Source organism: Acetobacter cibinongensis, assembly GCF_000963925.1.
Lineage (GTDB): Bacteria > Pseudomonadota > Alphaproteobacteria > Acetobacterales > Acetobacteraceae > Acetobacter > Acetobacter cibinongensis.
The window spans coordinates 1-57,671 of sequence record NZ_BAMV01000016.1; the positions used below are offsets into that span (position 1 = coordinate 1).

Below are 57,671 nucleotides of genomic sequence, written 5' to 3' on the forward strand. Positions count from 1 at the left end.
ATTAAGGTGTTGCGACGACCGGTTGAATCCGCCCTGTCACCGAGCATCTGACTGATGCCTCCTTGACTGGTTGGCACGGCATTGAAGAACCAGACGCACGTTGGACTGCGGGAAGTGCTTTGCTCCCGATGCAACTATATCAGTTAAAAGGTCTTTCTCTTCTCACCATTCAGGTGAAGGCGGCTGGTCCATACATCGTCCGGGACAACCATATTCCAATCAAACTAATGGCGTAAATTCCCTGCTGGAGTTCAGCAGGGCACACTGTCACCTCCTGAATAGTTAGATAAAACTACATATCTATCCCCATGATGCGTAAAATGCTTCAAGAAGAGCAATGCTATCTGGTGCGAGACTGTTTGAAGCAGGAGAATGTTGGTAATGGCACTTACGGTCTTGGCAAAACATCGTTGGGTCACAACATGCCCCACTCGTCTTGTTTCAGGAACAGAAGACGCCGAAACCGTTCATATGGACGGGTGCACATTTGAACGGTCGGCTCTGCCTCTATCAGCCCAAACGTCTGAGCTGAATGGTACGCGCTACCTCAATCTTTTCAGTGAAGGCTGGAAACTCCAGCATTTCCGGCTCTTTAATCCTCTGATTTTTTCCTGCGCTTTTGGGAGTGAAGAGGTTTTTGAATGCCTCCGCCTATCTTTTCATTCTCTGCTGACGGTGGGTGGCTATAAGGGCGACCTTGCCGTCATTACAAATGAGGCAGGAGAGGAGCGTGTTAGGCGGATTCAGCAAGAACTGCCGCTAAAAGGCGTTTTTTCTGTTATTGTCCTGCCAGATTGTCACGATGAAATCGATTTCTGTCTCGCCCGCTTTCGGTTTTTTGATCAGCCCTTTTTCCGTGATCGCCAGCCGCTGATTTATATGGATGCTGATATCCTGTGTAATGCGCCTATCGAACCAATTTTGGCAGATATGGTTTTTTCAGACCGCATACACGTAACTCAAGAAGGTGTGTTGGGTGAAGGTCATCCAGAATCTGATGGGCATTGGTATGGCTGGCGGATGATGGCAGAGGCGGGGATGGAGTTCTCCCGCACGCAGCGTGGTTTTTCAGCGGGTATGATAGGGTATAGCCATAGCGCTCAAGCCTTTGAATACGCGCAACTTATCTTGCAGTGTGCAGAAGGCTACAGGCAAAAAACCGGCAAACACCGGCCATTCATTGGGTATGATCAATGTCTTGCCAATTATATTTTCCTCAAAGCTCAAGTTCTCAGCTTTGATGGCATAGGGGCTGCAGTAACACTTCATCGCCTCCGCTCCGGGTGCGCGCCAGTCTTCCCCTCTGAAAGGCGCGGTCTCATTCACTTTCTGGCTGTGCCGTTCCCGGAAAAACTTGCCGCCATGAAATTGTATGCCGCTCAATAAGGAAGAAGGGCTTCATGCCATTTTCCGCCTTGACGCCAAGTGGCAAGGGCCGCATGTCTCCTGACATGCGAGTTGCTGCCATTCTTCTAGCTGCCGGAACGGGCAGCCGTTATGCCGCCACCAGCGGGTCTGAAACGCCGAAACAATATGTTCGGCTCGCAGGCCAGCCGGTTATCCGCCACGCTGCGCAAGCTTTGTTGCCCCATGTGGCCTGCTTGCAGCCCGTGGGTCATCCGCCGTCCTTGTCTGAGGCATTGCAGGGCCTGACGACACTCTCTCCCGTTGCGGGTGGTGAGACACGGCAGGCCAGTGTGCGTGCCGGGCTGGAAGCACTGGCTGCGCTGCCTGAAGAGCAACGGCCTGATATCGTGCTTGTGCATGATGGAGCCCGCCCCTATGTCACAGCCAAAGTCGTGCGGAATGTGGTGTCTGCCCTAACCGAGCATCCAGGCGCCATTCCCGCCGTGCCGGTGGCCGATACGCTGAAGCGTGAGGAGGGCGGTGTCATCTCCGGCACAGTCTCCCGCGATCATCTGTTTCGTGCCCAGACGCCACAGGGCTTCCGCTTCGGTCTGTTTCTGGACCTGCACCGCGAGGCATCTTCCCTGACAGCGACAGATGATGCCAAACTACTAGAAGATGCAGGCTTCAGTGTAGCTCTGGTGCAGGGCGATGAAGACAATATCAAACTGACTTACGAGGATGATCTTGTGCGCCTTGAACGACTGATCGGCCCGACCCTGCTGCCGCGTGTGGGGCTGGGGTATGACGTGCATGCCTTTGAAGAAGGCCGCCCCCTTATTCTGTGTGGCATTACCGTGCCGCACACGAAAGGGCTGGCTGGCCATTCCGATGCCGATGTCGGGATACATGCCTTGTGTGATGCCATTTATGGCGCACTGGCAGAGGGCGACATTGGCCGCCATTTTCCGCCGAGTGAAAACAAATGGAAAGATGCGGATAGCGCCCGTTTTCTCATTCACGCCGGGCAGCGTATTCGGGAGCGCGGCGGTATGCTGATTAACGCAGACCTGACGCTGATTTGTGAGCGCCCCAAAATCGGCCCCCATGCGGATGCCATGCGTAAGCGCGTCGCAGAACTGCTGGAAGTTGATGTGGACCGTATTTCCATCAAGGCTACAACCTCTGAACGGCTCGGCTTCACCGGGCGTGAGGAAGGGATTGCCTGCACGGCAGCGGTGTCCGTTCTGGTTCCCTGATTTTTCGAGGTGAGTTGGTAAAAGGAAGAGGTGCTCAGGCGAGGGTCTGGGCACCTTTTCTTTATCAGAACGCTTCTAAAAAACTCAGGCAGGATGCAAGAAAACTCTTGCGTATTCTGCTTAATCATTACGATTATAAAAAGATTGATTTTAGGCAGGGATATCGGTATCTGTGCCTAAATCATAGGCAAAGTGGGAAAGACTGTGCAAACGCAATCCGTATTGCGGCCAATAGACCTTGGTGGTGTTCATATTGAGACACCGGTTATTCTGGCCCCCATGTCTGGTGTGACTGATCTGCCGTTCCGGCGGCTTGCCCGTAAACTCGGCGCAGGACTGGTCGTGTCGGAAATGATCGCCTCCTGGGCTATGGTGCGTGAGAACGACAACACATTGCGTATGGCCGAGGTGGCGGATGCTGGTGGCCCCAATGCCGTACAGCTGGCCGGGTGTGATCCGGACGCCATGGCGGAAGCAGCCCGTATTGCCGTGGGGCGCGGGGCGGACCTGATCGATATTAACTTTGGCTGCCCGGTTAAAAAAGTTGCCGTGGGGCAAATGGCCGGATCAGCGCTGATGCGGGATGAGGGGGCTGCTGCCCGCCTGCTGGACGCTACCGTCAAGGCTGTATCTGTGCCGGTTACCCTTAAAATGCGTATGGGGTGGGATCACCAGCACCTTAATGCGCCCGTTCTGGCCCGCATTGCGCAGGATGTAGGTATCCGCATGATTACGGTGCACGGCCGCACCCGCCAGCAATTTTATAATGGTACGGCTGACTGGGCTTTTGTCCGCAAGGTCAAGGATGCTGTTGACCTGCCAGTTATTGTTAATGGCGATATTCTTACGGTTGATGATGCGCGCACGGCGCTGGCTCAGTCCGGTGCTGATGGTGTGATGATCGGGCGGGGCTGTTACGGTCGTCCATGGTTTCTGGCGCAGGTTGCCCATGCTCTGCGTACAGGGCAGGACGTGCCAGACCCCACACTCAGCGCGGAAAAAGAGATTGTGCTGGAGCATTACCGCATGATGCTGGAGCATTTTGGTGAACGCCCAGGCCTGCGTTTGGCACGCAAACATGTGTCCTGGTATTCTGCGGGCCTACATAGTTCAGCCGGGTTCCGGGCTGCGGTGAACCGGGTCGATAATGCGCCGGAAGCCATTAGCATGATCTCTGATTTTTATGATCAGCAGATTGCAGCCGGTGCAGTGCGTGAGCCACGCGCGTCCCGCCACGCAGATGCTGCTGACGCTACGTGTGGAGCCTGACGCACGCGCATGAAAGCTCGCCCGGCTCCCAATAATTCCAGCTCTGCCGCCAGCCTGATACTGGACAATATGCCAGTGCCGGTTCTGGAAATTGGGGCCGATAACGGGATCCGGTTTGCGAACTCAGCGGCAGAGGAATTTTTCGCAACCTCCCGCTCTCAACTGTGTCAGAGCGGGTTGAAGGATTTTGTGCCGGAAGATCATCCGCTGTTCCTGCTGGTGGAGCATCTGCGCAAAATTGGCGGCAGTGTGACGGAGCACGAACTGGTTTTCAGTACGCCGCGTTTCCATAAGGAAGGTATTACCGTGCAGGGCGCGGATATGCCTGAAAATCCAGACGCTATTGTGCTGACATTTCATGATTCTTCCACAGCCCGTAATCTGGACAGGCAACTGGCGTTCCGTTCTGCGGCACGCAGCGTGTCCGGCATGGCCGCCATGCTGGCGCATGAAGTGCGGAACCCGCTCTCTGGCATCAAAGGGGCGGCCCAAATTCTTGAAAATGCGGTTTCAGAGCAGGACAAGGAGTTGGCAAGCCTGATTTGTGACGAGGTAGACCGTATTGATGCGCTGGTTGAGCGCATGGGCATGTTTGGCGAAGCACCAACGGAGTACCGGTCGCTTAATATTCATCGGGTGCTGGAGCATGTGCGGTTGCTGGCTGAGCAGGGCTTTGCGTCCGGCATTCGCATCATTGAGCGGTATGACCCCTCTTTGCCTCATGTATGGGGCAACCGGGACCAGCTCATACAGGTCATGCTCAACCTTGTAAAAAACGCGGCAGAGGCCATTAAGGAAACGGACAAACCGGGCGAAATTACGCTGCTCACCAGTTATCGTCCCGGTATCCGGCTGGCCTTGCCCGGCACCAGCCAGTGGCGGCATCTGCCGCTGGTTGTGACCGTAAGGGACACAGGGCCGGGTATTTCTGAGACTATTCGCCCCCATCTGTTTGAACCGTTTTTAAGTACCAAAATCAGTGGAAACGGCCTCGGGCTGGCACTGGTTGGGAAAATTATGGACGACCACGGTGGTGTTATTGAAGTGGAAAGCCGCCCCGGTCGTACGGAAATAAGCCTCTACCTGCCTATTGTTTCAGAGCCGCCAGCTTCGGGCTGATTTTTGTTCTTTCTGTTTTCTTGACCTGTTGCCGCTGCAACCTTGCTGAATGTGACACGCCGCCATGACCCCACTGCCCACCATTCTTGTTGCTGACGATGACCGCTCCATTCGGACCGTGCTGGGGCAAGCCTTGGGCCGTGCAGGGTATCAGGTTCAGTCAACCCCCAACGCCGCCACCCTCTGGCAATGGGTGGAGGAAGGTGAGGGGGATCTGGTGATTACAGATGTCATCATGCCCGATGGCAGTGGTCTGGACCTTATTCCCCGTATCCGGCAGGCGCGGCCTGACCTGCGTATTATTGTCATGAGTGCTCAGTCCAACCTGACCACAGCAGTCAAGGCAACGCAGCGCGGGGCATTTGAATATCTGGCAAAGCCGTTTGATCTAAAGGAATTACTAAGCGTTGTAGGGCGCGCTCTGGCCGCTCCTGCTCAGGATATGCCAGCCCCTCCTGTGGCGAGTATTCCGGAGGAGCGACTGCCCCTTATTGGTCAGTCCATGGTCATGCAAGGGATCTACCGCAGCATTGCCCGCCTGACGACATCAGACCTGACGGTTATGATTACAGGTGAGAGCGGTACAGGGAAGGAACTGGTAGCTCACGCCTTGCACGAATATGGGCGCAGGCGTGGGGGGCCATTTATTGCGGTCAATATGGCTGCTATCCCGCGTGACCAGATTGAGGCTGAACTGTTTGGGCAGGAACGCACGGCAGGTGGCCGTAGCCCCGGCCGGTTTGAGCAGGCAGCCGGTGGTACGCTGTTTCTGGATGAAATTGGCGATATGCCACCAGAGGCGCAGACCCGTCTTTTACGTGTTTTGCAGGATGGTGAATTTACCACGGTGGGAGGTCGTGCACCCATTCGGGCAGATGTTCGTATTGTTGCCGCCACACATCGGGACCTCCGGCAGGCTATCCGCGCCGGGGCGTTCCGGGAAGATCTGTACTATCGCCTGAATGTGGTGCCTGTGCGCTTGCCGCCTTTGCGGGAGCGGCTTGAAGACATTCCTTTGCTGGCACACCATTTTCTGCGGCTGTGCCGTCAGGCGGGTGGTGCAGCAAAAGTGTTGGATGACTCAGCCATTGAGCGGCTGCAGGCATGGCGTTGGCCCGGCAATGTGCGTGAGTTGGAAAATCTTATTCGCCGTATTGTCGCTCTGTACCCGCAGGAGACCATCGGGGCTGATCTGATTGACGCTGAACTGGCCGAACCCTTGGCTAACGATGTCACAACTGAAAAATCGTTAGTGGAAGAGCCTCTGGCAGAGTCAGTTTCCCGCCATATCATGCGCTACCTTGTGGCCGGGCGTGAGGGTATGCCGCTGCATGACCTGTATGCCCGTGTCATTGCAGAAGTTGAACGCCCCCTGATACAAATGACGCTGGCGGAAACCCGGGGTAATCAGATCAAGGCGGCAACCATGCTGGGGCTGAATAGAAACACCTTACGCAAGAAAATCCGGGAGCTGGAAATTCCCGTTGTGCGTGGGCCTGTCTGACGGCTCGCATGAAAAATTTTTTCCGTAAAGCGCCAGATGTGCGTCCGCGCAGCCGCCTGCATTGGGTTTTCCGCTCGCTTGAGCGTAAAAGTGTTGCGCTCACGCTCGCTGCGCTGGCTCTCGGGTTGGGTTTCGCCACCTTTGTCGTGCTGTCCGGAGGGATGTCTTCCGGGCACTATTATTCCATCATAGAACCATTGGTGGTGGTACTGAACAGCTTGGTCCTGTGCCTGTTGCTGGTGGCTATTGTCATTCGTGTTGGCCCCATGCTGTCCGAGCAACGCAAGGGGCTGGCAGGGGCACGGCTGCATGTGCGGCTGGTTACGCTGTTTGGTATTGTAGCGGTAGCGCCTACGGTTGTTGTGGGCGCATTCGCAGCCCTCTTCTTTCACTACGGTATTCAGATCTGGTTTTCAGACCGGGTGAACACGGCGCTGCGCGAGGCGCTGGAGGCATCCCGAGGATATTTGAGCGAGCACAACGCCAATATCCGGACCGATGCCTTTTCAATGTCCAATTACATCACCAGCGCCCAAAACGAGCTGGCAGCAAGTGGCATGAACCTGTTGCAGGACCATGATGCCCTGGCGCAGATGCTGGACAGTCAGGCAACCATCCGTGGGCTGACGGAGGCGGTGGTTTATGATCCCATCACCAATAAGGTGCGCGCTGCCGGTGGGCTGATGAGCCGTACCGGCTACATGCAGGATCTGCCACCACCTGCCGCCACCACCATGGCCCGCACAAATGACATTGCCATTCTGGATTCGCCTGACGAGAGGACGGTGAGAGCGGTTGTGGAACTCTCCCAGACGCCCGCGCTCATGCTGGTCATTACACGTCTTGTTGATCCCACCATTCTGGAGCACATGCACAGAACGGAAATGGTGGTGGCGGACTATAACCGCCTGAATGCCAATAAAGCTAAAATCCAGCTCACGTTTGTCATGATATTTGCGTTGGTGGCGTTGCTGGTTCTGGCCGCCGCCGCGCTGATCGGGCTGGCCTTGGCCAATCAGATTGCCCGCCCGCTTGGGCTGCTTATTCTGGCGGCACGGCGTATCAGTGAAGGCGACCTTGGGGTGCATGTGCCCGAAGCCGACCGTGACGATGAAGTAACCAGCTTGTCACGCGCATTCAACCGTATGACAGAGCAGCTTGCCAGCCAGCGTTCCGAGCTTATGGCGGCGTACGGGCAGATTAATGAGCGCCGCCGGTTTACGGAGGCTGTTTTGTCAGGTGTTTCCGCCGGTGTGATCGGGCTTGACCGGGAGCAGCATATTGAACTGCCCAACAGGGCTGCCAGCGTGTTGTTGCAAACTGACCTGATGGACGCCAAAGGCACACCGCTGGCCCAGCGTGTGCCAGATTTTGCTGATATTTTGGCCGAAGCCAAAGCCGCGCCGGATCAGGTTATTACCAAGGAAGTGCAGACTGGTCCTGTTGCCAACCGGCGCATGTTGCTTGTGCGTATTGGTGCGGAAATGCAGGGGGCTGTCACCGGCGGATATGTTGTGACCTTTGACGACATAACAGCCCTGCAATCTGCTCAGCGCAAGGCTGCATGGGCGGATGTGGCGCGCCGTATTGCCCATGAGATCAAAAATCCACTTACGCCCATTCAACTGGCCGCGGAGCGGCTCAAACGTCGTTTCCTGCGTGAAATCACGTCAGATCCTGAGACATTTGCACAATGCGCGGATACTATCGTGCGTCAGGTTGGCGATATAGGCCGTATGGTGGATGAGTTTTCGGCATTTGCGCGTATGCCGCAGCCTGTCATGACCAAAGAGGATCTATCCCGTATCGTCCGGGAAGTTTTGGTCTTGCAACGGAATGCACATCCTGAAATTACCTACACGGTCAATTTGCCAGACCGAGGCCCGGTTGTCCGGTGTGACAGGCGCCTGATAAGTCAGGCACTTATAAACCTGTTACAGAATGCAGCAGATGCCATTGCCATGACGGCAAAACAGGGTGATGTTGGGCAAGATGGCGCAAACGTGGCAGGCGCGATATGGATTGGCCTGCAAGAGGAGAAGGACGAGGTCGAGATTTCTGTTACGGATAACGGGGTTGGCTTGCCAATTGATGACAGGCAACGCCTGACGGAGCCCTACGTAACACACAAGGCCAAAGGCACCGGCTTAGGGTTGGCTATTGTGAAAAAAATCATGGAAGACCATGGAGGAGCGGTGCGCCTGCAAGACAGGGCGGAGGAAACAGGAACTGTGGCTATTCTGATTTTGCCGATGAAAGACGACCATGGCTCATGAAATCCTGATCATTGATGATGAGCCGGATATCCGGATGCTCATTGAGGGCATTCTGGAAGATGAAGGGTACGAAACACGGGGTGCTGGCACGTCTGACGCAGCCATAGCAGCCTTTCGCGCTCGCAGGCCGTCACTTGTTATTCTTGATGTGTGGCTGCAAGGCTCCGCGCTGGATGGTCTTGGTATTCTGGATGTTTTGCATGGGGAGGAACCATCGGTTCCTGTCATCATGATTTCCGGGCACGGGACGATTGAGACCGCAGTGGCGGCGCTTCAGCATGGCGCGTACGACTTTATTGAAAAGCCATTTCAGGCTGACCGTCTTCTGGTTGTTGTGCGCCGCGCACTGGAAGCCGCCCGTCTGGCCAAGGAAAATGAAGAACTCCGCCTGCGTGCGGGGCAGGATACAGAGCTGTTCGGCAATAGCGTTCTTGTATCCGCTGTGCGGGGGCAAATTGAACGTGTGGCACCCACAGGCTCCCGTGTGCTGATTACGGGGGGGCCCGGTTCGGGCAAGGAGGTTGCGGCCCGGATGATCCATGCCCGCTCCCGGCGGATGGATGGCCCGTTTGTTGCCCTGAACTGCGCCATTCTGGCCCCCGGACGGTTTGAAGAAGAACTCTTCGGGCTGGAAGGGAATGCGGATGGGGTTGGCCGCCGCACCGGTGTGCTGGAACGCGCCCACGGCGGTACGCTTCTGCTGGACGAAGTGGCGGACATGCCACTGGAGACACAGGGCAAGATTGTCCGGGCTTTGCAGGACCAGACATTTGAGCGGCTTGGTGGTTCCACGCGCGTGAAGGTTGATGTGCGCGTGCTGGCCACAACAAACCGGGACCTGCAAGCCGAGATCATGGCAGGGCGGTTCCGGGAGGATCTGTATTATCGGCTGGCTGTTGTACCGTTGCGTATGCCCGGTCTGCGGGAGCGGCGGGATGACATACCGGGCCTTGCTGAGCTATTCCTGCGCCGTGCTGCGGAAATGGCGGGTTTGCCAAAGCGTGAGCTGTCGGCAGATGCCATAGCAGCGCTTCAGGCATATGAGTGGCCGGGTAACGTGCGTGAGCTGCGTAACCTGATGGAACGGGTCTTGATCATGATGCCCGGCAACACGACTGAACCAATAAGAGCGGAAATGCTCCCTTCTTCTGTAGGGGAAGGGGCACCAGCCTTATTGAAGTTTGATGCGTCTGCCGATGTCATGAGCCTGCCGCTACGTGAGGCGCGGGATATGTTCGAGACACAGTACCTTCAGGCGCAGCTTTTGCGCTTTGGGGGTAATATCAGCCGGACTGCAATTTTTGTTGGCATGGAGCGTAGTGCCCTCCATCGCAAACTCAAGCAGCTTGGTGTAACGTCGGAAGACAGAGGGGCGGGCTAATGTATCTGCACAAAGCAGCGACATTCCGGCTTTAACAAAAAACGAGAATAGGGCCTCAGAGAGTGGAAAAAGAAACCGGATACAACGTGCAGGATGCCTTTTTGAGCCAGATACGCCGCTCACGGGCTTCTGTGACGGTATTTTTGGTCAATGGTGTTAAGTTGCAGGGTAACATTACATGGTTTGACGACACGACTGTTCTGTTGAAGCGTGATGACCAGACGCAGCTTATCTACAAACATGCTATCAGCACTGTCATGCCCTCCATACCGGTTAATGTATTTGAAACAGCGGCGACAGAGCCAACAGACAGAGATATAGCACTTGGCGACGACTTTAACTGAGACAAAACCTACCGCAACACGCGGCGCTGTTATTCTGCCATGGGAGCGTTCAGCCCATGAGCAGGATGTAAGGGCAGCTGAAGCCCGGCTTGAAGAAGCTGTTGGACTTGCTGCCTCCATCGGGCTTGTCATTGTCAGGCAAGCTGTTCTCCTGCTTCGTACCAAACGGTCTGCCACCCTGTTGGGGGTTGGTCAGCTAGAGTCCCTCAAAATTGCCGTGAAAGCGGATGGGATTGATGTTCTGGTCGTGGATTCACGGCTGACACCCGGCCAGCAGCGCAATCTTGAGCGTGAGTTTGGCTGTAAGGTCATTGACCGTACCGGGCTTATTCTGGACATCTTTGGTGCGCGTGCCGCAACCAAGGAAGGGACATTGCAGGTTGAGCTTGCTCATCTCGAATATCAGCGGTCGCGCCTCGTCCGGCTATGGACCCACCTTGAGCGGCAACGCGGCGGGTTTGGCTTTTTGGGCGGCCCGGGTGAAACCCAGATGGAAGCTGACCGTCGGATGATTGGCGAGCGTATCGTCAAGCTGAAGAAAGAGTTGGAGCAGGTGCGCCGCACGCGTGGGCTGCACCGGCAGGCCCGTAAACGTGTGCCGTTTCCGGTTGTGGCGCTTGTGGGCTACACCAATGCGGGTAAGTCAACGCTGTTCAACGCGCTAACCGGGGCTACGGTGTACGCAAAAGACCAGCTTTTTGCCACGCTCGATCCCACCATGCGGGCTATTACGTTGCCATCCGGGCGGCGCATTATCCTGTCTGATACTGTGGGTTTCATCAGTGATCTGCCAACAGAACTGATTGCTGCCTTCCGCGCTACGCTGGAGGAAGTGTCAGAAGCCGACATCATCCTGCATGTGCGCGATATTGCGCACCCCGATAGTGCCGCACAGAAAAAAGATGTATTTGGTGTGCTGCATGGTATGGCGCGTGACAACATGATTGAGGCTGACTGGTCTAGCCGCATGATTGAAGTCATGAACAAGGCGGACCTACTAGGTGGCCCGGAAGCTGTGCCGCAAACGGAAGAAACGGTCGCTATTTCTGCTATTACAGGTGATGGGTTGCCAGAACTCATGGCCCTGATAGACCGGCATATCACTGCCTCCATGGAGGCAGTGCGTTATTGTATGGCGCTGGCTGACGGCGCAGCGGCTGCGTGGCTCTACCAGCATGGGGAAGTAACAGACCGGCAGGACGGTGAGGACGACACAACACTAACAGTGCGTCTGCTGGCGGAAGACCGGGCACGGTTTGAAACACAGTTCAAGCATGTAAAGCCGCTTGTTGCCTGATAAGTTGTAAAATATCGGGACGGGTGTTTGTGAGGGTTTCTATAGCTTCTGTTCCGTGCAACCCATAACGGGGATAGAGAAGACTGCCTGTGCATGTGGTTGTTATTGGGGCAGGAGCTATTGGCTCGTATGTTGGCGCGGCGCTGGCACAAAGTGGGCATGACGTAACTTTTCTGGCGCGTCCTGCCCAGTGTGAGGCGCTGCGCGTGCACGGCCTAAAATATGATACTGCCAATGGACAACAGAGTGTGTCCGTAAAAGTGGTTTCTCAAGCACAGGATTTAAGGCTAGCCGATTTTGTACTGGTATGCGTAAAGTCTGCTGATACAGACCAGGCAGGGCGAGACCTTATTCCGGCATTACAGCCGAGCACCGTTATCTTTAGTTTGCAGAATGGCGTGGAAAACGTTCAGAGTCTTGAAACCGTGATCCATAGGCCTGTGGTGCCGGTTGCTGTGTACATCGCTGTCAGCATGCTCGCGGCAGGCCATGTTGTGCATCATGGAGGCAACCGGCTGGTTATGGGGGAGGCTGATACTACTGAGACTAGCGCAAATAATGCTGCACTTTTTGCGCAGGCAGGTTTTGCTGTCACGGTCTCTTCCCAAATCATGACGGTGCTATGGGAAAAATTGATGGTGAACTGTGCCTATAATGGTTTGTCGGCACTGTCGCAGATGCCTTACGCCCGCATGATGCAGACAGACGGCGTGCAGGATGTTATGGTCACTCTTGTTCAGGAATGTCAGGCTGTTGCATGTGCGCTTGGTATTCCCAGTTCACCAGACTTTATGACAAATCTTTTGACGATCGCAAGCGCTATGCCTGAGCAGATGTCATCGACTGCTCAGGATTTACGGCGTGGCAAACCAACAGAGATAGAGGCTCTGAACGGTTACATTGTCAGGAAAGGGCGAGAGCTTGGTGTCGTTACGCCTGCCAATCAGGTTATTCTGGTGTTAACAAGATTGGCAGAGCAAAGTCATTGTCTGGCTCGCTAATTAATCAAAATCTGTTGCTTTGTTGGGGTCTTTATGGTGCGCAAACAGTGCGGCAATCTGTTCGGGTAAAACTCGGCCTAAAGATAAGTCTTCGGGAATTCCGTCCTGCCCAAAAAAGCGTACTTCGCTGGTTTCTATACTTGTTGTCGGGCTGCCTCCCGTTATCTCCCCTAAAAAGAACAGCTTTGTAACCGTAAATGGTTCAGGGGGCTGATGGCCTTGGGTTGTACGGTCCAGCGCCATGGCGAGTTTGGTAATGCGGACAGTGTAGCCTGTTTCTTCCCATACTTCCTTGGCGGCGCATTGTGCGGCAGTATGGTTTGCATCCGCCCACCCACCGGGAATGGTCCAGCGGTTGGCATCCAGAATTTCACGCACCATCAGAATACGGCCCTGTGTATCAAATACACCAACGCGCACTTCCAGTTTGGGCGTGGCATACCCATGCTGCTGGGCAAATAATGTTTCAATACGGTCTTCAAGTTCTGCACTACCGGCTGCCATCATACGGGCAGCAAGGGTGCGCAGCATCTCATATCGCTCACGGTCAAAAGGGTCTTGTGCGTAAGTCAGACCGGTCTGCGCTATGGCCTGAATGTCCCGTGCCCAGATAAGCCACGCAGGTTCTGCCATGACATCGTCCTTCCGTACCGACCAAGAGGAAAAACCGTGATAGGGCAGGAAGACTCTGAATGCAAAAACGGGAGAGCCGAAGCTCTCCCGTTTTTATTAAGCTTGTTTGGACAGTGACGTATCAGGCCAGTGTTGCGGCTGACTTACCATCAATCGTCAGGCCCTCACCGTTGGCAGAAACCGGTACAGTTTCACCATCGTGGATGGTACCCTGTAGCAGCAACTCAGCCAGTGGGTTTTGCAGGCTGCGTTGCACAACCCGTTTCAGTGGGCGCGCGCCGTAAACCGGGTCATACCCTTCGTTTGCCAGCCAGGCATGGGCCAGATCATCCAGCTTGAGTGTGATCTTGCGGTCATCAAGCAGTTTTTGCAGTCGGCCAATCTGGATGTCCACAATGGTGGTCATGTCTGCTTTCTGCAAGCGTGAGAACAGGATAATCTCGTCCAGACGGTTCAGGAATTCAGGGCGGAAGTGCTCGCGCACTACCTTCATGACCTGCGCCTGCACCATATCCACGCTTTCACCATCCGGCTGATGTGCCAGCACGTCAGACCCAAGATTGCTGGTTAGGACAATAATGGTGTTGCGGAAGTCCACCGTGCGGCCCTGACCATCGGTCAGGCGACCATCATCAAGCACCTGAAGCAGAATGTTGAAGACATCCTCATGGGCTTTTTCAACTTCGTCAAACAGGATGACCTGATACGGTCTGCGGCGTACAGCCTCAGTCAGCACACCACCTTCTTCATACCCCACATAACCGGGGGGCGCACCGACCAGGCGTGAGACGGCGTGTTTTTCCATGAACTCGCTCATATCCACACGCAGCAGAGCTTTCTCATCATCAAACAGAAAGCGTGCCAGAGCTTTGGTCAGTTCCGTCTTACCCACGCCCGTAGGGCCTAGGAACAGGAAAGACCCGATGGGCCGGTTAGGGTCCTGCAAGCCTGCACGGGCACGCCGTACGGCATTGGACACAGCTTTAAGGGCTGGTTCCTGCCCAACAACGGAGCGGCGCAGTTCATCTTCCATACGCAGCAGTTTGGCGCGCTCGCTTTCCAGCATCCGGTCAACCGGAACCCCCGTCCAACGAGACACCACAGAGGCGACCCCTTGGTCCGTCACGGCTTTGGAAACAAGGTCTGTTGTCCCTGGGTCAGACTGTGCATCCTGAGCCTGCGTGATTTGAGCCTGAAGATTAGGGATAACCCCATACATCAACTCAGAAGCCTTACCCAGATTACCTGTGCGCTGTGCCACTTCCACTTCGGAACGCGCTTGGTCCAGCTGTTCCTGAAGTTTTTGCACGGCGTTCACACGGTCTTTCTCCGCATGCCATGCCGCACTCATGGCGTCAGACTTCTCTTCCAGATCGGCAAGCTCTGCTTCAACGGATTCTAACCGGTCTTTGCTGGCCGTGTCGTCTTCCTTCCGCAGGGCTTCACGCTCAATCTTGAGCTGAATGATACGGCGGTCAAGCTCGTCCAGTTCTTCCGGTTTGCTGTCAATCTGCATACGCAGGCGGCTGGCGGCTTCGTCAATCAGGTCGATAGCTTTATCCGGCAGGAAGCGGTCCGTGATGTAGCGGTTGGACAGCGTTGCAGCGGAAACCAGCGCACCATCCGTAATCCGAACACCATGATGCAGTTCGTACTTTTCCTTAATACCGCGCAGGATGGAGATGGTATCCGCAACAGACGGTTCACCCACAAATACCGGCTGGAAACGACGGGCAAGAGCCGCATCTTTCTCAATATATTTGCGGTATTCATCCAGCGTGGTTGCGCCAATGCAGTGCAGGGTGCCACGGGCCAGTTCCGGTTTGATGAGGTTGGAGGCATCCATAGCCCCGTCGCTCCGGCCAGCGCCAACCAGCGTATGCATTTCATCAATAAAGAGGATGATCTGCCCTTCGGCGGCCTCAATCTCTTTCAGCACAGCCTTAAGCCGCTCTTCAAACTCACCGCGATATTTGGCACCAGCAACCAGCGCCCCCATGTCCAGGGAGAGCAGTTTTTTGTTTTTCAGTGCCTCTGGCACGTCACCATTGATGATACGCTGAGCCAGCCCTTCAACAATAGCTGTTTTACCAACGCCGGGTTCACCAATCAAAACCGGGTTGTTTTTGCTGCGGCGGGCCAGAACCTGAATGGCGCGGCGAATTTCTTCATCACGGCCAATAACCGGGTCAAGCTTGCCAGCCTGAGCAACAGCCGTAACATCACGGGCATATTTCTTGAGTGCGTCAAAGTTGGCTTCAGCGTTTTCGCTGTTCACGGTCCGTCCTTTTCTTATGGTGGCAATGGCTTTTTCCAGCGCATCCGGCTTGGCCCCATTGTCTTTCAGGGCCTTACCGGCTGGCGTGTCGGAAAGCGCAATGCCCACCAAAAGGCGGTCTTGCGCAACAAAGCTATCTCCAGCTTTTTGTGCTGCTTGCTCAGCGCCATCCAGCAGCCGTACCAGATCTGGCGTTGCCTGTGGCTGGCCTGCGCCGCCGCCTTGCACTTTTGGCAGTTTGGCGAGCGCTTGTTCCGTTGCCGCTTTTACGGCTTCCGGGTTGCCGCCTGCCGCGCGGATCAGGGCTGAAGCAGCGCCCTCATTATCATCCAGCATGGCTTTGAGCAGATGTTCCGGCGTGAATTGCTGGTTGAAATCACGCAGGGCGATGGTCTGGCCAGCTTGCAGAAAACCGCGAGACCGTTCTGTAAATTTTGCGATGTCCATAACTATCCCTCTTGTCCCTTTTGCTTAGGCGACTGAAGGCCTTGTCTCCGCCCCATTATGGCAGTGGAGGCATGGTCTTTTCTTCGCTAACAGAGATTGGAACGTCTGTTGCAACAATCAAGAGGGGATGGTGCAAATCTGTTGTGCAGCAAAAGGGTGCAAGTGTCTGGTATCGGGGGAAAAACCCGGAAATCTCAGGAGTCTGTAGCCGGACGAGGGAGGAAAAATCCTGCGCGTTGACAGAGAAAAAAAACACGCCTGCCTTGCATGCTCACAAGAACCATAACAGCAAGGCTGAGAGTGCCAAATGCCGAGCGTAAGGCGATAGTCTTTGGCAAGGGATAATGGGTGCCAAGCCATACATATAAAATTGCTTTGGCCGCAAAATAAGCTGCCCACGCAAGCGTAAATATTCTGAAGAAAGACTGAAGTTCCTGCCGCTCCGGGGGGAAGGTGAAACCTTGTCTCTCCTCCACCATTTCCTGAATGAGAGATGGGGAGCCGTAGGCACCCCATATGAAGCTGGCGCAGGTGACAAGGTTTGTAATGCAGCCTTCATACCGTATCATGAACGGGGTAGGGGCAAGCAGATCAATCCCGCCAAAAACAACCGCCAGAACAGAGCAGATAACCCACAGGCGGGGGAAGGACGCTTTACTGAGCAACCGGCGTATGGTGTCAGCAGCTACAAAAACCAGTGTCACGGCTATGGCTGTTTTTGCGGAGCAGAACATTGCCAGCAGCCAGAAGATAATCAGGCTTGCAAATTCCATAAAGAAATGTGGAGAAGGCAGGCGGCGCATCATGAGGACCACTCTTGGGGAAGAAGAGATACGAAAAGGGCAAGCGGTGGTGTATTTACAGTGTATAGATTGGGATGAGGGGTCAGGAGTTGTCAATTAAAATATACAGTGTAAAGTTTGAGGCATAGAGATGCAGGATGCACCGCAGCCGGGTCAGTATCACCACGGCAATCTTCGTACGACATTACTCCAGACGGCCCGAAAACTTCTGGAGACTGAAGGGCCGAGTGGGTTGAAGCTGCGTGCCATTACACGGGCCGCCGGGGTATCCGCCATGGCGGCGGCACCACATTTTGGTAATTTGCAAGGCTTGTTGACGGCTCTTGCCACGCAGGGGTTTGAAGAACTTTCCCGCAATATGGAGCAGGTACAACCCCGGACCCTGAACGCGGTTGGCATAGCCTATATTTTATTTGCGCTCCAAAACCCAGGGCTGTTCACACTGATGTTTAGGAGTGATGCTATAGACGGCACACAGCCTGGTTTCCGGCAGGTGGCGCAACGCGCCTTCTCAATTCTGGAAAAAAAAGCAACTGCGGCGGGGGATGCATCTACAGATGCAGCGGCATCCGCACTTCAGGCGGCTCGCTGGGCACAGGTGCATGGTTTGGCTGTACTCGCTCTGGACGGATTGCTGGACCCGTTTGTAGAGCGGGATCCGGGCCAAACGCTGGAAAAATTTGTCGTGCAGGTCATGGCGCGTCTTGCGCTGTAGTTACGCGGCGAGCGCATAAAAAAGGCCGCCCACGCATATTAAAAATATGCAGGAGGCGGCCCCTGTACTGCGGCACGGCTCTGGTGTCAGTGCCGTGCCTTCAGTTTTTTATCAGGCAGCGTTCAGCTGAGCTTCTGCAAACTCATAGTTTGCCAGCTTGTCCAGATAGTTGGTGATGTAGTCAGGACGACGGTTACGGAAGTCGAGGTAGTAAGCGTGTTCCCACACATCCAGACCCAGCAGGACTTTACCGTGACCTTCAGCCAGAGGGTTGGAGCCGTTAGCCGTCTTGGTTACGGCCAGCTTGCCGTCTTTACCCAGAACCAGCCATGCCCAGCCTGAACCGAACTGTGAAATTGCTGCTTTCTTGAACTCATCCTTGAAAGCATCAACGCTGCCAAAGTCACCATTGATTTTGGTAGCCAGTTTGTCAGGAATGGCGCCGCCATTAGCGGACAGGTTCTGCCAGAACAGGATGTGGTTCCAGTGTTGGCCTGCGTTGTTGAAGACGGGAGCCTGAGAGGCATCGCCCTTAACAGCAAGAATGATCTCATCAAGTGACTTGCCCTGTAGCTCGGGCTTGGCTTCAACAAAATTGTTGAGTGCTGTCACATAGGCCTGGTGGTGCTTGTCATGATGCAGTTCAAGCGTTTCCTGGCACATGCCACGAGCGGCAAGAGCGTTGTAGGAATAGGGAAGTGCTGGCAGTTCAAAAGCCATGACAATACTCCGTTAAAATTCAAGGCGGTGATGCGCCGTTCCCCAGAGCTATGAGGCAATGCAGCGGGCGTCAAGGGACAGGTCCATGACAGTTAGGACAAAGTGCCTTGCCGCTGCCGCCGTTCCGGGGTGTGGTCTGCCAACGTGCCGGAATGGAAAAGGCTCCCTAAAAGAACATCACAGAATACGCTACGGTGGTGCAGGGTAAAGAACATGGAGTGTTTTTACTGTAAGACACCCCACGCTCAGGAGCTGATCTAACAGCGAAGGAAGAGAAAACGGATGGTTTCCGCCAGTAGTCTGGAAGACCGCGTTAAAGCAGAGGACCCCGACCGCGCTTTGTGTGCGCAGTTTCTACCGCGCGGTATGCGGGAGGACGTGTTTATTCTACTGGCTTTTCACAATGAAGTGACCCGTGCATTAGCCCCCGCACGCTCCAGCGCGGTGGTGGGGCCAATGGCAGGGTATGTCCGGCTGCAATGGTGGCGGGATGTGCTTGAAGGAACCCGGCCCCCCGAGCACGAAATCGCACCACTAATGCTCGGTGCGTTGGAACGTGGTGTGTTTCAGTATTCGACCGTGCTGGGTATTCTGGATGCACGGGAGACAGAACTCGCGCCCGAACAGGATGTCACGCACTGGTCAGGCATGATGCTCAAAGGCAGTGGCGGTCTGCAACGTGCCGTGGGCGAAGCCTTGGCCGTTCAGGACCCAACTCTGCTTGATCGGTTAAGCGCGTGCGGGGCTGCTTACGGAGCCGGTGCCATGTTGCGGCATTGGCCTGTTCTGCAAAAAAGCGGGCGCTATATTTTTCCCGGATCACCAGAGGGTCTGCAAAACGTAGCAAAGACATGGCTGGAGCAGAGCGATAACACGCAATCTGTACCCCGCCCGTATCAGGTTGCTTTTCTGCCCGCCGTTTTGGCGAGGCGGGATGTAGGCCGAGGCATCCAGTCTGCCGGTATGGCGCGTGGCGTTATGGACAGGCTTGCTGTTATGGCAGCAGGGTTAAAGGCTTAAAATGGGCACGATAGGTGTCAGTAAAAAACTCTGTTCAGGGAGAGTAGTGCGGGAATGTACCCTGAGCCTGCCTGACTTTTCGTTCAGGCGTAAACATCCACCAGTTCAGCGCTTCTCCGGTCCGGGCCTGATGAATGGCAGCGTTTAGAACATCATGCACACAGGGGTCATGCCTCTGGCCCGTGGCATGGCAGAGAGCCAGATAAAGAGTATCTGGCTCCTGCGTTGCAAGCTGCGCGATGGAGTGAATATTTAGCAAAGCAAAATCGGCCAAGGCGGCTTTGCCAACATTCCGCAGGGTTGCAAGGTCTGTCTTAGGCATCGTTTGCGACAATTTTTTCCATAACGCCAATCAGCACAGAGTAATCTGCATCTTCCGCAGCACGACGGGCGAGGGAGAGTTGTTGTGTAACAGCAGCGAGGGTTGGGGCAGGCACGGCTTGGCGGGCAGCGGCATCCATTAACAGGCGCATGTCTTTCTGCATAAGGCGGGACGGGAACTGAGGCGAGAAGTCGCCAGCCTTTGCCGCCCGGATTTTACGTTTGTGGTGTGGGGAGATAACGGCCACTTCGTCCAGCGCATCAAAAAGCGTGGAACGGTCCAGACCTGAGGCCAAGCCGTAGGCAATAGCTTCTGCCACGGCAGCAAGCCCAGCACCCATAATGCCGTTGATAACAAGTTTGAGGCGTGTGCCGCTACCAGCCGGGCCTGCATGGACCGTTGTTTTGCCAATACAGTCAAAAATGGGTTTTGCCCGTGCGATAGCAGCAGTGTCTCCACCAGCCAGAATGACCAGATTGCCGCTTTCGGCTTCCGGCGTGCTGCCTGATACCGGGCAATCTATAACGCTCACGCCTTTGGCTTGCCCGGCTTTCAGTAATTCGGCTGAGGCCTCGGGAGAAACTGAGCTGGTATTAAGAAGCAGGTCACCCTCCTTCATGCCAGCAAGGGCACCTTCCGCACCATACATGGAGGCAGCGAGTGCTTCATCATCCGGTACACAGACCACTACAATAGTCGCTTTGCGTGCAACTTCTGCGGCACTGGGCAGAAAGGGGGTCGAGCCATCACCACCCTTGCCGGACGGTGTATAAGCCACGGCGGCATACCCAGCTTTTTTGAGATTGTCCGCCATGCGGCACGCCATGGCACCAAAGCCGATAAAACCGATAGTTTGCTGGGATGTCATGATAATTCCTTTCTCTTCGCCTTTGATTCTGTGGCACAAACGAAGCCGAGCCTAATACGGTTTTCAGGCAAACGCATGGGGCACTGTGCTCCGCTTTAAAACGTCCTACAACAGGCTTTCTGCTGTGAAAGGGCCGTCAGAACATGTCAGTTTTTCGTTATCCTTTGCCTTTGGGGTCCGAGATCACGCCCCGCAGGCTTTTTTTGTCACGACGCGCCGTTATGGCTGGAGCAGCAGGTTTAGCCGCGTTGGGAGCGGAGGGGGCGCGTGCTTCCACTGCCCAGGGGGTGCCTGAAACACAGCGCGGCTGGCCCGCTGTGGAAAAGCCGACGCCTAAACAGGATGTTCTGAACTATAATAATTTTTACGAATTTGGCACGGACAAGTCTGACCCGGCTGAACTGTCCGGCAGCTTCAAGCCAAGGCCATGGAGTGTGCAGGTTGATGGGTTGGTGGACCACCCGCAGACATGGGATATAGATGCGCTGGTAACGCAGTTTGGCCAGCAGGAGCGCCTCTACCGCATGCGGTGTGTGGAAGCGTGGTCCATGGTTATTCCGTGGAGCGGGTTTGAGCTTGCCGCGCTGCTGCGCGCAGCGTCCCCTCAACAGGCAGCCCGTTATGTGGCTTTTACGTCCGTAGTTAGACCGTCCGAAATGCCGGGGCAGGCCGGAGGGCTGTTTTCCCTCAAATGGCCGTATGTGGAAGGACTGCGGCTGGACGAGGCCATGCATCCGCTCACCTTGCTGGCAACTGGTGTGTATGGGGAGGACCTGCCAGCGCAAAGCGGTGCGCCGATACGGCTGGTTGTGCCGTGGAAATATGGGTTCAAGGGCATAAAGTCCATCACACGCATTACTCTGACAGACAAAAAGCCGCCAACGAGTTGGAACCTGATGGCACCAGAGGAATACGGCTTTTATGCCAATGTTAATCCGGAGGTCGATCACCCGCGCTGGAGCCAGGCGAGTGAGCAAATTATTGGTGAAGGCAGCGTCTTCAGGACCGCACGTAAACCAACACAGATGTTCAACGGATATGCCGAGCAGGTTGCCGGTTTGTATAAAAACATGAACCTACGGAAAGAATTTTAATATATGGCTCCTACTGCTCCATCGCCTCCGCGTAAACGGAAACGCCTGTCACCGTTAACCCGCCAAGTGCTGTTCTACCTAGCTTGCCTGGTTTTTGCAGCGTATGATCTCGGGCAGGGTATGGCCGGAAATCTGGGGCCTAACCCCGTTTCTGCATGCCTGCACGACTTTGGCCGCTACGCGTTTCGCTTTTTGCTGCTGTCTTTGGCAGTAACGCCCTTAAAGCGGTTTGCGGGTGTTGATCTCATGCTCTATCGCCGTCCGCTTGGGTTGGCGGCGTTTAGTTATGCTGCCCTGCATGTGACGTTCTATGTCGGTGTTGCCCGACATTTTGATGGGCATATTTTGTGGAAGGACTTTACCTCTCGTCCGTTCCTGACGTTTGGTTTCTTAGCATTTCTTATTCTGCTGGTGCTGGCTCTGACCTCCACCCGCCGTGCTATCCGCACGCTAGGGCGCAAGTGGGCACCACTTCACAAAACTGTTTACCTGGCAATGGTTTTGGCAAGTATTCATTATAGTATCGCGTTTAAAACCTGGCATGTGGAGCCGTTTATTTATGCGGCTCTTGCTGCCCTGCTGCTTATTACCCGGCTGATTAAAAAGCCCGTGCGCAAACAGGTAGTATAAGGTCACAGGTGCCTGTTCCGTATGGTTTTGGAACAGGCACCTATGCCCTCTTAACGCACAGCTTGCAGCAAGGTGGTATCAGCTTGGTCAGCAGAGTGTAGATGGACGGTTTTGCCACGTCCCCTTAAGCGGTCTGCTATTTTTTCTACTGCCTCTGCGGCACTAATGTCCCATATCTTCGCGCGGTCCAGATCAAGTATTATTGTCGGGGCGCTATCCTGAAACTCTATGGCGTCCGTCAGCTCAGTTGTTGAGGCAAAAAAGAGCTGCCCTACAATGTGATAGGTGCGCGTTTGACCATCAGCGCTCAGGCTGCTTTCTACCCGCAGCAGTTTCATGACCTGAAAAGAAAAGAACAGCCCGCTGAGCAACACGCCGCAGCCTACACCGGCAGCCAGATCATGCGTGAGCACAACCACAACTACGGTTACCAGCATAACAGTGGAAGAGAGGCGAGGGTGCCGCAAAAGTTCTTTCAGCGATGACCATGAGAACGTGCTGATAGACACCATGATCATGATGGCAACCAGTGCTGCAACCGGGACTTGCGCTACAAATTTGTGCAGCACCACAAGCAGCAACAACAGAAACGCACCAGCGGTAAAGGTGGACAGTCTGCCCGTGCCTCCATAACGCAGGTTGCCAACGGTTTGTCCCACCATGCCGCACCCGGCAATGCCGCCAAACAAACCCACCATGATGTTGGAAAAACCAAGCCCGGTGCATTCCATACGCTTGTTGCTGTGGGTGTCGGTTATTTCGTCAACCACACCAGCAGTCATGAGGGATTCCAGAACACCCACCATGGCCATTGCAAAGGCATAAGGGAGCACAATTTTAAACGTTTCCACCGTGAGCGGCAGGTGCGGCAGGGTGAAAGCGGGTAAGCCGGTTGGTAAGGCTCCAAGGTCTGCCACCACATGGACGGGCATGGGGTAGGCCATGGTCAGGCCGGTTAACACCAGAATACAGACAAGCGGAGAAGGGATGAGCGTCGTTATACGTGGGAGTAGATAAACAATCGCCAGCCCAAGGCCTATCAGCGCGTAGGTATGCCAGCTTACATGCAGCATCTGCGGCACCTGAGCGGAAAAAATCAGAATAGCCAACGCGTTGACAAATCCCATTTCCACTTCACGCGAGACAAAACGCATGATGTTCTGAAGCTTGCATAAACCAAAAAGAATTTGGATGCCCCCAGCCAGCAGGGTTGCCAGCAGCAAATACTGCAAACCATGACCATGCACCAGATCAGCCGCAACAAGAGCAACTGAACCTGCTGCCCCGGAGATCATGCCCGGTCTGCCACCCGTGATGGCAATGGCAATGCTGATAACAAAGGAGGCAAACAGCCCGACCTCTGGTGCCACACCCGCGACATAGGAAAACGCAATAACTTCAGGAATAAGAGCAAACGTCCCAACCATGCCCGCAAGCACATTTTTGACCGGGTCTGTTGTCCATTCCTGAATATAGGTACGAACAGTCACATAAATCCTTTCTACCGTATGATAACGGATGCTATTTATGGAGTGAGGTGAGGTATGCCGTGTGTAGCGTGGCGGCAGGTAAATTGTAAGCGACAATATAAAAGTAGGCAGCTAAAGGCCGTTACGTTATAATATCGAAATTAATAAAAGAGCCATCTTATTTCAGTTGAGTTAGAAAAGCATGCTTCTGGTACGCTATGAAATAAAATATCTAACCATAGTTTTTTCTACTATGCTTGCGAGCAAAAAAGACCGTTTGACAGTTTTTGGTATAAGCCTTTTGCTCTGTATAGGTCTAGCCTTTGCCTTTGGACATAACGCTAAGCACACTATAGCGTGGCCTATCGTAATAGTGTTACATGTGGCGTGCGCAGGCTTGGCCAACGCTCTTATTTCTTTCAGAATTAAACACTTGGTCGCACACTCCATTATGGCTGTTTCTGCGTTAAATCGACAAGAAGTTTTTCTGTATAGAGTTTTTTTTGAATCTATTTTCCTTTACTGTTATCTTTGTCTTATTTTCTTTTGAACGTATTTTTCTCTCTTTTGCTCAGTCTGTAATAATATTTGGGGTATGGGGGGCATTGTTTTTGTATGCTCACTATCTGGAGAACAAAACGACCAGTGTTTTTAAATTTAATCCCAAAATAAGAGAGTATAATACTAAAATACGTTCCAAGAAAAATTTTCGTTTGTATGCAAAAATTTTTCTTGTGGCAGGCGTCTGTATTTTATCTTCTTCACAGACCACTGAAAGTGACAGAACGCGGTGTTTTGGCATCTGCTACGCTATCATTGTTTTTCTGTGTTTTTTTAAACCATATACTTCACGGCGTGCAGCCTTTGGGGTCATGATGGGTGAGGGGGTGCTCAGGAGCGTGCGGAGGGACACTATCACCCGTGTGTATAATGTTCTGTTTCTTACTGCCCCGGTAGTATTTTTTCCATCATTATGGGTTACTGCATTAGAGACCATGGTTCCCGTGGGATGTTTGGCGTTTGTGATGTCTGTTTTCGTCACGTTGCATTTTCGTGTGCGCCCGGAAAAAAGGGCACAGGCGGCACTTTCGGCTGATGTCGTACTGCTTATGGTGGTAGGCCTCTGGGCTTTACCAGCAGTTATACCTGTATTTGCCTTGCAATTTGTGCGCCTGGTTTCATTAAACCGGCGATCCCTCTGGAGAATATTGGGGTGAGCATGGTCATGAGTTTACGTATTCAGGCCGAGGGCGTGCAGGTTGAGCATCATGGTAAAGTCGTGGTGGCTCTCAATTATCTGGATATGTGTGGCCCCGGCTGGTTTGGTATTATCGGGGCCAATGGCGCAGGTAAAACAACATTACTGCGTGCCATGTGCGGTCGGTTGCCGCTGGCTGCGGGGCAATTTTATCTTGGCAACAGCAAAGTTCCGGCACAACGGCAAGAGCTGGCGCGCCATATTGGCTTCATGCCAGATGTTACGCATCTTCCTTTGGATATGAGCGGGAAGGACCTTGCAAAGTTGGTGGCGGAGCAACTTGGCCAGCCTACGCTCGCGCTTAGTCTTGCCCCTTTACGGCAGGCTTTGGGGGTGGAGCGGTTCTGGCATCGGCCAGTGGGGCAGTATTCTGCGGGTATGAAGCAAAGAGTGGCACTCTATTGTGCATTTGCTGGTGGTCAAAAATTGGTAGTGCTTGATGAGCCGTTTAACTGGCTTGATCCGGTGTCACTTTTTGATGTGAAAGAGTGCCTCAATAGCATGGCGCAGCAAGATTATTTGCTTATAACAACATTGCATGAACCGTTAGCATTTTTACAATTTTGTAAGGCCGGTATGCTGTTGGAGAGCGGTCATACTCGACTTGTGCTGGATGAGAGCAAAATGGCGGCTTTCAAAGAAGGCTCTCCGATAGATTTTGAACGTTATGTCGTGACATCTTTGCGGAGAGAAGCAAAGGATACTGTTTAACACTCCCACAGCATCGTTCATTGCACGAGGGCTGGACGTGTTTTATGGGAAGCAGCATGGCACAACAGAACTCATCCCCCTTGATCTGGATTCTTGCTGGAGAGGCCAGTGGTGACGTGCTGGGTGCGCGGCTTATGCAGGCCTTAAAGGCTCAAAACCCTCACATACGTTTTGCCGGCATTGGCGGTGCCCGTATGAGCGAAAATGGCCTAAGCAGCCTTTTCCCCATGCGTGACCTTGCTGTTATGGGGCTGGTGGAAATCCTGCCACGCTTACGCGCACTGTCCGCCCGATTAGATCAGGCGGTCGAGAATATTACAGCGCTCCGGCCTGATATTGTGGTGACCATTGATAGTCCGGGTTTTGCGTTACGGTTGTTAAAACGGATTGCAACTCTAGGGGTGCTGCGGGTCCACTATGTGGCTCCACAGGTCTGGGCATGGCGGCAGAAAAGGGTGAAGGAATTCCCCGGTTTATGGGATGAACTCCTGTGCCTTCTGCCGTTTGAAGAGGCTTTTTTTACCAAGCACGGGCTACACACCCGCTTTGTTGGCCACCCTGTTTTACAGTCAGGCGCACAACTGGGTGATGGAGCAAGGTTTCGTAAACAGCACGGTCTGAGAGAAGGGGCCCTTGTGCTCGTTCTTATGCCCGGCAGCAGGAGATCAGAGGTGCCTCGGCTTTTGCCGGTATTCGGGCGAATGCTGTCTTTGTTAAGTCAGACCATGCCTGATCTGGTGCCTGTCATCCCAGTCTCCGCCGTAGTGGAGGATGCGATTATACAAGGCACGGCAAAGTGGCCAGTGAAGCCCCTGATTGTTACAGATATTCAGGAAAAGCACGATGCGTTTGCTGCGGCCGGAGCCGCTCTGACCAAGTCAGGCACATCTACTCTGGAACTGGCTCTTGCAGGTGTTCCCATGGCAGTGACGTATCGGGTAAACCCTGTAACGGCTTTCATGGCACGGCGCTTAATCCGCGTGCCGCATGTTGCTATGGTTAACCTGTTGGCAGGTAAAGCAATTGTGCCAGAGTTGTTGCAGGAGCAGTGTAACCCCAGCACACTGGCACGTGCTGTCAGTATTCTATTTGATAAATCTGGTGTAGCTGAACGTCAAAAGCAGGCGTTCAAAACAGTGTTGAATGGTTTGAAGGGGCCGGATGGTAAACAGCCGGCAGAAGCTGCCGCTACAGCTATTTTGGCCTTATTGAAGAAAAATAATCGTGGATGATGAAATATTTTAAGAAATAGGTTTCATGTATAAAAATGGTTTGGCTGCTTAAATAAAAAAAGAGCGTATAGGGTTATCTGTAAAAACTATATAGCCGCTAGAAGACACTATAAAATCAGCCTGAACCCATTGTTTTTTCAAATAAGCCGCATTAATAAACATTAAAAAATTTCAATGTGAGTTATTCAATGCAGGCGCAAAAAAAACCTTATCTCTCGCACATACTTATTGGCTTATGCCTAGTATGGACAAGTGCAAACCTTTTGTCATGGTCACATTGGCCTGTCAAAATGAGGTCTGATAATCTTCTTCTGACGTTTAATAGTATGATGGATCATATGTTGCATGGGCGCTTTGATGTTGACCCATACTGCGTTCAGAAAGAAGGGTTTTTACGGAACGGGCGGGTATATGCCTATTGGGGTATTTTCCCCGCCTTTCTAAGGCTACCTCTTTTGGTGTTCAAAAATGGCTTGCATTTAGACATAACACGTCTTTCTTGCGTGTTGGCTGCCTGTTGTACATTTTTAGTAAACTACGGGACATTTTTATTTTTAAGAACATATTGTGGGTTTCAAAAAAAATGGCTCGAAAATAGCCTTTTCCTAGTTTTGGCTTTTTCTGGTGTGCAAATCTGTTTTTTGCAGGCAACTCTCTACCAAGAGGTTTGCCTGTGGGCCATTACTTTCGGAAGCTTATTTGTTTATTGGGCAGTGCGTGCATGTCTAAAGCCAGAAGATACACACAAAGCTCTTATCTGGATGGCATTGGCGGCTGGGTTGGCGCTCCTGACCCGTGTCACTATGGGTATAGCTTTATATGCAGCTTTAGCTTTGTTTTTAGGCGGTATTTTATACAGACAAGGTCTCAAGACCAGACTCTTGGCACCCATAATGGCGTCATTAGGTGTTGTGGGAGTATTTGTTGCGATCACAGCGTTTGTTAACTACGAACGCTGGGGTAATCCGCTTACTTTTGCAAACTATAACCTCTATATCTACAATGCGGATTTCCCAGACAGATTGGTAAGAACAGAGCAGTATGGTCTGTTTAATATCAAAAGAATACCTCTTGGGTTACTGTATTTCTTTCTTCCGGTATGGGCTTTTTTGCGCGCGGATGGCGAAATGGTTTTACAAGATGAGTATCAAAGGCTCATAGACGCGGTGGAGTTACCCCCAAGCAGCTTTTTTCTGACAGATGGTTTTTTACTTTTCCTAAGTTTTTATTGTGTGAAAAGCTTATTAAGAACACAGGCAAACAATGGTCCTGATAAACTGATGGTGGGGGCCAATATCATAGGCTTGTCGACAGCTCCTTTGTTGATGCTTATGGCAATAAGCATGAATTTTCGGTATCGCGCTGAATTTTACCCTCTTTTCCTTTTCATGGCTTTTATGGGCGCTGTTGCACTGGATCAAAGCCGTGATGTTAAAATTAAAACAAAACATATCTCTATTATATTGGTAATTTTAAGTGTGATATTTTCTCACATTATTCTTGTTTTGTATAAAATGGGTGAATTAGGTCCAGCATATAATTTTGTTCTTTCGGGTGTTTCTAATTACTATAAAACCAGGTTCGGATTTAGATAGAAATTCCAAAATAGGCAGGGATAATATATGCCTGCCTATTCATTTTACTCATTTTTTGTTTGCAGAAAGTATGCCGAACAGAAATGCAGAAAACGCAGCTTGCACCCCAACCACAATAAGTGTCAGAGACAGGGTAAGCGTGTTGGCAAGTTCTCCATATAACAGGTGTCCAAAACCAGTATTGGCCCAGTGGAGGACGCAGTAAATCACGCCAAAAACACCAACAAGGCTAATGCAGCCTGCTAAAAGCAGCGTTTTTTCCAAAGAGAAAAAAGACAGAAGATTACGGTGTCCATCTTCAAGGGGAAGAAAGCCTGTTTGCAAGGCGTACTGATCCGCTACCAATGTGAAGGAGAGGAGTTGAGCGCCGATGACAATGAAATAGCAGCACGCGACAAAACTGTGGAAGCCTAGTTCGATATGCCCAATATGAACGCCGGGTATGGCAATGGCTGCGGCACCTACAGCACCTAAAAGCACAAACGTGATGCCGGGATAAAGAAAGAGCCACTGGGGCGTATGCACCAATAAAAAGCGCAGGTGCCGCCATCCATCACGCCATGTGCGCAGATGCGGGGGGCGGGACCGTCCATCCGGTTTTAACGTGGTAGGGACTTCAGATATGACGTAACGCGCCAGAGACGCCTTAACCAGCATTTCACTGGCAAACTCCATGCCGGTTGTATTGCAGCGGAGCTGCAAAATGCGTTCACGGTTGAAACCCCGTAAACCGCAATGGAAATCACCATTTTTCAGTTTGAAAAATAACCGTCCCAGAAAACTGAGCACTGGGTTGCCAAGATAACGATGCAGAAAAGGCATGGCCCCCTTGGCAATGCCACCACGAAAACGGTTTCCCATGACAACATCATCGCCAGCGCGCAAGCGTTCGACAAATGGCATGAGCGATGAGAAATCGTAGGAATCGTCAGCATCGCCCATAATGACATAGCGACCGTATGCGGCGTCTATTCCGCCAAGCAAAGCTGCCCCATAACCTTTGACGGGAATAGCAACAACCCGCGCACCTTCGGTGTTGGCAATAGCCTGTGAACCGTCTGTACTGCCATTGTCTGCAATCAGGACTTCACCGCGAATATTGTAGCGTTCAAGAAAGGTGCGGGCTTTACGAATACAGACTGCAAGTGTCTCCGCTTCGTTCAGGCAGGGCATAAGAATAGTGAGTTCTAAATGGTCTGGCATATGATTTCCAAAAATACTTTATTTGAGACAAAGAATAATAATTCTCTGCGGCAAAATTTCTCTATTCTATGATCTACCTTAAATCACAAAAAACCATAAGGTTTTTCAGAAAATATTTTCTTACAGGCCTGTATTTAAAGTTGGTGTTGCTTCCCGGTCACCAATCAGAACAACTAGCAAGTTGGAGATCATGGCTGCGCGCTGCTCGGGGGGCAGTTCGTGACCCATGCGGCTTTCAAGGTTGCTGAGTGCATCATCAATAATGGCGACAGCGCCTTCAGTAATAATACGCCGTGCAGAAATCACCGCACTTGCTGCCTGTTTGCGCAGCATGGCGCTGGCAATTTCCGGTGCATAGGCAAGGTGAGAAATACGGGCATCCACAACATCAATACCAACAGGGGCCATGCGTTGTTTGAGTTCTTTCAGCAGCAGGCTGGCCAGAGTGTCACTCCCATCCCGTAGCGTCAGGCCGGTGTGGATTGGGTGTTCCGGCGCGTGATCAACGGCATTCTGCTGTTCTGTTGGGTCATAGGGGTATTGGCTGGCCAGAAGCCGCAGGGTGGTCTCGCTTTGGGCTGAAACATAGCCACTGTAATTTTCAACATCTAACAAAGCACGCGCCGCCTGAGACACACGCCAGATAATGACGGCGCCAATTTCTACTGGGTTGCCAACAGCGTCATTGACTTTCAGGGGACCGCATTCTTCCGTTTTCAGGCGGAGAGAAACTTTGTTGCAGGAATAAAAAGGGTTCAGCCACCAGAAGCCAGACTGCGTCAAAGTGCCTTTATAAGACCCGAAAAAGAGACAAACTGCGGCCTGATTGGGTTGCAGAATGATCAACCCTTTAAGAAGTAGTGCTGCAACAATCAGGCACAGGAAGCCAATAACTGGTCCCAGAGCTGTCATCGCAGGAGAAAACTGCGCTGCTGACAGGGTAAGGCAAAAGGCGGCGATCAGGCCTAAACCCACACAACCGCCTAAAGCGACCCATGCGCTGACTGGTCGCAAGGTGTGCTCAACAATTTTCTGGCCTGTGTTTTCCGACTTTTCGGGATACGCGGGAGAAGACGGCAGGGGAGGTGAGGTCATCAAGCGGTATCCTTATAAAGCCTTTAGGAAAGGTCAGGCGTGCGTGTGGCCGTAAAGTTGGTTGGGGTCTATTTCTGGCTTCGTCAGTTCTTTCAGCCCATCAGGTGAAAAAGCACGATAGAAACAGCTTCTGCGGCCCGTGTGGCACGCGACACCAATCTGGTTGACCAGGAGCAGCACAGCATCCGCATCACAATCCAGCCGTGCTTCATGCAGATGCTGGATCTGGCCAGACGTTTCCCCTTTGCGCCAAAGCTTCTGGCGGCTGCGGGAATAATAGCAGACACGGCCTGTTAGGAGGGTTTCCTGCAAGGCTTCCCGTGTCATCCAGGCAATCATCAGAATTTCACCGGAATCATGTTGCTGCGCAATGGCTGCGACAAGGCCATTTTTGTCAAAAGAGACAGCATCCAGCATGGAAGACAGAACGGAAGGGGACGGGGCTTGGTAAGTCATGATTGGCCAGATTTATCAGGGGAGGAAAGGGAGTTGGCTTGCTCGGCCTGAATGCCTGCCAGCAGCCATGAGGGAGGACGCGCGACAAGACTGTGTCCGTCAGCGACAAGCTGGGCGTCAAACGCTGAGAGTTTAAGGAGTGCCAGGCCAACATGATCCTGCGATGACCGCATAGTTCCCACTTCACTACCGTCAGCAAAAATTGGGGTGCCGGGTGGGGGAAGCGGTGCTGTACTGGCAACAGGGACAAGGCGGCGTTTGAGCAAGGTGCGGTAATGCATGCGGGCTGTAATTTCCTGCCCCATATAGCAGCCTTTGGTCCAAGAAATGCCGCCTAGGAGGTCCATATTGGCTTCTGCTGGCAGAGTGCGGCCTGTTTCACAATCCTGCACACCCTCTGGCAGACCCAGGACTAGCCGGTGCAATTGGTAGTCTTGCTCCGTGGCTGTCAGTGCCATTGTGTCTGGAGCGTCGATCAAACGCCACCCGGCACCGTCCAGTCGTGGGTCTGTGTAGGTTATAGCTGTTTCAAGGGGGACTGCATCCGGCCTTTCGCCCCACGCAGCCACAACAGTCAGGCCCGTGAGATCTAGCTGGATGTTGGCGCGAAGTTTGAAACGGAGCAGTTGGCTCCGCAAGGCGTCTGCCTGCTCTGTGGCGCAGTCAAGCAGGAGGCAGGTATCATCCGGGTCCGAGACCAGGAAAAAATCGGCTTGCCAACGGCCTTGAGGGGTCAGGCAGGCTGCCCATGTTGCGGCGCCGGGAGTAAGAGTTGCAACATCTGCCGTAATCAGCCCTTGCAGAAATTTAACACGGTCCGGCCCCGAGAGCCTGATGACAGTCCTGTTGGTGAGCCGTGTGCTGTGTGTGATGGGTAACATGCCGGGTCTCCCAGAAAAGAAGCCTGCGCCACGGGCAGGGTGTTAAAGGCTCAGGGTATCAAAAATGCTGCCTGCAGGGGTAAGGCCGCGAATATGTGTACGATGCCACACCGCATAAAACAGAAGGGTCCAGGCTGCAGGGCCATTTTTTCGGTTCTCGGCTGCTTCAAATAAAGCGCGTACCCGGTCTGGTTTGGCAATGGCCTGGATACACTCCTGCCGGGCGACCAGTTCCCCCAACGTTTGGCCCTGCTCAGCAATCCATGATCCGATAGGCACAGTAAAGCCCTGTTTGGGAGCAAAGGGGTTTGCTGCCGGATTATGGCGTTCAAGCCACCGGCGTAAAAGCCATTTTCCTTGCCCATTACGGACGCGCAGACTGTCGGGCAGTTGCCACGCACAGTTGGTGACAACGGGGTCCAGGAGCGGTGTGCGGCCTTCAAGGCCATGTGCCATGAGGCAGCGGTCCAGTTTCAGGAGAAGGTCGTTCGGCAACCATTCAGCAATATCTACGGCCTGCACTTCAGAAAGCCGTGTGGCAGTTATCTGCTTTGCCTGCTGCTCGGCTATGGTCAGTCCATCGCGCCATTGGTTGGGGGTATAACGAAGAACGTCCAATCCATCGAACATACCGTGTCGCCACATGCGGCGGCCTGCACGCCACCACGGACGTGCAGCGGAACGGTAACGACCATACCCGCAAAAAAGCTCATCTCCGCCTTCCCCTGAGAGGATAACGCGTACGTCCTGCTTGGCTTTGCGTGCCAGAAACCATGTAGGGATAATGGCATAGTCCGCAACAGGGTCATCCATGCAGGCAATAATGGCTGGCAGATTGTCCCAGACCATGGCAGCCGTGATTTTCACGGTTTCATGCTCCGTATTGGCAGCGTGGGCTAGGGCGGAGGCGGCATCGGCTTCATCTGCCGCACTGCGTGCCTCAAAAACGGCTGTCCAGGTACGCAGTTTTTCAGGGCGAGGTAGTCGGCTCATTGCCGTAAGCAGGCTGGCGCTGTCAATGCCGCCAGAGAGGAACAGGCCGAAAGGCACATCAGCCCTTTCATGGGCCTGCACGCTGTTCATCAGGGCATAATCAAGCTGCTCGAGAGCCTGTTTTTCTGAAAGGTTTTTTTTCGGTTCTGTCTGGGCCGGCAAGGGGGAAAGGATGGTGCGTTCAGCTATACGGCCCGCAACGACGCGGAGTGTTTCACCCGGCAAAACGCGCTGGATGGTTTTGAAGAGTGTTTGGGCTCCCGTAGTGAACTGAAGCTGTAGAAGCTCATCGCGCAAAAGGGACCGCTCTGTTCTGGGCGCAAGCCCAGATGCCAGAAGGGCAGAGGGTTCGGATGCAAAGGCAATGCCGCCTTCAAACTCCGTGAAATAGAGCGGTTTTATACCGAAGGGGTCGCGGGATAGCAGGACTTCATTATTGGCACTGTTGTGGATGGCAATGGCATACATGCCGCGCAGCGTTGTTGTGTAACCAGCACCCTTTTGTTCCCACATGACAAGGGCAGATTCGCAGTCGCTGCCAGTTTTGAAGCGTTCAGCCACCATGGCTTGGCGAATCTGGGGGTCGTTATAAATTTCTCCATTGGCAATCAGGGTGCCCGCAGCAGACTTCAGAGGCTGGTCACCGCCCGGAAGATCTATGATCGAGAGGCGTGTATGGATCAGGTCTGCCTCGGGCAGGCGGGCATAATGTGCGCCGTCCGGGCCACGGTGTAGAAGGGCGCTGGCCATGCGCTCCAGCACGTCCTGCCCAACACGAGGGGCTCCCGGTTTGTAGGCAATGCCGCCAATGCCGCACATCAGGCAGGCTCCACAGTTGCGAGGAAGTTATGCCATGCCGCCAAAACAGGGGCTGTCGCAAAGGTTGCATCGTAATCGGCTCGTCCGGCAGTGGCCATGCTGGCAGCAAGCGTTTTGTCTTCTAGCGCCACACCAAGCTGATCAGCCAGAATACGTGCATCCTCCACCGGGGCTAGAAGCCCATTTTCACCAGACCGTATAAGTTCCGTTGGGCCTTGCGATGCCGCAGCGACAACCGGTTTTCTGGCAGAAAAACCTTCTATCACAACGTTACCCAGCGGCTCATGCCGGGAGGGGCAGACCAGGACCGAGCAGGCTTTGATAAAGCCACCTGGGCGTGTGGACCATCCGGGCATGAGCACCTGCTCTGCTACATTTTCCTGCCTCGCCAGGGCTTCAAGGGCTGCACGTTCAGGCCCTTCGCCACAAATAACCAGCCATACACCGGGTAGATGCTTCATGGCACGGATCAGAACGTCAAAAGCCTTGTTCTTGTGCAGCCTGCCCAAAGCCAGCAGGAAGGGGGCTCCGTCAGGCAGACCTGCCGGGCGGATGGCCGGAGTGTCTGACAGGTCGTTCGCAAAATTGGGGAGATAGTGAACGCGGTTGGCGGCCCATCCCTGCGCCTTCATCCAGCGCACCAGACCGTGGGTATTGCCTATCAGATGGTCGCATTTGCGATAGTAAGACAGGTCGTAAAAACCGCCCAGCCTGCCTGCCAGAACCCAGTTCCCTTGCGGCGTGAACCGGGCGGCACGGTTCATCCAGGCCACGGTTACACGCGGTGCAAAGGACGTTAAGGCTCGGCGTAAGTTGGGGCCGGTTCTAAAATCTGTCAGCCCGCCAAAACGCAATTCTTTGGGGGGAAGGCCGCCAGCCGTCATGCGCGCTGCGCGTGCCTCGTCCTGCCTTATAAGGGGCAGGACAGAGAGGCCGGATGCCGCTTGTGCAACACAAAGCCTTTCAAAAAACAACTCCGCCCCTCCCGTCGTGGCACCGGCCATCACATGGGCAACGCGCAAAGATGATGCAGAGGAAGGAAGGGTGTCTGGGTGGCTCATGATGATGTCTCTGCAAGAAGGCGTAGGGCAGCCTCTGCTACCGTGGAAACGGAAAGATCAGCAATGGCGGCGTCGCCTTCAGGGCCGGGTGCTGCCACCCATGCTGTGTGGGCGCCTGAAGGGGCATATTCGGAAGCACGGGATGGTCCGAATAATCCAAGTGTGGGTGTGCCTGCGGCTGCGGCAAGATGCATCAGGCCTGAGTCATTGCCCACATAAAGCTGGCATTTCCTAAGAATGGCAGCCACTTCCGTAAGGGAAAAGCGTCCTCCCGCATCTATGGCCTGAGGGAGGGCTGCCAGAACAGGGGCAGCAAGATCGCGCTCCTGTTGTCCGGGGCCGTAAAGAATAACAGGACGTGCGGTGGGGTAAGCGGACTGGAGGCGGTGCCATAGCGGGAGGTAGCGCTCTACAGGCCATATTTTGCCTGACCAGTTGGCAGTTGGGCCGAGTGCGATGAGCGGTGTGCCTGTTGTGGGGAGAAGTGTGGTCGCACACGCCACATCTGACGGGTCGAGCCATACAGTCGGCACAGGTGGAGGGGAAAGGCTGAGCGTTTGGGCCACATGAGCAAGGCGCAGGCCGGGCCGACGCCCCCCCCGCATAATAACGCGCCGGCTAGAGCGCAGCAGCGCTGTCACCGCGGAGCCGCGCAGATCTATGGTCAGGTCCCACTTCTGGGCTACGCAGGCTTTCCACAGGTCCAGCCAATGTAGATCGTATTTGCGTTTGTCCATCGTGATGACACGATCGAGTCCCGGTACATTCTGGAAGAGTCCTGCGGCTACAGGCCCGCAGGCGATGGTAAAGCGGGCGTGGGGATACGTGCGTATCAGATGATCCAGCAGGCCGGTGGAGATCACGGCGTCACCCAGCCGGGTTGCCGTAATGAAGAGAATACGCATCTGCCTCTGTTTATACTGCGCTGATGGTTTTTCCAACCCGCTCAGCAGGGAGCGTGGAAACCGGCACGTCTTGTGTACGAAGGGTATGGACATTTGCAGGCTCTATGCCATGAGAGGCCGCGTGCGACCGCTGCCTGAATTTTACCTTTGTGTGCTGTCAGAGTGGCTGAGTCGTTTTATCACGAGGAATTGGGAAAAATGAGGAAAGGTTTGTTTCTGCTGGCCACGTTGGTAGGCCTGCCGTGTGCTGCGGTGTCAGCCCCAGTGGCTCATGCTGCCGGCGGAGGGTGGAGCGCTCCGGCTTGTGGTGCGGAACCCACCATGCCATCGCTCGATGTTGCATCGGTTGAGCATTACAATGCGAGCGTTGACAAGGCGACAGCGTACCAGAAGGCTGCACGCACCTATAATAGCTGTGTTGCGCATGCAGCGAATAAGGAAGAAACGGCCATCAGCAACGAAGCGCGTGAAAAAATTGCGTATGTGCATGAAGGCAGCCAGGCAGTGCAGAAGCGTATTGCGGCCAATTTCACGCATATGAACGCGACCCTTAAGGCAGGTAACGCCAAATTTGGCGGGAAGTAAAACAGGGTAGTTTGCCTGACGGTGCATCTGTTTCCGCTAAAAAGGCGGCAACAGATGCGTGTTAAAGGGTGTCTTTCAGGATTGGTGCCTTGTATGATGCCCCCGGGTAGGGCAGATATGGCCGTTACTCAGAATGAATTAGCCAGAACGGGAACGGGCCAGACGTGGCAGAAGATGTTTTCAAGGAAGTTGATGACGAACTGAAGGCCGAGCGCATGCGCCAACTGGCGCGCCGCTATGCGGGTGCAGGCTTGGGTCTTATCGTGGCCGTTCTGGCAGGCGCTGGCGCGTGGGCTTGGCATGTCTCAAACCAGAAAACTGCCGCGCTGGATGCAACGGGCACGTATCTGGCAGCGCTTCGTCAAACCGATCATCTGCCGTCTGCCCCGGCAAGTGGCACCATTCCCTACAGCGAGACGGCACAGACTGGGCTTGCCAGCTTGCAAAAACTTGCGGCGGCCAGCCCGAATGGTATTGCGACATTGGCCCGCCTGCAGGCAGGTGGCGTGCTGGCCGCACATGGGGACACCAAAGGCGCGCTGGCCGCATGGGATGCCGTTCAGGCGGACTCTCACGCAGACCCGCTTTTGCGTGAGCTCGCCAGCCTGATCTGGTGCCAGAAACAACTGGATAATGGAGACCCGGCAACCTTGCGCTCCCGCCTGTCTTTGCTGACGGGTAAGGATAAAGCCTGGCACGGTCTTGCAACGGAATCATTGGCTATTCTGGATGTGCGTGAAAACCATCTGGAAGAGGCCCGCAAAAAATTTGCTGCACTGGCGGCAGAGCAGGATGTGCCATCAGGTGTCAGAAGCCGGGCACAAGCAATGACACAGGCACTGGATCCATCGGCAGGGTGAGGCACTTTATGAGCAACATACGCTCTTCTAATCGTGTAAATGGCAGTTTGGCCCGTCGCTCCCTGTTGGCTGGTGCGGCTATGGTGCCCGCGCTTGCCGGGTGCAGCATGTTTGATGACGACGAAAAGCCATTGCTGGCGGGACACAGAACAGATGTTTTGTCCTCCGGCGGTAAGCTGGAAGTTGATAAGGAAGATCATACACCCATTACGGTGGCCGCTCCGATAACGGTTTCCGAATGGTCGCAGGTTGGGCGTGTGCCTACACATGTCGGCAGCAACTACCAGTGGCACGGTTTGCGTGAACGGTGGTCTAAATCTGTTGGTGCGAGCATTTCCGAACCGGGCTTTCTGGCTTGGGCGGCCCTTGGGTCTTTGGGGCGTGGTCTTATCCAGTCTCCTCCGGTTATTCAGAATGGTCGCCTGTTTTTTATGGATGCTCAGGGTGTTGTGCGGGGCTTTTCCTGGCCGCGCATGTCTCATCTCTGGACCTTTAATCCAAAGCCGCGCTCCATGCGTTCCAGTAACGTAGGTGGCGGTTTGGCTGTTGAAGGCGATACAGTTTACATCGTCAGTGGCATTGGTCAGGCTGTTGCGGTGGATGCCGTAACTGGCAAGCCCAAATGGCGGGTCGCGTTAAGTGGTCCGGGCCGGTCAGCACCCACTGTCGCCGATGGTCGGCTGTTTTTTGGCACGCTGGATGAGCAGTTCTATGCGCTGGATGCCAAAAATGGCCGTCAGCTCTGGTCCTATGGCGCAACACAGGCCGATACAACGGTGTTCGGTCAGCCTGCGCCAGCCTATGCCAATGGTGTTGTTATTGCTGGCTTTGGTGGGGGCGACTTGGTCGCTTTCCGTGCTGAAACCGGGGAAGTCGTCTGGAGCGATATGCTCGGCAACGTTAACAGTCAGGCCAGCACGCTTAACCTGTCCTGTGTGCGTGGTTTGCCTGTGGTGGTTGATAGCGTGATTTATGCTGTCAGCATGGCACAGGTTCTTGCCGCCATTGATATTCGTACAGGCCGCCGTTTGTGGGAGCGCTCCGTAGCAAGCCAGAACAGCATTCTGTGCGTTGGGGACTGGCTCTATGTTGTGTCTCTGGACGAGCAGGTCATTTGCGTGGACAGGCTTTCAGGCCATGTACGCTGGATGACACAGTTGCGCCGCTTCCGCCGTGTGGATGTGAACAAGGACATTGTGACCTGGATCGGCCCTGTGATGGCAGGCGGTGAACTGGTGTGCCTCAGCACACTGGTCGGGAACGGTGTTGTCCGGATTAATCCTGTAACGGGCGCGATTATTGCGGTTGAATCGTCTAATGCGGTTTCTTTCGTGCCGCCTATTGTTGTTGATGAGCAAATGTTGATTATTACAAACGACGGAAACCTCCGCTCTTATGGCTGAACGTCGTAAACCTATGCGGCCTGTTGCGCCGCTTCCGTCTGCGGACCTGCCGGTCGTGGCTATTGTGGGCCGCCCCAATGTGGGGAAATCCACCCTGTTCAACCGCCTTGTCGGCCGCAGGCAGGCGCTGGTGGCTGATACCCCCGGCGTTACCCGGGACCGTAAGGAAGGACTGGCGTTGATACGCGGGCGCTATGTGCGCCTGATCGACACCGCTGGCCTGGAAGAGGCCGCGCCGGATACACTTTTCGGCCGGATGCGGGCCTCCTCTGAAGGCGCTGTGCAGAATGCAGCGCTGGTGTTGTTTTGCGTGGATGCCCGCGCAGGCATTACACCGTCTGATGAGCACTTTGCCCAATGGGTGCGCCGCCAGAACCGCCCGGTTCTGCTGCTGGCCAACAAGGCAGAAGGGCGCTCTGGCGCGTCTTCCGCGCTGGAAGCCTATGCGCTTGGGCTGGGAGAGCCGATAGCTGTCTCCGCCGAGCATGGTGAAGGCCTTGCTGACCTGATGGCAGAAATTGTTGACCATCTTCCGCCTGAACCCGAACCGGTTGAGGAGGAAGAGGAAGAAGACGATTTTGCTGAACTGGCCTTTGACGAAGAGGTCATTGATGCGGATGAGCCGGAAGTTATCGAACCTGTTCGCCCGAAAGGGCCGATGCGCATAGCCATTGTGGGCCGCCCCAATGCTGGTAAATCGACCCTGATGAACGCCCTTTTGGGCGAGGACCGTATGATTACCGGGCCAGAGCCGGGTCTTACGCGTGATTCCATTGCTGTCACACTCTATGATGACGGTGATGAGTTTGAAATTGTTGATACCGCCGGGTTGCGCCGCAAAGCGCGTATTGACGAAGCACTGGAAAAAATGTCGGTTTCAGCCTCTATTGAGGCATTGAAAATGGCTGAGGTGGCTGTTCTTGTGCTGGACGCGACGTTGGGCGTGCATGAGCAGGACCTTCAGATTGCCCGTCTGATTGAGCGTGAGGGCAGGGCCTGTGTTCTGGCATTAAACAAATGGGATGCGGTTGAAGACCGTATTGCGACACGTAAGGCTATTCTTGACCGGTTAAGTATTTCTCTGGCGCAGATGCGCGGTGTGCCCGTGGTCACTTTTTCGGCGTTGACGGGTGCGAGCGTACACCGGCTTCTGCCCGCCGTGCGGGACGCTTGGACCGTATGGAATGCACGTGTTCCAACAGGTGCACTGAACCGCTGGTTTGAAATGATGCTGGAGCGTCATGCCCCACCGCTTGTTGATGGCCGCCGCTTGAAGCTGCGTTACATGACGCAGGTTAAATCCCGCCCACCAACATTTGTGCTGTTTGGGACCCGCGCGGAATTGTTGCCGGATGACTACAAGCGTTATCTGGTCAACGGACTGCGCGAGACATTTGATCTGCCGGGCGTGCCCATTCGCTTACAGTTGCGGGGTACTAAAAACCCTTATGCTGATAGCCGAAAATCTTCTTAATATAGAAAAATCTGCCGCTCTTTTTAAGGGCGGCAGATTTTTTAAATAAAGCTGAGGAAAATATCATCAAGCGCGTTGTCTTTGTCGCTTGAGGCAAGCTGCATAAAAAACGTTCTCATAAAGTCGGGCTCGTTTTTACTCTAATAAGTGTGGTCGCCATAAATTTCCGTTTGTTTCTGATATAATAAATAATTTTCCATAGTGCGGTTTTTTTAGAAAAACCGACTACTACATTTAAGTGTGTCGTGAGTAGCCGATGTTATCGTGCTGTTTCGCCAAAGAAACTCTATAAAACACTCCTTGCTGTGCTGCATGGGGCTGAGAAATCCCGTGGTATGTTCTGCTGGGGTTTTGATGGGTAACATCACATGTTTTAGCTAAAAGCTGACGCACGATTGAGTGTGACCGCGCAAAAAATAACCTGCTGTCAGAAAAATTATGGCACAAAGCCAAAGCTGCACTCTTCTGTTTTATTTTGGGTGATGGCACACAGGGCGCGTTGCGCAAGCCCATTATAAACAAAACCAAAAACGTAAGGAGCTAACCCTTATGAGTGATCCGGCGCACTCTCAGCCCTCTTTTTCTTCCGCTCCGGCTGATGGGTTGCATGGGTCGGCCCGCGCATGGGCAACATTTGCCGTTTCTCTTTCTGTCTTGTTGGCGCTGCTGGACTACGCCATTGCAAACGTGGCGCTACCCGATATTGCGGTGGACCTTAAAGCCTCGGCCTCTTCCTCAATCTGGGTGGTCAATGCCTATCAGTTGGCCAGTCTTGTCTCTTTGCTGCCATTGGCGGCACTGGGCAGCAAGGTTGGCTTTGCGCGCCTGTGCCGGGTGGGGATAGTCATTTTTATGGCGTCTTCTCTGTTGTGCGCCATGGCAACCTCGCTCCCCATATTGGCCGGTGCCCGTGCTGTGCAGGGGATAGGGGGCGCGTGTATCATGAGTGTAAATATTGCACTCGTCCGCTTTATTTATCCTCATGCAGAAATTGGGCGCGGTATTGCGCTTAATGGTGTTGTTGTAGCAGTTGGGGTGGCGCTGGGCCCCACGGCAGCGGCTGGCATTTTAAGTATTGCCTCATGGCCGTGGCTTTTCTGGATCAACCTTCCACTTGGTGCGCTGGCCTTGTTCATGGCGTTTAAGGCATTGCCTCAGGTGCCACGCAGCACTCAGAAAACAGATGTCACAGGCAGTGCTTTGTGTGTGCTGGCTCTGGGCGCGCTTGTTATGGGGGGTGATGGTCTGGCGCACAGGTCCGGCTGGATGATGTCTGTGGCGCTTCTGGTTTTTGGAGTGGCGTGTGGGTGGCTGCTTGTGCGGCGGGAGCGCGGGGTAGAGCAACCCATTCTTCCGGTTGACCTGCTTGGGAAGCCAGACTTCACAGTAGCATTCGTTACAGGCTGTCTGGGGTTTGTGGCGTCCAATTTTTATATCGTGTCCATGCCGTTTACATTGCACGACGAACTGGGTCTTGGCTCAGCTCTGACAGGTCTGCTCATTACCCCTTGGCCAATAGGTATTATGTGTGCAGCCCCTATTGTGCGCCGCGTGGCAGACAGTGTGTCGGCCGGGGTGCTCTCCTCCATAGGGCTGGCTGTCACAGCAACAGGGTTTTTGTTGCTGTGGCTGTTACCAGCTCATCCATCCGTATTTGATATAGTCTGGCGGACATGGATCGCGGGGTGGGGCTTTGGTTTTTTCCAGCCGCCTAACAACCGCGCCATGATGGTGTCAGCCTCTCATGCCCGTGCAGGGGGAGCCAGCGGTATGGTGCAGGTGGCGCGTCAGGCGGGGCAGGCTATTGGTGCCATGGGCGTTGCCGCTTTTTTTGTACAGTTCGCGCATGAGGGCCCACGGAACTGCCTTATTGCAGGCGCCTGTGTTGCGATAACGGCGGCGGCACTGAGTGCCAGCCGCCTGATACAACGTGTATAGTTAGATTTCGCTTTCAAGGAAGATGCGGCTGGCATCGCCCATCCATGCGCCGTAATAGCGTTCCAGCCACCGTTCTGCCTGTGTGGGCGCACCCGCAGCCAAGGCCGTGAGGGGGGCAAGGTAAGCCCATTCTTCCTGCCCGCTTTCTTCGTCCACACGGCCTCGGCCCTGTAGGCCATCCATGGCAATGCCAATGACCTGAGCCGCCAGATCCCGTACCGTGCCTTCGCCCCACGGGGTGTCCAGAGCCTGTGCAGGTACAAGCGCACGCAACTTGACGTAATCTTCCCACGGGCGTTCGCGCACAAGCTCATAAGCTGCTTCAAGGGCTGCATCATCATACAAGAGACCGACCCACAAAGCAGACTGGGCGACCATCATTTCAGCAGAACCAGCATCAGCACCGCGCATTTCAAGGAACTGCTTGAGGCGTACATCCGGGAACACTGTGGTCAGGTGGTCTTCAAAGTCGCTGAGTGTTGGGCGAATATCCTCCAGCCCTTCCTGTCGGTCGCCGTTCATCCACGCCCGGAAGGAGCGGCCGGCAACGTTGCGCATCTTGCCGTCACGCACCACAAAATACATGGGCACATCCAAGGCCCATTCAACATAGCGCTCAAAGCTAAAATCGTCTTCAAACACACAGGCAGGCATGCCAGCGCGCTCATTATCGGTATCTGTCCAGATACGGGCGCGGTTTGAGAGATAGTCGGTCGCTTTGCCTTCTACAAAGGGAGAGTTGGCAAACAGGGCTGTGGCAACGGGCTGAAGCGCCATAGACACCTGCATTTTGCGCACCATGTCCTGCTCGGACCCAAAGTCCAAATTGACCTGAACCGTGCAGGTGCGCTGCATCATATCCAGGCCAAGTTTGCCAACTTTGGGCATGTAGTTACGCATAATGCCATAGCGTGTTTTGGGCATCCACGGCAGTTCGCTGCGCGGTGCGGTGGGGTGGAAGCCGAGCGCAGAAAAACCCAACCCCAGTTTACGTGCAATGGGGCGAACCGTGTCAAAATGTTCAGCCAGTTCCTGCGCTGTTTCGTGCAGGTTTTCCAGCGGTGCGCCAGAAAGCTCAAACTGACCTGCGGGCTCAAGCGAAATACCAGCGCCTTTAGCGGCATTCTGGCCTTTAAGGCCAATCATGCTGCCGGCATCCATAATAGGCTCCCAGCTATCCGGCGCACCTTGGCGCAGGCCTGTCAGCACATCTTCAATGCCAGCGGGTGCATAGGGAGGGGCCGCATAGGCAGGGCGGCCACTTTGTGGGCTGACACCGCTTGCAGCAGCTTCTGGCCGGATAAAGCCAAATTTTTCGTGCTCGGTGCCGATGCGCCAGAGGTCACGAGGTTTGCACCCTTGCGCCAAAATCTCGGCCAGCTGGGAAACTGAGTGCGCAGGCGTATCGTCTTGGGCAACGGCGTTAGACATGAGAGCTTACTGTTCCTTGAAAGGCAGGCCGGTGCACGGCACGGACCAGAACGAGAGAGTGACGAAATGATATTCTGACTAATCCTGCACAGAGCGCAAGCCATCACCCATAAGGGCAAGGCCAGCGGCCACGGCAGTATCGGCCCGTAAAATGAGCGGGCCGAGGGAGACGGGGGCGATACAGGGCCGGCTTAACAGGGCTTTACATTCAGCATCACTTAACCCTCCTTCCGGGCCAATTAACAGGCCATCACCAGCCCGGGCAGACCGGAAAGTGAGTGGGCCGGAGGCAGCGCGTTCCTGCCCACGCTCAATAGCGGCAAAGAGACGGTGTCCCTCCGGCCAGGCTCCAAGGCATTGCATAAGAGGCACCGGCTCTGCAACGTGCGGAATGTCCAGACGTTCACATTGCTCTGTCGCTTCCATAGCAATGGCTTGCAGGCGATCAAGATTGACGCGGTGCGTGTTTGTGCGTTCCGTAATAACTGGCATGAAGTGCGTCACACCCAGTTCGGTTCCCATGCGCACCACAAGATCTGTTGCATCCCGTTTAAGCGGAGCAAATGCCAGTATCAGACTTGGCATGGCTTGCAGAGAGGGGCGTAGTTGCTCGGTTAAGGTCAGGCTGCCCTTATCCTTGCGGACCCCATCTAGCGTGGCCAGCCACTCACCTGCCTCGGCATTGAACACACGCACAAGGTCACCGGCAGTTTTACGCAGCACCGTACCCAGATAGCGGGCCTGCTCCGGAGAGAGTGGGCAAGATGCTCCGTGCTCAGCCGCAGGAAGGTCCTGAGCAGGTACATACAGGCGGGGCAGGTGGGCGTGGAGGCTCATGGCAGGCGGTCTGGCTCAAAAAAGAGGGCTGAAAACGCAATTATAGTAACGCTCTGTACTAATATGGTGCTTAGCCAGAAACCTGACAATGTGCAAAGCGCTTCATGCTGGAAGATAATATGTGGCATACCCGCACATCACCCAGACCACAAACCTTTAGGACCACAAAGCCCCGTGCCTGTCTCCCCCGCTACTCTGCACACTGATATTAAGGTAACAGGCTGGATTGCCCGCCTGCCGCCCGCCCTGCGCCCTTACGCATTGCTGGCGCGGCTTGATAGGCCCATTGGTACATGGTTGCTCTTTCTGCCGGGTGTATGGGGTATTCTTCTGCCCCAGCAGGTTGCTGTAACCGAGCGGCTGCGTCTGGTTGTCCTGTTTGGCATTGGCAGTCTGGTCATGCGCGGGGCTGGCTGCGTTGTGAATGACATGTGGGACCGGGATATTGACCGGCAGGTGGCCCGTACCGCAGGCCGGCCCTTGGCTTCCGGTGCTCTGACCATGCGGCAGGCGGCTTTGTTCCTCCTGCTGCTGTTGCTGATAGGGTTGGGTGTTCTGGTTCAACTCAACAGCCTGTCATGGGTGTTGGGTGTGTCTTCTCTGGTGCTGGTGGCACTCTATCCGTTGGCCAAACGGTTTACGTGGTGGCCGCAGCTTGTCATGGGCTTTACCTTCGGGTTTGGGGCCCCAATGGGGTATGCAGCGGCGGCGGGTGCTTTGTCGTGGGCGCAGGCGGCGCTTTATGGCGCAACCATTTTCTGGCAATTGGGCTTTGATACCATTTACGGCTTTCAGGACATGGAAGACGATGCCCGGATTGGTGTAAAATCCACCTCCCGGCTGTGGGCGCAGAAAGCTCGCGGGTTTATCGGTTTTTGCTACGGAGCCATGTTTGTGTTGCTAGCAGTGGCTATTATGTTGGCAGGGGCTAGCTGGCTTGTGTGGCCTGCTCTGGTCTTGCCAGCCATCATGCTCGCACGGCAGGCCGCTAGTGTTACGCCAGAAAGCCCCAGGCTGTGCCTCGCGCAGTTTCGGTTCAACCGGGAAATTGGGGTGGCGATTGCTTTGGCCCTATTGGCAGGGTTGTTTCACGTTTAACACTGCCCCTGTTTGCGCCTTGTCGGGCGTGCCATAGTAAAGGTGCATAAGTTCTGTCTGCTGGATAGCCTTGTTAAAAAGGCGCTAGATTTGGAAATGACCAAACATATGAAAACGGCTTTGCCTGTTCTGTCTCTCCGCCGCTTCATGCTGGCAGTTTCTCTTGCGGCGGTCACGGTGCCGGTGACGGTACACGCCCAGCAAGGGCAGATGTCGGTTGCCGGGCAGGAGAATGCCCCTGCGGCGGCCTCTCTCACAGCCTCTGATAAGGCATGGCTGACCAGGATTGAACAGACGCTGAACGGTATTACCACCCTCAAGGCCCGGATGCAGCAGTTGGACGCGGAAGACAAGCGGACAACAGGCACGGTCTGGATGCAGCGTCCCGGCCAGATGCGTCTGGCTTATGATGCCCCAACACCGCTCCTGCTGGTTGCAAACGATGGCAAGGTGGTGTTTCGGGACAACCAGCTTGACCAGACAACTGTTATTCCAATGGAGCGTACCCCATTAGGGCTGCTTCTGCGGGACAAGGTCAGCCTGTCAGGAGACGTGACGGTGACTGGCTTCTCGCATGAAAATGGTCTGGTCGAGGTATCTGTTGTCCGCACGTCCGCTCCCGGTGATGGCAGCCTGACGCTTGTTTTTCACGATAAGCCGCTGGCTCTGCGCTCATGGAGCGTGCTGGACGCCCAAGGGCGTGAGACCCGTGTGACCCTGTTTGACATCCATACCGGTGTGGCTATTCCCGCAGGCACCTTTACGCTGCCAGCACAACCGGAATAAAATCTGCCTCTTTAACAGCACACTTGCTGGTAAAAACCTGACTGCGCCCCGATATAGGAGGCACGGTTTGGAAAGGTGAGGCAGAGAGCAATGGTGGCACGGCGTAACCCGCCAGATGAGGTTGACCTGTTTGGGCAGAGCGCTCCCGCGTCCCATGCTGGTGGCGGAGGGGCCTCGGCTCATTCTGTAAGGCCACCGCCCAACCAACCGCTTGCAGACCGGCTGCGCCCCCAAAAGCTGGAGGATGTTGTCGGGCAGGGGCATCTCCTTGGGCCGGACGGTTCTCTTACCCGTATGCTGGAGCGTGGGTCTCTGGCCAGTCTCATTTTATGGGGTGGGCCGGGTGTAGGAAAAACCACTATTGCCCGCCTTCTGGCTGAAGCTTCCGGTCTGAGGTTCATGCAGCTTTCTGCCGTTTTTTCCGGCGTGGCAGATCTGAAGAAGGCGTTTGAAACAGCGCGTAAGCAGGCGGAAACAGGCGGCGGTACCTTGCTGTTTGTGGATGAGATTCACCGCTTCAACCGCGCCCAGCAGGATGGCTTTTTGCCCGTTGTGGAAGACGGTACGGTGGTGTTGGTGGGCGCCACCACGGAAAACCCCTCTTTTGCGTTGAACTCCGCTCTCTTGTCCCGCTGTCAGGTCATGGTGCTGAACCGGCTTGATGATGCAGCATCAGAGGCTTTGCTGGTCAGGGCAGAGGAAGAAACCGGACATCCGCTTCCCCTCACGGAAGAGGCGCGCGCCACCCTGCGCGCCATGGGTGATGGAGATGGCCGTTACCTTTTGAATATGGTGGAGCAGTTGCTCAGCCATAAAACAGACGTGCCGTTGGACACGCAGGCGCTCTCACGTCTGCTGGCCAAGCGGGCCGTGCTGTATGATCGTGACCGGGAAGAGCATTACAACCTCATTTCTGCTCTGCATAAGTCCATGCGTGGGTCTGACCCGGATGCAGCCCTCTATTGGTTTGCGCGAATGCTGGAAGGGGGCGAAGACCCCCGTTATCTGGCGCGACGTATGACCCGTTTTGCAGCGGAAGACGTGGGCATGGCAGACCCACAGGCTCTGCCATTGGCCCTTGCCGGGTGGGAAACCTATGAGCGCCTCGGCTCTCCGGAAGGGGAGTTGGCGCTTGCACAGGTTGTTGTGCATCTGGCTACAGCCCCCAAGTCCAACGCTGTTTATAAGGCCTATGGTGCAGTGCGGCGTGCCGCCAAGGCGACAGGCAGCCTGATGCCACCAGCCCATATCCTGAATGCCCCGACGAAATTGATGAAGGATATAGGCTACGGAAAGGGCTATGCTTATGACCATGACACGGAGGAAGGCTTCTCCGGTCAGAATTATTTTCCTGATGGCATGTCACGAGAAACCTTCTACCGGCCTACGGGAAAAGGGTTTGAACGTGAGATTCGTCATCGCCTAGAAACATGGTCCCGCTTGCGGGATCGGCGTCAGTCGTGAATATCGTGCCATGAGTGTTGTGATTCTTACTGTAAGCGATGACGAGGCGGATATTCGCCTCGACCGCTATTTCCGCCGTCATTACCCGCACCTGACACAAGGTGCGTTGCAAAAACTGTGCCGTACTGGCCAAATCCGTGTGGAAGGCAAACGGGTGGAAGCCTCTACGCGCCTGCAGCCCGGCCAGTCCGTGCGGGTGCCTCCCATTCCCATGGCGGCCAAGCCTGCCAAGGATGCGCCACGCCCGCTGGATGAGCGTCTGGTGCGTGAGATCAAGGGCATGGTCCTGTATCAGGACAAGCAGGTTATTGTACTGAACAAGCCAGCAGGGCTGGCGGTGCAGGGCGGTCCCGGCATTACAAAACATATTGATATGATGCTGGATGGCCTGCGTGAGGGGGATGACCCGCGCCCACGCCTTGTGCACCGTATTGACCGTGATACCTCCGGCCTGCTGCTGCTGGCACGGACTCCCGGTGTGGCTGCCAAACTGGCAGAGGCCTTCCGGGGGCGGGATGTCAAAAAAACATACTGGGCGGTTGTTGTCGGGCGGCCTGACCCGCTTGAGGGCGAAATTGACCAGCCGCTTGCCCGTCTGGGTATGGGGGCAAACGCCATTATGGTTGCGGCTGACCGGAAGGATAAGGACGCACTTTTCGCGCGCTCCACGTATGAAGTTGTCGATTCGGCAGCGCGTAAATTTTCCTGGCTGGCACTGTCGCCTTTGACAGGCCGTACGCACCAGTTACGCGTCCATTGCGAATCCCTCACCACGCCTATTCTGGGTGACCCTAAATATGGTGGGGCTGCTGCACATGTCGATGGGTTTATAGACCAGTTACACCTGCATGCCCGTCAGCTTGAGATACCACACCCCGCAGGGGGCAAGCTTGTGGTGACGGCCGAATTACCGCCGCATATGCGTGAGACCTTTCGTGCTCTCGGTTTCGTGCCCGGCTCTACGCCCAAGCCCGTTCGTCGTGGCGGGTAAAAGACGAGCATCATAAAAAAACAAGGATCGCGCATGCGGCTGAAATGGAAAATAGGGCTGTTGGCTGGGGCTGCCGTTGTGCTGCTTGGCGGCGGCAGTGTTGTCTCTGCTTTGCAGGATGCCAATTGGTTGCGTGTGCGCCTTGCCGCCGCGGTGGAGGAGCGCACCGGGCATCACCTCACAATTGACCGCTTGCATGTGTGGATTCTGCCTTTCCCTTGGGTGGAAGCGCGTGGTGTCAGGCTTTCTGGGGTGGAGGAAGGCGGACCGGATCTGTTGACGGCAGACTCGGTCCGGGCTCGGCTGGCGCTCTTGCCTCTTTTTCATCACCGTATTGTTCTGAATGATGTCAGCCTGACGCAGCCACATATTCTGTTGCGCCGCTTGGCAGACGGGCGGGCGGACTGGCAGATTGCGCCGAACGAGGCGTCTGACGTTGGTGCCGGCAATACGGGGCCTGCTGGCGGCAAGCTTCATTGGAATTTCGGCATCTCTGCGCTGCAAATTACCAAAGGTGAGGTGCGCTGGCAGGACGACATGCGGGGCTGGTCTGGCTGGCTGCCACTGACAACCCTGCATCTGAAAGATCTTGAGGGCGATCATCCCACACTGAACGCGACAGTTGCGCGGGATAAAAGTGTGGTCACTCTCACGGGCGGTACAGGCCGCCTGATGCCAGTTACGGCAGAGACATTGCCTGTGGAACTGAAGGTTGCCTTCAAGCAGGATGGCCATCCGGCGGGTCTGGCGCATATTGATGGCACGATAACTGACCCGGCAGGCAAGCGCGGTTATACGGTCAACTTTGGAGGCTCTCTGGCGCAGCTCCAATCTCTTCAGGCCTTTTTTCCACATGCAGGCCTGCCGCAAGGGCAGAATATTTCTGTTGATGGCATTGTCGGCGGAGAAGGTGCAGAGCCTGTGTTGCAGGGGCTGCATGTGCGGAGTGGCGCAGTTGACCTGTCACAGTTTTTTCCAGGCGCAAGTCTAGGGCGGCTGATGCTGGATGCAACACAACCGACCGATAAAATGGCTTTGGTGGTGGATGGCAAGCTCGGCGCGCAGGATCTGGGCGTGCGCGGCACTCTGGGTACGCTGGCGCAGCTTACAGCGCTGGGGATGGACCCGGCCCATGCTGAAACCCCGGCAGAACTCATGGTGCTGGATGGTGCCTCCAACCTGCGAATTGCCGGGACTCTTGGCGGTGGACATTCCGCATTGGATGTTCATGGCGTGCTGGGCCGTCTGGCGTTGGGCGAGGGCCGCCCGACGATTGAAGATCTGAAAGCTGACGGCCATGTTGATGCCGCAGATACGCTCAGCCTTATCCGCAAACACACTGCAACAGATGTGGTGCGCGGGCTGAGTGGCGTTGTGGATGTTCAAACCCCGCATATTACATGGCAGGGGCAGGCATGGACCGATTTTACAACGCATGTGGTTGTGCATGATGCCCGTTTAACGGCGGACCCCATGACGGCACAGGGTAACGGGGTGCAGCAGTCTGGCCGCTTTACTTACGCTGCGACCCAGCCGGTGCCAGAAATAGAGGTTTCGGCGCGTCCGGTGCTCTTGCCTGTTGGTATTATGCAGCAATGGCTGGGTGCTCCTGACTTGGTGCAGGGCATCGTAACTCTGGTCGGCACGGTATCTGCCCACGGTACGGATGCTGCGACCATACGGCAAACTATCACGGGCCATATAGGAGCTTCCATTGTGGATGGCACCTTGGGCGGAACTGCTCTGAGAACACTGCTTGGTCCACAGGTGCCTGTAAAAGGGAAAATGCCTGTCCGGTGTTTTGGGACGCATATGCAGGTGTCTGGCGGGGTGGCAACGCTCGACCTGCTGGGGCTGGAGAGTGATTTCCTGTCACTGCATGGGCATGGCACTGTGGGGCTGGAAGATCATGCGCTTAACCTGCATCTCTCTCCGCATGTACTGCTGGGGGGTGCATCTGCTGGGTCGGATGTGCAGGTGACAGGAACATTCGCAGCGCCTGTTCCCAAAATGGAACCTGCATATAGCGGCCGTTACGGCATTACCATTGGCGGCGATGATGGGGGCGGGGATAGCTGCCCAACCCTGCTCTCCGCTGCGCGGGAAGGCGCTGCGGGGCCTGCGGCATCGGCTCCCAAAAAAGGAAAAGAAGGTAAGGTTATGAATATGCTGCGCGGGTTGGGACTGTTCCAGTGACGGAGGCAATCAAACCGCCAGTGGCGGCACCTGCCGGGCGTAAGCGGTTCTGGAAGCAGGCGCATGTTGTGCCGGAAGCTGGCGGCTATACCGTGCAGCTTGACGGCAGGCCTGTCCGTCTGCCGGGGCGAACGCTCTTGAATGTTGAAAGCCGTGCATTGGCAGAGGCTCTGGCCGCAGAGTGGCAGGAGGCAGGCCAGCAGGTGGGGGGTATGTTCCGGCCGGAAGATCTGCCTCTTACCGGTATTGCAGGGTCCATGCTGGAGCGTATTCCGGCAGAGCGGGATGGTGTGCTGGAAAGCCTGCTTGCTTACGCGGGGAGCGACCTTTTGTGCTACCGGGCGGAAAGCTGGTCACCGCTGGCCCGGATGCAACAGGAACAGTGGGACCGTTGGCTGACATGGTGCCGTGAAGCATGGGGTGCGGACCTACACGTGTCAGAAGGCCTTATGCCTATTACGCAGCCGCCTGAGGCTTTGGCCCATTTGCGGCAGGTGCTGGAGCAGGCATCCCCTGCGGAGCTGGCGGTTATGGGGGTAACGGTTCCGGCTCTTGGCAGCTTTGTGCTGGGACTTGCTGCCGCCAAGACTGATGTTTCCGCCGAAGAACTGGCGGCCTGCGCAACGCTGGATGAGCAGGCACAAATGAAGCAGTGGGGGGAGGACGCGGAGATTACGGACCGCATAGCAGCCTTGGTGCGGGATGTGTCTGACGCAAAACGCTTCCTGACCTTGGCGCAGGCCGCGTAAAGTTATTGGTGTCGCGTTTGAGACATAGCTGCCACGAATTTGCCTTTTAACGCCCTTAAGACCTCAGCCATGTCACATGGATGGTACGCCATCTGTATTTGAGATTGGTGTGAGAGGAGGGCGTCATGCAGCCTAACACGACTCTGTGCCCAGCAGAAATTGCCAAACCTGTCAGATCGAGCCGCAGCCGCATTCAGGCGCGCGCGGCTCATATTTTTGCGACCTGCGCCATGGGGTCGTGGTTTTTGCTTGGCATTATCCCGGTTGTGGTCATTCTTTACTCCTTTAGTTGAGCGTAAAGTCTGGTAGGGTCAAAAGGCCGCGCTGAGTGTGCGGCTGCGCCCTGCGTTGATCGTGTCAAGCAAAGGTTTGTAACCCATGAAATACAGGACTGGATTTCTCGTTGGAGCCGCTCTGATAGGGATATCCCTTACGGCGCTGCCTGCCATGGCTGCCCCACGTCCGGCTGGGCTCTTTATGGCAGGGCCAGGAACGCCCGTATGGGGTGGGCCCGCCATGCTGGAAGGGATTGACCTGACCAAACAGCAGCAGAAAAAAATTCAAACCATCCTGCAACAGGCAGGGGATCAGGACCAGACCGACACAATCCGGGATGATCTGGGCCGGGTCCGTCGGCAGATTCAGGATATTCTGAGTGAGCCGGGGCAACTTGACCGCCCTAAAATTCAGGCGCTTTTACAGCAGCAGGCTACCCTGCGCGCTGAGCAGGAAGCCCGCCACCTTGATGTGGCAGAGCAGATTCACGATGTGCTGACTCCTGAGCAGCTTTCCGCAATTAAAGCCCGGCAGGCCAAAATTCGGGATCTGATGGACCAGTTGCGGGAAGTGCAGCACCCGGTTCCGCAAGCCAGCAGCAACTAGAAGACCAGAAGTTTCTTGACAGACGGAGGGGGGTGCCTTAACCCCTCTCTCAATTCACAGGACCGCCACCTCGCGAGTGTTCGCGCAGTGGCGTGTTTTCTTATGGAGTAACAGGCTATTGTTCGAGGCTCTCTCAGGTAGGCTTTCCGGGGTTTTTGATGGACTCGCCAAACGTGGTGCGCTGTCAGAGGCTGATGTTCTGGAAGCAATGCGCGAAGTCCGTCTGGCTATGCTGGACGCAGACGTTGCGCTGCCTGTGGTCAAGGACTTCGTTAACAAGGTTAAGGAACGCGCTGTAGGGGCAGAAGTGCTGGACAGCATTTCTCCCGGTCAGGCTGTTGCCAAAATTGTTAATGATGCCCTGATTGATGCCTTGGGCGGCGCGGGTGCCGTTCCACTTAACCTGAACGCAGCAGCGCCAGTGCCAGTGCTTATGGTGGGTTTGCAGGGCTCTGGTAAAACCACGACATCCGGTAAAATTGCCCTGCGCCTGAAAACGCGTGAGCGTAAGAAGGTTCTGCTGGCGTCTCTGGATACGCAGCGACCTGCTGCGCAGTTGCAGTTGGCGCAGTTGGCCGAGCAGGTTGGTGTGCCGTCTCTGCCTATCGTTGCTGGTCAGACGCCTGTTGATATTGCTCATCGTGCAATGGATACAGGGCGCCGTGAAGGGTTTGACGTTGTCATCCTCGATACGGCAGGGCGTCTCTCCATAGACGAAGCGTTGATGGAAGAGGTGCGGCAGGTTCGCGCCGCAACCCAGCCTGCCGAGACCCTGCTAGTTGTCGATGCCATGACCGGGCAGGACGCCGTGAACACCGCAAAAGCCTTTGACGAGGCTGTGGGTGTAACCGGTGTTGTCATGACCCGTATGGATGGTGACGCCCGTGGTGGTGCAGCCCTGTCCATGAAGGCCATTACCGGCGCGCCGATCAAACTGACCGGTTCTGGCGAAAAGCTGGATGCGCTGGAAGAATTCCACCCCGAACGTGTTGCTGGCCGTATTCTCGGCCTTGGCGATATTGCCGGGTTGGTTGAAAAAGCGGCAGATACGCTGGATCATGAAGAAGGCGAACGCCTGGCCAAGAAAATGATGGCTGGCAAGTTCGATCTTGATGACTATGCGTCTCAGATCCGTCAGATCAACAAGCTTGGGTCCATTTCCGGCATCATGGGTATGTTGCCGGGTATGGGTAAGCTGAAAGAGGCAATGGGCGACAAGGAGCTTGATACGTCCATCCTTAAAAAGCACCAGGCAATTATTTCATCCATGACCAAGGGTGAGCGGAAAAATCCCGCCATCATCAAGGCGTCACGCAAAAAGCGTATTGCCGCCGGGTCTGGAACCACCGTTCAGGAGGTCAACAAGCTGCTCAAGCAGTTTGATATGATGTCCGACATGATGAAGCGCTTTAACAAGCTTGGCGTGAAAGGTCTCATGCGCCAGGGAATGTCCGCGCTCATGCCTAAAGGAATGGGTGGAGGGCCATCTGGTGGTGGTCGTCCCTTCCGCTAAGCGACCTGTTTCTGTTTCAAGTTTTTCTGGGTTTGGAGAAGTCTGAATGAGTCTTAAAATTCGTCTTGCCCGCGCAGGTGCCAAGAAGCGTCCTTACTACCACATCGTTGTGGCAGATAGCCGCTCACCGCGTGATGGCCGTTTCATTGAAAAAGTGGGTGCTTATAACCCCATGCTGCCGTCTGAACATGCTGACCGCATTCGTCTGGTTGAAGAACGCATCACGCATTGGCTGTCTCAGGGTGCACAGCCGACCGACCGTGTAGCCCGCTTCCTGGGTAACGCTGGTCTGGCTCCTAAGCCTGCTTTCCGTGAACAGCCAAAGCAGGCTGCTCCTAAGAAGAAAGCTCAGGAACGTGCAGCTGCTGCAGCCAAAGCTGCTGAAGCCGCAGCCTGAGGCTGAAGTCGAGCAGGCCAGATTATGCGTCCAGACCTTATTCTGATTGGTGTTGTTGGGAGGCCACATGGTGTGCGCGGCCTTGTGCATGTGCACAGCTATGCAGCCGATCCAATGGCGCTTGAGGAATATGAGGTCTTGCAGGATGAGCAGGGGCGGCATTGGTCCCTGCGTTGGCGTGGAGCAGAAGGCGTGGCGGAATTGCGGGATGCGCAAGACCATCCGGTAACTGACCGCACAGCCGCGCAGGCACTTGTGAATACTCGCCTTTATGTTGCCCGCAATGCTCTGCCTGAGCCGGAAGAAGAAGAATTCTACCATTCCGATCTGATTGGAATGGAGGCTCGGGAAGAAGGGCAGTCTCTTGGTCGTGTTGTCATCGTGCATGACTACGGCGCAGGGGCTAGTCTGGAGCTTGAGGGCGGGTTGCTCGTTCCATTCACACGGGCCTGTGTGCCGCATGTGGATGTTGCCAACCGTGTTCTGACCGTTGTTCGCCCGGCTGAAGTGTCGGGGGAAGAAGGGCAGGGTGTTGGCAAGGCAGTAAAACAGAGTGCGGAGGAGCCGTCAGCGTGAGTTGGCAGGCAACTGTTCTCACCCTTTTCCCGGAAATGTTTCCGGGGCCGCTTGGGCTGTCACTGGCCGGGCGTGCGCTTGAGACAGGTGTGTGGTCCTGCCGCACACATGACCTCAGGCAGCATGGGTTGGGGCGGCACCGTGCGGTGGATGATACGCCATTTGGCGGTGGGGCAGGTATGGTGATCCGGGCAGATGTGGCAGATGCCGCGCTCTCGGCCCTAGATGCCCCGAAAGAGATGCCGCGTGTGTTCATGACACCGCGTGGTTATCCTTTGCGCCAGAAGGATGTCAGCCGTTATGCACAAGGCCCCGGTGTGGTGCTTATGTGCGGGCGCTTTGAAGGTGTGGACGAGCGTGTGCTGAACGCTCACTCAGTTGAGCAGGTCTCTATAGGAGATTATGTTCTGTCTGGGGGAGAAACGGCAGCTCTGGTTTTGCTGGACGCGTGTGTCCGGCTGTTACCCGGCGTAATGGGGAGCCACGAAAGTGGGGTTGAGGAAAGTTTTTCCGACGGCCTGCTGGAATACCCGCATTACACACGCCCCGCCACATGGCAGGGGCATGACGTGCCGGAAGTCCTGCTCTCGGGCAACCATGCAGCAATAGCGGCATGGCGGCAGAAACAGGCTGAAGAGATAACGCGGGAAAGACGGCCGGACCTGTGGTCTGCCTGGCTGGCTCGCAGGGAAAAGAATGAGGCTGCGACCGGACTGTCCGGTCAGGTACGCCAAACTGGGCTTTGAGGAAGGATACGGATATGAACATCATTCAGCAGTATGAAGCTGCCGAAATTGCGCGTCTTTCAGCAGAACGCGCTGTGCCGGAATTTGCAGCAGGTGACACCGTGCGCGTTTCCGTGCGCGTTGTTGAAGGTGAACGTAAGCGCGTACAGGCTTTTGAAGGTGTGGTTATTGCCCGCTCCAACAAAGGTCTGAACAGCAACTTCACCGTGCGCAAAATCTCCAACGGTGAAGGCGTGGAACGTGTGTTCCCGCTGTACGCACCAACCATTGCAGAAATTAAGGTTGTACGCCGCGGTAAAGTGCGTCGTGCAAAACTGTACTATCTGCGTGGCCGTAGCGGTAAGTCTGCCCGTATTGCTGAACGTCCGCGTGACGTTGTAGCTCCGGCAGCTGCTGGCTAACATCTGGCAGCCCTGCTTTATTTAAAGTAGACTGCTTTGATGACTAAACCCGGCTGGGCGTATGCCCGCCGGGTCTTTGTGTAGTATTGAAGATGAAGGCGCGGGTTTTTCATCTGCCAGAGTGTCAGGTCTGTTTTCTACCTGCCTGCCCTTGTTAAAGGGTTGATACGCCGCGCACCCGTTTGTGCTGCCCGCCGGGTAAAATTCAACGCCAGACCCTCTTTGTGCAACCGCACCGTTTCATGAAAGGGGAGGGCCATGGCGCCGCGTACGTTGTTCGACAAAATCTGGGACCACCACGTTGTCGAGACTCTACCGGATGGTACCTCTATCCTTTATATCGACCGTCATCTTGTTCACGAGGTGACAAGCCCGCAGGCGTTTGAGGGGCTGCGTCTTGCTGGCCGCCGCCTGCGCCACCCGGAAATGACCGTGGCTGTTGTGGACCATAACGTGCCTACTTCTGACCGCAGCCAGCCGATTGAAGAGCCGGAAAGCCGTAATCAGATTGAAACGCTGGAACGCAACGTCAAGGAATTTGGTGTTCCCTATTTCCCGTTGTTGTCCGCCAATCAGGGCATTGTGCATGTTGTCGGGCCTGAGCAGGGTATTTCTCTGCCCGGCATGACCATTGTGTGTGGGGATTCTCATACTTCCACCCATGGGGCCATGGGTGCATTGGCATTTGGTATCGGGACATCGGAAGTTGAGCATGTGATGGCCACGCAGACCATCCTGCAACGTCCAGCCAAAAACATGCGCGTGACTGTTGAGGGCACACCCGGTGCCGGTGTGTCTGCCAAGGACATCATGCTGGCTATTATTGGCCATGTTGGCACGGCGGGCGGCACAGGCCATGTTATGGAATTTGCTGGCTCGGCTATCCGTGGTCTGGACATGGCGGGCCGTATGACCCTGTGCAATATGTCCATTGAAGCCGGGGCCCGTGCCGGGCTGGTAGCACCAGACGATACCACATTTGACTATGTAAAAGGCCGTCCCTTTGCCCCCAAAGGCGATGACTTTGACAAGGCTGTGGCATACTGGCGCACACTCTCTACGGATGAAGGTGCGCATTTTGACAAGGAAGTTACGCTACGGGCGGAAGATATTGCCCCTAGCCTGACATGGGGCACCAGTCCTGAAACAGTGTTGGCAATTACGGATACAGTGCCAGACCCCGCACTGGAACAGGATGAAGCCAAGCGCGCTCAAATGGTGCGTATGCTGGACTATATGGGGCTGGACGCTGGCCAGAAAATTGCAGGAACCCCTGTGGATGTGGTGTTCATAGGGTCCTGCACCAACAGTCGGATTGAAGACCTGCGCGCCGCAGCGC

General features: G+C 55.0%; 53 protein-coding genes (1 of these 53 running past the window's edge). 37 read left to right on the forward strand and 16 right to left on the reverse strand.

The genetic code is table 11. The features are described from left to right. The first annotated feature begins 381 nt into the window (after positions 1-381). The 10 genes from Abci_RS08395 (at position 382) to Abci_RS08440 (ending at position 12,797) form a co-directional block, all read left to right on the forward strand. Entirely contained in the window at positions 382-1,386 is a 1,005-nt protein-coding gene (locus Abci_RS08395) for a hypothetical protein (RefSeq protein WP_048838722.1), read from the forward strand. Between the two features lie 65 nt (positions 1,387-1,451). Further along, positions 1,452-2,606, forward strand: a complete 1,155-nt coding sequence (gene ispF, locus Abci_RS08400) for a 2-C-methyl-D-erythritol 2,4-cyclodiphosphate synthase (RefSeq protein WP_048838856.1) — start codon at positions 1,452-1,454, stop codon at positions 2,604-2,606. Positions 2,607-2,810: 204 nt separating this feature from the next. Then, the gene (dusB, locus tag Abci_RS08405; protein ID WP_048838857.1) at positions 2,811-3,875 is read left to right on the forward strand and encodes a tRNA dihydrouridine synthase DusB; all 1,065 of its coding nucleotides are present in this window, start codon (positions 2,811-2,813) and stop codon (positions 3,873-3,875) included. 9 nt (positions 3,876-3,884) lie between these two features. After that, positions 3,885-4,994, forward strand: a complete 1,110-nt coding sequence (locus tag Abci_RS08410) for a two-component system sensor histidine kinase NtrB (protein WP_048838723.1) — start codon at positions 3,885-3,887, stop codon at positions 4,992-4,994. A gap of 64 nt (positions 4,995-5,058) precedes the next feature. Then, entirely contained in the window at positions 5,059-6,498 is a 1,440-nt protein-coding gene (gene ntrC / locus Abci_RS08415; protein ID WP_048838724.1) for a nitrogen regulation protein NR(I), read from the forward strand. A gap of 8 nt (positions 6,499-6,506) precedes the next feature. Next, positions 6,507-8,774, forward strand: coding sequence for a sensor histidine kinase NtrY-like (locus Abci_RS08420; RefSeq protein ID WP_048838725.1), 2,268 nt, complete (start codon positions 6,507-6,509; stop codon positions 8,772-8,774). Beyond that, positions 8,764-10,155, forward strand: coding sequence for a nitrogen assimilation response regulator NtrX (ntrX, locus tag Abci_RS08425; RefSeq protein WP_048838726.1), 1,392 nt, complete (start codon positions 8,764-8,766; stop codon positions 10,153-10,155). The genes Abci_RS08420 and ntrX overlap by 11 nt, the downstream gene beginning before the upstream one ends. Before the next feature lie 62 nt (positions 10,156-10,217). Beyond that, on the forward strand, positions 10,218-10,499 hold the full coding sequence (gene hfq, locus Abci_RS08430; RefSeq protein WP_048838727.1) for an RNA chaperone Hfq: 282 nt from the start codon (positions 10,218-10,220) through the stop codon (positions 10,497-10,499). Beyond that, positions 10,480-11,796: a GTPase HflX gene (gene hflX / locus Abci_RS08435; RefSeq protein ID WP_048838728.1), complete on the forward strand. Its 1,317-nt coding sequence runs from the start codon at positions 10,480-10,482 to the stop codon at positions 11,794-11,796. The genes hfq and hflX overlap by 20 nt, the downstream gene beginning before the upstream one ends. Positions 11,797-11,885: 89 nt before the next feature. Further along, on the forward strand, positions 11,886-12,797 hold the full coding sequence (locus tag Abci_RS08440) for a ketopantoate reductase family protein (RefSeq protein WP_048838729.1): 912 nt from the start codon (positions 11,886-11,888) through the stop codon (positions 12,795-12,797). Here Abci_RS08440 and Abci_RS08445 read toward each other — a convergent pair whose 3' ends face one another. From Abci_RS08445 to Abci_RS08455, 3 genes are all read right to left on the reverse strand, one after another. Then, positions 12,798-13,430: an NUDIX hydrolase gene (locus Abci_RS08445; protein ID WP_048838730.1), complete on the reverse strand. Its 633-nt coding sequence runs from the start codon at positions 13,428-13,430 to the stop codon at positions 12,798-12,800. A gap of 121 nt (positions 13,431-13,551) precedes the next feature. Then, entirely contained in the window at positions 13,552-16,155 is a 2,604-nt protein-coding gene (gene clpB, locus Abci_RS08450; protein WP_048838731.1) for an ATP-dependent chaperone ClpB, read from the reverse strand. 194 nt (positions 16,156-16,349) lie between these two features. After that, positions 16,350-16,961 carry a septation protein IspZ gene (locus Abci_RS08455; RefSeq protein ID WP_048838732.1) on the reverse strand — a complete coding sequence of 204 codons (612 nt, stop codon included), beginning with the start codon at positions 16,959-16,961 and terminating at the stop codon, positions 16,350-16,352. A 127-nt stretch (positions 16,962-17,088) separates the two neighbouring features. Between Abci_RS08455 and Abci_RS08460 the strand changes: the two genes are divergently transcribed. After that, positions 17,089-17,673 carry a TetR/AcrR family transcriptional regulator gene (locus Abci_RS08460; protein ID WP_048838733.1) on the forward strand — a complete coding sequence of 195 codons (585 nt, stop codon included), beginning with the start codon at positions 17,089-17,091 and terminating at the stop codon, positions 17,671-17,673. Between the two features lie 111 nt (positions 17,674-17,784). Here the strand turns inward: Abci_RS08460 and Abci_RS08465 are convergent, their stop codons facing one another. Beyond that, on the reverse strand, positions 17,785-18,393 hold the full coding sequence (locus tag Abci_RS08465; protein WP_048838734.1) for a superoxide dismutase: 609 nt from the start codon (positions 18,391-18,393) through the stop codon (positions 17,785-17,787). Positions 18,394-18,675: 282 nt separating this feature from the next. On the opposite strand from Abci_RS08465, the gene Abci_RS08470 reads away from it, so the two are divergent. Continuing rightward, positions 18,676-19,413 carry a squalene/phytoene synthase family protein gene (locus Abci_RS08470; RefSeq protein WP_048838735.1) on the forward strand — a complete coding sequence of 246 codons (738 nt, stop codon included), beginning with the start codon at positions 18,676-18,678 and terminating at the stop codon, positions 19,411-19,413. Positions 19,414-19,447: 34 nt separating this feature from the next. On the opposite strand, the gene Abci_RS08475 is transcribed toward Abci_RS08470, so the two are convergent. Both Abci_RS08475 and Abci_RS08480 read right to left on the reverse strand, forming a co-directional pair. Then, complete coding sequence (locus tag Abci_RS08475; protein WP_048838736.1) at positions 19,448-19,735, reverse strand: helix-hairpin-helix domain-containing protein; 288 nt, start codon at positions 19,733-19,735, stop codon at positions 19,448-19,450. Continuing rightward, the gene (locus Abci_RS08480; RefSeq protein WP_048838737.1) at positions 19,728-20,603 is read right to left on the reverse strand and encodes an NAD(P)-dependent oxidoreductase; all 876 of its coding nucleotides are present in this window, start codon (positions 20,601-20,603) and stop codon (positions 19,728-19,730) included. Before Abci_RS08480 ends, Abci_RS08475 begins: the two co-directional genes overlap by 8 nt. A 143-nt stretch (positions 20,604-20,746) precedes the next feature. Here Abci_RS08480 and msrP point away from each other — a divergent pair, with 143 nt between their 5' ends. Together msrP and Abci_RS08490 are read left to right on the forward strand one after the other, a co-directional pair. Further along, positions 20,747-21,697, forward strand: a complete 951-nt coding sequence (gene msrP, locus Abci_RS08485) for a protein-methionine-sulfoxide reductase catalytic subunit MsrP (protein WP_048838738.1) — start codon at positions 20,747-20,749, stop codon at positions 21,695-21,697. A 3-nt stretch (positions 21,698-21,700) separates the two neighbouring features. After that, positions 21,701-22,327, forward strand: coding sequence for a protein-methionine-sulfoxide reductase heme-binding subunit MsrQ (locus tag Abci_RS08490; protein WP_048838739.1), 627 nt, complete (start codon positions 21,701-21,703; stop codon positions 22,325-22,327). A 50-nt stretch (positions 22,328-22,377) separates the two neighbouring features. Here Abci_RS08490 and Abci_RS08495 read toward each other — a convergent pair whose 3' ends face one another. Then, the gene (locus tag Abci_RS08495; RefSeq protein ID WP_048838740.1) at positions 22,378-23,817 is read right to left on the reverse strand and encodes a SulP family inorganic anion transporter; all 1,440 of its coding nucleotides are present in this window, start codon (positions 23,815-23,817) and stop codon (positions 22,378-22,380) included. Positions 23,818-24,299: 482 nt separating this feature from the next. Here Abci_RS08495 and Abci_RS08500 point away from each other — a divergent pair, with 482 nt between their 5' ends. The 4 genes from Abci_RS08500 (at position 24,300) to Abci_RS08515 (ending at position 28,592) form a co-directional block, all read left to right on the forward strand. Then, entirely contained in the window at positions 24,300-25,013 is a 714-nt protein-coding gene (locus tag Abci_RS08500) for a hypothetical protein (RefSeq protein ID WP_048838741.1), read from the forward strand. An 8-nt stretch (positions 25,014-25,021) separates the two neighbouring features. Beyond that, positions 25,022-25,765 carry an ATP-binding cassette domain-containing protein gene (locus Abci_RS08505; protein ID WP_158319788.1) on the forward strand — a complete coding sequence of 248 codons (744 nt, stop codon included), beginning with the start codon at positions 25,022-25,024 and terminating at the stop codon, positions 25,763-25,765. 56 nt (positions 25,766-25,821) lie between these two features. After that, positions 25,822-26,997 carry a lipid-A-disaccharide synthase gene (gene lpxB, locus Abci_RS08510; RefSeq protein ID WP_048838858.1) on the forward strand — a complete coding sequence of 392 codons (1,176 nt, stop codon included), beginning with the start codon at positions 25,822-25,824 and terminating at the stop codon, positions 26,995-26,997. Between the two features lie 290 nt (positions 26,998-27,287). Further along, on the forward strand, positions 27,288-28,592 hold the full coding sequence (locus tag Abci_RS08515) for a hypothetical protein (protein ID WP_219810307.1): 1,305 nt from the start codon (positions 27,288-27,290) through the stop codon (positions 28,590-28,592). A gap of 48 nt (positions 28,593-28,640) precedes the next feature. Here the strand turns inward: Abci_RS08515 and Abci_RS08520 are convergent, their stop codons facing one another. The 7 genes from Abci_RS08520 to Abci_RS08550 form a co-directional block, all read right to left on the reverse strand. Further along, positions 28,641-29,795, reverse strand: coding sequence for a glycosyltransferase family 2 protein (locus Abci_RS08520; RefSeq protein ID WP_048838743.1), 1,155 nt, complete (start codon positions 29,793-29,795; stop codon positions 28,641-28,643). Positions 29,796-29,915: 120 nt separating this feature from the next. Then, positions 29,916-30,890: an SPFH domain-containing protein gene (locus Abci_RS08525; protein WP_084597599.1), complete on the reverse strand. Its 975-nt coding sequence runs from the start codon at positions 30,888-30,890 to the stop codon at positions 29,916-29,918. A 33-nt stretch (positions 30,891-30,923) separates the two neighbouring features. Further along, entirely contained in the window at positions 30,924-31,346 is a 423-nt protein-coding gene (gene hisI / locus Abci_RS08530) for a phosphoribosyl-AMP cyclohydrolase (RefSeq protein ID WP_048838744.1), read from the reverse strand. Continuing rightward, positions 31,343-32,227: a CAF17-like 4Fe-4S cluster assembly/insertion protein YgfZ gene (gene ygfZ / locus Abci_RS08535; protein ID WP_048838745.1), complete on the reverse strand. Its 885-nt coding sequence runs from the start codon at positions 32,225-32,227 to the stop codon at positions 31,343-31,345. Before ygfZ ends, hisI begins: the two co-directional genes overlap by 4 nt. A 42-nt stretch (positions 32,228-32,269) precedes the next feature. Further along, positions 32,270-34,039, reverse strand: a complete 1,770-nt coding sequence (gene asnB, locus Abci_RS08540) for an asparagine synthase (glutamine-hydrolyzing) (RefSeq protein ID WP_048838746.1) — start codon at positions 34,037-34,039, stop codon at positions 32,270-32,272. Beyond that, entirely contained in the window at positions 34,039-35,100 is a 1,062-nt protein-coding gene (locus Abci_RS08545) for a glycosyltransferase (protein WP_048838747.1), read from the reverse strand. Before Abci_RS08545 ends, asnB begins: the two co-directional genes overlap by 1 nt. Then, positions 35,097-36,005: a glycosyltransferase family 9 protein gene (locus tag Abci_RS08550; protein WP_048838748.1), complete on the reverse strand. Its 909-nt coding sequence runs from the start codon at positions 36,003-36,005 to the stop codon at positions 35,097-35,099. The genes Abci_RS08545 and Abci_RS08550 overlap by 4 nt, the downstream gene beginning before the upstream one ends. Positions 36,006-36,203: 198 nt before the next feature. On the opposite strand from Abci_RS08550, the gene Abci_RS08555 reads away from it, so the two are divergent. The 5 genes from Abci_RS08555 to Abci_RS08575 all read left to right on the forward strand — a co-directional run bounded on the left by Abci_RS08555 (position 36,204) and on the right by Abci_RS08575 (position 42,265). Further along, positions 36,204-36,590, forward strand: coding sequence for a hypothetical protein (locus tag Abci_RS08555; protein ID WP_048838749.1), 387 nt, complete (start codon positions 36,204-36,206; stop codon positions 36,588-36,590). 164 nt (positions 36,591-36,754) lie between these two features. Next, positions 36,755-37,450, forward strand: a complete 696-nt coding sequence (locus tag Abci_RS08560; protein ID WP_048838750.1) for a hypothetical protein — start codon at positions 36,755-36,757, stop codon at positions 37,448-37,450. 8 nt (positions 37,451-37,458) lie between these two features. Further along, positions 37,459-38,853 (forward strand): PQQ-like beta-propeller repeat protein, encoded by a 1,395-nt coding sequence (locus Abci_RS08565; RefSeq protein WP_048838751.1) that lies wholly within the window; start codon positions 37,459-37,461, stop codon positions 38,851-38,853. Continuing rightward, positions 38,846-40,327, forward strand: a complete 1,482-nt coding sequence (gene der, locus Abci_RS08570) for a ribosome biogenesis GTPase Der (protein ID WP_048838752.1) — start codon at positions 38,846-38,848, stop codon at positions 40,325-40,327. The genes Abci_RS08565 and der overlap by 8 nt, the downstream gene beginning before the upstream one ends. Positions 40,328-40,876: 549 nt before the next feature. Further along, positions 40,877-42,265, forward strand: a complete 1,389-nt coding sequence (locus Abci_RS08575) for an MFS transporter (protein WP_048838753.1) — start codon at positions 40,877-40,879, stop codon at positions 42,263-42,265. On the opposite strand, the gene Abci_RS08580 is transcribed toward Abci_RS08575, so the two are convergent. Beyond that, positions 42,266-43,696, reverse strand: a complete 1,431-nt coding sequence (locus Abci_RS08580) for a glutamate--cysteine ligase (RefSeq protein WP_048838754.1) — start codon at positions 43,694-43,696, stop codon at positions 42,266-42,268. Between the two features lie 78 nt (positions 43,697-43,774). Then, complete coding sequence (locus tag Abci_RS08585) at positions 43,775-44,533, reverse strand: 16S rRNA (uracil(1498)-N(3))-methyltransferase (protein ID WP_048838755.1); 759 nt, start codon at positions 44,531-44,533, stop codon at positions 43,775-43,777. A gap of 174 nt (positions 44,534-44,707) precedes the next feature. Here Abci_RS08585 and ubiA point away from each other — a divergent pair, with 174 nt between their 5' ends. The 14 genes from ubiA to leuC all read left to right on the forward strand — a co-directional run. Continuing rightward, a complete protein-coding gene (gene ubiA / locus Abci_RS08590; protein ID WP_048838756.1) occupies positions 44,708-45,631 on the forward strand; it encodes a 4-hydroxybenzoate octaprenyltransferase in 924 nt (307 codons plus the stop codon). Positions 45,632-45,727: 96 nt separating this feature from the next. Next, positions 45,728-46,417: a LolA family protein gene (locus Abci_RS08595; protein WP_146806835.1), complete on the forward strand. Its 690-nt coding sequence runs from the start codon at positions 45,728-45,730 to the stop codon at positions 46,415-46,417. 90 nt (positions 46,418-46,507) lie between these two features. Next, a complete protein-coding gene (locus tag Abci_RS08600) occupies positions 46,508-47,881 on the forward strand; it encodes a replication-associated recombination protein A (RefSeq protein WP_048838757.1) in 1,374 nt (457 codons plus the stop codon). 10 nt (positions 47,882-47,891) lie between these two features. Continuing rightward, positions 47,892-48,872, forward strand: coding sequence for an RluA family pseudouridine synthase (locus Abci_RS08605; RefSeq protein ID WP_048838758.1), 981 nt, complete (start codon positions 47,892-47,894; stop codon positions 48,870-48,872). Positions 48,873-48,905: 33 nt separating this feature from the next. Continuing rightward, entirely contained in the window at positions 48,906-51,068 is a 2,163-nt protein-coding gene (locus Abci_RS08610) for an AsmA family protein (RefSeq protein WP_048838759.1), read from the forward strand. After that, positions 51,065-51,817, forward strand: coding sequence for an ATP12 family chaperone protein (locus Abci_RS08615; protein WP_048838760.1), 753 nt, complete (start codon positions 51,065-51,067; stop codon positions 51,815-51,817). Before Abci_RS08610 ends, Abci_RS08615 begins: the two co-directional genes overlap by 4 nt. A gap of 125 nt (positions 51,818-51,942) precedes the next feature. Continuing rightward, complete coding sequence (locus tag Abci_RS08620) at positions 51,943-52,110, forward strand: hypothetical protein (RefSeq protein WP_158319789.1); 168 nt, start codon at positions 51,943-51,945, stop codon at positions 52,108-52,110. Between the two features lie 85 nt (positions 52,111-52,195). Next, entirely contained in the window at positions 52,196-52,699 is a 504-nt protein-coding gene (locus Abci_RS08625) for a Spy/CpxP family protein refolding chaperone (RefSeq protein ID WP_052944808.1), read from the forward strand. Between the two features lie 118 nt (positions 52,700-52,817). Continuing rightward, positions 52,818-54,212, forward strand: a complete 1,395-nt coding sequence (gene ffh / locus Abci_RS08630; RefSeq protein ID WP_048838761.1) for a signal recognition particle protein — start codon at positions 52,818-52,820, stop codon at positions 54,210-54,212. A gap of 46 nt (positions 54,213-54,258) precedes the next feature. Next, the gene (gene rpsP / locus Abci_RS08635; protein ID WP_048838762.1) at positions 54,259-54,609 is read left to right on the forward strand and encodes a 30S ribosomal protein S16; all 351 of its coding nucleotides are present in this window, start codon (positions 54,259-54,261) and stop codon (positions 54,607-54,609) included. A 24-nt stretch (positions 54,610-54,633) separates the two neighbouring features. Then, on the forward strand, positions 54,634-55,185 hold the full coding sequence (gene rimM, locus Abci_RS08640) for a ribosome maturation factor RimM (protein ID WP_048838763.1): 552 nt from the start codon (positions 54,634-54,636) through the stop codon (positions 55,183-55,185). Further along, positions 55,182-55,931, forward strand: coding sequence for a tRNA (guanosine(37)-N1)-methyltransferase TrmD (gene trmD, locus Abci_RS08645; RefSeq protein WP_048838764.1), 750 nt, complete (start codon positions 55,182-55,184; stop codon positions 55,929-55,931). Before rimM ends, trmD begins: the two co-directional genes overlap by 4 nt. A 14-nt stretch (positions 55,932-55,945) precedes the next feature. Next, positions 55,946-56,332, forward strand: coding sequence for a 50S ribosomal protein L19 (gene rplS, locus Abci_RS08650; RefSeq protein ID WP_048838765.1), 387 nt, complete (start codon positions 55,946-55,948; stop codon positions 56,330-56,332). A 258-nt stretch (positions 56,333-56,590) separates the two neighbouring features. Further along, positions 56,591-57,671, forward strand: the 5' portion of a protein-coding gene (leuC, locus tag Abci_RS08655; RefSeq protein ID WP_048838766.1) for a 3-isopropylmalate dehydratase large subunit. It continues 323 nt past the right edge of the window; only the first 1,081 of its 1,404 coding nucleotides appear in the window; its start codon is at positions 56,591-56,593; the stop codon falls past the right edge of the window.

What these genes read in the sequence shown, in the direction of transcription:
- Abci_RS08395 (WP_048838722.1), top strand. Translation starts at nt 382, where the DNA reads ATGGCACTTACGGTCTTGGCAAAACATCGTTGGGTCACAACATGCCCC.
- ispF (WP_048838856.1), top strand. Translation starts at nt 1,452, where the DNA reads ATGCGAGTTGCTGCCATTCTTCTAGCTGCCGGAACGGGCAGCCGTTAT.
- Abci_RS08410 (WP_048838723.1), top strand. Translation starts at nt 3,885, where the DNA reads ATGAAAGCTCGCCCGGCTCCCAATAATTCCAGCTCTGCCGCCAGCCTG.
- ntrC (WP_048838724.1), top strand. Translation starts at nt 5,059, where the DNA reads ATGACCCCACTGCCCACCATTCTTGTTGCTGACGATGACCGCTCCATT.
- Abci_RS08420 (WP_048838725.1), top strand. Translation starts at nt 6,507, where the DNA reads ATGAAAAATTTTTTCCGTAAAGCGCCAGATGTGCGTCCGCGCAGCCGC.
- ntrX (WP_048838726.1), top strand. Translation starts at nt 8,764, where the DNA reads ATGGCTCATGAAATCCTGATCATTGATGATGAGCCGGATATCCGGATG.
- Abci_RS08445 (WP_048838730.1), bottom strand. Translation starts at nt 13,430, where the DNA reads ATGGCAGAACCTGCGTGGCTTATCTGGGCACGGGACATTCAGGCCATA.
- clpB (WP_048838731.1), bottom strand. Translation starts at nt 16,155, where the DNA reads ATGGACATCGCAAAATTTACAGAACGGTCTCGCGGTTTTCTGCAAGCT.
- Abci_RS08455 (WP_048838732.1), bottom strand. Translation starts at nt 16,961, where the DNA reads ATGATGCGCCGCCTGCCTTCTCCACATTTCTTTATGGAATTTGCAAGC.
- Abci_RS08460 (WP_048838733.1), top strand. Translation starts at nt 17,089, where the DNA reads ATGCAGGATGCACCGCAGCCGGGTCAGTATCACCACGGCAATCTTCGT.
- Abci_RS08465 (WP_048838734.1), bottom strand. Translation starts at nt 18,393, where the DNA reads ATGGCTTTTGAACTGCCAGCACTTCCCTATTCCTACAACGCTCTTGCC.
- Abci_RS08470 (WP_048838735.1), top strand. Translation starts at nt 18,676, where the DNA reads ATGGTTTCCGCCAGTAGTCTGGAAGACCGCGTTAAAGCAGAGGACCCC.
- Abci_RS08475 (WP_048838736.1), bottom strand. Translation starts at nt 19,735, where the DNA reads ATGCCTAAGACAGACCTTGCAACCCTGCGGAATGTTGGCAAAGCCGCC.
- Abci_RS08480 (WP_048838737.1), bottom strand. Translation starts at nt 20,603, where the DNA reads ATGACATCCCAGCAAACTATCGGTTTTATCGGCTTTGGTGCCATGGCG.
- msrP (WP_048838738.1), top strand. Translation starts at nt 20,747, where the DNA reads ATGTCAGTTTTTCGTTATCCTTTGCCTTTGGGGTCCGAGATCACGCCC.
- Abci_RS08490 (WP_048838739.1), top strand. Translation starts at nt 21,701, where the DNA reads ATGGCTCCTACTGCTCCATCGCCTCCGCGTAAACGGAAACGCCTGTCA.
- Abci_RS08505 (WP_158319788.1), top strand. Translation starts at nt 25,022, where the DNA reads ATGAGTTTACGTATTCAGGCCGAGGGCGTGCAGGTTGAGCATCATGGT.
- lpxB (WP_048838858.1), top strand. Translation starts at nt 25,822, where the DNA reads ATGGCACAACAGAACTCATCCCCCTTGATCTGGATTCTTGCTGGAGAG.
- Abci_RS08515 (WP_219810307.1), top strand. Translation starts at nt 27,288, where the DNA reads ATGAGGTCTGATAATCTTCTTCTGACGTTTAATAGTATGATGGATCAT.
- Abci_RS08520 (WP_048838743.1), bottom strand. Translation starts at nt 29,795, where the DNA reads ATGCCAGACCATTTAGAACTCACTATTCTTATGCCCTGCCTGAACGAA.
- Abci_RS08525 (WP_084597599.1), bottom strand. Translation starts at nt 30,890, where the DNA reads ATGACCTCACCTCCCCTGCCGTCTTCTCCCGCGTATCCCGAAAAGTCG.
- hisI (WP_048838744.1), bottom strand. Translation starts at nt 31,346, where the DNA reads ATGACTTACCAAGCCCCGTCCCCTTCCGTTCTGTCTTCCATGCTGGAT.
- ygfZ (WP_048838745.1), bottom strand. Translation starts at nt 32,227, where the DNA reads ATGTTACCCATCACACACAGCACACGGCTCACCAACAGGACTGTCATC.
- asnB (WP_048838746.1), bottom strand. Translation starts at nt 34,039, where the DNA reads ATGTGCGGCATTGGCGGCATTGCCTACAAACCGGGAGCCCCTCGTGTT.
- Abci_RS08545 (WP_048838747.1), bottom strand. Translation starts at nt 35,100, where the DNA reads ATGAGCCACCCAGACACCCTTCCTTCCTCTGCATCATCTTTGCGCGTT.
- Abci_RS08550 (WP_048838748.1), bottom strand. Translation starts at nt 36,005, where the DNA reads ATGCGTATTCTCTTCATTACGGCAACCCGGCTGGGTGACGCCGTGATC.
- Abci_RS08555 (WP_048838749.1), top strand. Translation starts at nt 36,204, where the DNA reads ATGAGGAAAGGTTTGTTTCTGCTGGCCACGTTGGTAGGCCTGCCGTGT.
- Abci_RS08565 (WP_048838751.1), top strand. Translation starts at nt 37,459, where the DNA reads ATGAGCAACATACGCTCTTCTAATCGTGTAAATGGCAGTTTGGCCCGT.
- der (WP_048838752.1), top strand. Translation starts at nt 38,846, where the DNA reads ATGGCTGAACGTCGTAAACCTATGCGGCCTGTTGCGCCGCTTCCGTCT.
- Abci_RS08575 (WP_048838753.1), top strand. Translation starts at nt 40,877, where the DNA reads ATGAGTGATCCGGCGCACTCTCAGCCCTCTTTTTCTTCCGCTCCGGCT.
- Abci_RS08580 (WP_048838754.1), bottom strand. Translation starts at nt 43,696, where the DNA reads ATGTCTAACGCCGTTGCCCAAGACGATACGCCTGCGCACTCAGTTTCC.
- Abci_RS08585 (WP_048838755.1), bottom strand. Translation starts at nt 44,533, where the DNA reads ATGAGCCTCCACGCCCACCTGCCCCGCCTGTATGTACCTGCTCAGGAC.
- Abci_RS08595 (WP_146806835.1), top strand. Translation starts at nt 45,728, where the DNA reads ATGACCAAACATATGAAAACGGCTTTGCCTGTTCTGTCTCTCCGCCGC.
- Abci_RS08600 (WP_048838757.1), top strand. Translation starts at nt 46,508, where the DNA reads ATGGTGGCACGGCGTAACCCGCCAGATGAGGTTGACCTGTTTGGGCAG.
- Abci_RS08605 (WP_048838758.1), top strand. Translation starts at nt 47,892, where the DNA reads ATGAGTGTTGTGATTCTTACTGTAAGCGATGACGAGGCGGATATTCGC.
- Abci_RS08610 (WP_048838759.1), top strand. Translation starts at nt 48,906, where the DNA reads ATGCGGCTGAAATGGAAAATAGGGCTGTTGGCTGGGGCTGCCGTTGTG.
- Abci_RS08620 (WP_158319789.1), top strand. Translation starts at nt 51,943, where the DNA reads ATGCAGCCTAACACGACTCTGTGCCCAGCAGAAATTGCCAAACCTGTC.
- Abci_RS08625 (WP_052944808.1), top strand. Translation starts at nt 52,196, where the DNA reads ATGAAATACAGGACTGGATTTCTCGTTGGAGCCGCTCTGATAGGGATA.
- rpsP (WP_048838762.1), top strand. Translation starts at nt 54,259, where the DNA reads ATGAGTCTTAAAATTCGTCTTGCCCGCGCAGGTGCCAAGAAGCGTCCT.
- rimM (WP_048838763.1), top strand. Translation starts at nt 54,634, where the DNA reads ATGCGTCCAGACCTTATTCTGATTGGTGTTGTTGGGAGGCCACATGGT.
- rplS (WP_048838765.1), top strand. Translation starts at nt 55,946, where the DNA reads ATGAACATCATTCAGCAGTATGAAGCTGCCGAAATTGCGCGTCTTTCA.